The sequence below is a fragment of the Pseudomonas sp. genome, assembly GCF_035512415.1.
In the GTDB taxonomy this organism is placed as follows: domain Bacteria; phylum Pseudomonadota; class Gammaproteobacteria; order Pseudomonadales; family Pseudomonadaceae; genus Aquipseudomonas.
The window spans coordinates 1-55,099 of the sequence record NZ_DATKDZ010000008.1 but is presented as its reverse complement, the minus strand read 5'-3'; the positions used below and the strand labels follow the sequence as shown (position 1 = coordinate 55,099).

Here is a 55,099-nt window from a genome sequence, read left to right as displayed (position 1 = left end):
GGGCAGCGGCGCGAACGGCGAGGTAAGGACGTCGGCGTTCTGCAGTTCCAGCAGGTAGTTGCGGAAGATCTGCCCGAGCACCTGGCTGGCGATTTCCAGCTCATCGCGGGGCATCTGCGCGGCGATCAGGTCGGCACTGTCCATGGCTTCGTCCGAGCCATTCACCGCCGCCATCTTCAGCACGATATAAGCCTGGACGTTATTGGCCGGTACGCCTTCGCCGCGGAAGAACATCATGCCCAGGCGATATTGCGACTGGGCATGGCCTTGTAGCGAGGCCAGTTCAAACCATTTAAGCGCCTGACCCAGATCGCGCTCGGTGCGCTTGCCGTCGTAATAGAACTCGCCCAGCTCGTACTCGGCCTGCAGGTCGCCGCCCTGTGCGGCCTGTTGGCAGGCGGCGAGGGCGTCGGGGAGGTCTTCGGGGGCGGTATTCAGCGAGCAGCTGCCGGGCGCTGGGATCAGCAGGGTATTGCCGCCCGCCAGGGCGGGCAGAGGGAGCAGGAGCAACAGGCAGCCCAGGGACAGGGTGCGGCCGGTGCGTTTCATGAAAATCCATTTACCTCGAATGCAGAGCTGGCGGTGTGCCTGGCCGACGAAACGCGTCGGCCTTCACATTATGAAATAAGCAGCGGCGTTCTTACAAAGTCTTTACCGGGTTTTCTCCCAGGCCAATTGTTTGGGCGCTGCCCGGCAGGTTTAGCAGCAGCCAGGCCAGCAGCGGATAAGCCGGTGTCAGCAGGCCATGAAACAGGTCGACGCGACGCAGCGGGCCGATAAAGCCCTCGGTGCCGACTGCCAGCCCGGCCAGCAGAAACAGGCCGACCACTCCGACCGCCGCGGCGACGGGCAGACGACGCGGCCATTGCACCGCGCCGGCATAGAGAATCAGCAGCAGGGTCGCCAGGTTGAGCAGCAGGCGATAGTCGTCGAGCAGGTTCATCTGCCGGAACAGCTCGAAAAAAGCGCACAGGCCCAGCACGATGCGGCCCCAGTTCGGTCGGCTCCAGGCCCAGCCGCGGCCCAAGGCCAGCGCTGCGGCACCGAGTAACGGCAGACCAAGAAAGCTGCTGGCCTGGCTTAGCCACAGATGTGCGGCTTGCCATTCGGGGTCGACGCCATAGCGCATCACCCCGACCGAGGCGGCCGCGGTTGGCAGCAGGAAACCCAGCAGCGCGCAGAACAGCGCTGGCTGGTCTGCCTCGCCATAGTGCTTGCGGGCTTTTCCGATGGCGATTGCGCAGGCCAGACAGGCCAGTGCCAGGATCGCGTCGCTAAAGGCGGTGCTGTACTGCATCAGGCCTTCTTCAGCTCGGCGAAGGCGCGCTCGGCGGCGTCCAGGGTGATCTTCAGCTCGGTTTCGCCATGGACGATGGAGGTGAAGCCAGCCTCGAAGGTACTCGGGGCCAGGTACACGCCGCCCGCCAGCATCAGGTGGAAGAAACGCTTGAAGCGCTCGGCGTCGCTGGCCATCACGTCGTCGAAGGTGACGATATCGTCCGCCCCGCTGAAATACAGGCCGAACATGCCGCCGGCCTGGGTGGTGACGAACGGAATGCCGGCCGCATCGGCGCGGTCCTGCAGGCCTTGCAGCATCAGGCTGGTGTAGTCGCTGAGGGCGGCGTGGAAGCCCGGTGCGCTGATCAGCTTGAGGGTGGTCAGGCCGGCGGCCATGGCCAGCGGGTTACCCGACAGGGTGCCGGCCTGGTAGACCGGGCCGAGCGGGGCGATGCATTCCATGATCGCGCGCTTGCCGCCGAAGCAGCCGACCGGCATGCCGCCGCCAATGATCTTGCCGAAGGTGGTCAGGTCCGGGGTCACGCCGTAATAGGCCTGGGCACCGCCGAGGGCAACGCGGAAACCGGTCATCACTTCGTCGAAGATCAGCACCACGCCGTGTTTGTCGCACTGCTCGCGCAAGCCTTGGAGAAAGCCCGGGGCTGGCGGCACGCAGTTCATATTGCCGGCCACCGGCTCGACGATGATGCAGGCCACTTCGCTGCCGACTTCGCCGAGCATCTGCGCGACCGCGTCGATGTCGTTGAAGGGCAGGGTCAGGGTGTGTTTGGCGAAGGCCGCCGGCACGCCCGCCGAGCTGGGTACGCCCTGGGTCAGCAGGCCCGAGCCGGCCTTGACCAGCAGGCTGTCGGAGTGGCCGTGGTAGCAGCCTTCGAACTTGATGATGCTGTCGCGGCCGGTGAAGCCGCGGGCCAGGCGGATGGCGCTCATGGTCGCTTCGGTGCCGGAGCTGACCATGCGCACCATGTCCATGGACGGCACCATGGCGCAGACCAGGTCGGCCATCTCGGTTTCCATGGCGGTTGGCGCGCCATAGGACAGGCCGTGCTCCAGCTGGCGACGCACCGCATCGAGCACGTCCGGGTGGCTGTGGCCGAGAATCATCGGGCCCCAGGAACCGACGTAGTCCACGTAGCGCTTGTCGTCTTCATCGGTGACGTAGGCACCTTCCGCGTGCTTGAAGAACAGCGGGGTGCCGCCGACGCTTTTGAATGCGCGCACCGGCGAGTTGACGCCGCCGGGGATGTGCTTCTGGGCGTTGGCGAAAAGGATTTCGGAACGGGACATGGCAGGGCCTCTCAGTAAGCGCGTGAGGGCGAGTGGGCTCACCCTGAAAACAGTTAATTCTTGCCGAACAGCTCGCTAAAGGCGCGGGCGCGGCGCTCGACTTCGGCGGCCGAGTCGGCACCGAACAGGCCGTGGACCACCGCGACCATGCTGGCACCGTGGGCGATCAGCGCGGGGGCGTTGTCCAGGGTCACGCCGCCGATGGCGACGATGGGCAGGTTGATCTTGGCTTTCGCCGCAGCCAGCAACTCGACATCGGCAGCCGGTGCACCAGGCTTGGTGTTGGAATTGAAAAAGCGGCCGAAGGCGACATAGCTTGCGCCTTCCTTGGCGGCGGCCTCGGCCAGCTCCAATTGGGCGTGGCAGGTGCCGCCGATAATCGCCTTGCGCCCGAGCAGCGCGCGGGCGACGGACAGCGAGCCATCGCCTTGCCCCAGGTGCAGGCCTACACCGAGGCGGGCGGCCAGTTCGGCGTCGTCATTGATGATCAGGGCTGCGCCGTAGCGGTTGCACAGCTCGCGCAGGGCTTCGGCCTCGCGCAGGCGGCGGGCGTCGTCACTGGATTTGTCGCGGTATTGCAGCAGCGTCGCGCCACCCTTGAGTGCGGCTTCGACGTAGGGCAGCAGCTTGCCCTTGAGCAATTCGCTATCGGTGATGGCATACAGGCCACGCAGTTTCATAGGACACTCCGGCAGTCGTTCATCAGCAGCTCTCTATCACAAGGCATCCAAGGGCAGGCGGCGAGGAATAAACTGGCCGTGGCCAGGTTGTTCGGCGTCGCGTAGGGTGCGCCAGGTGTAGTCGAGGGCAAATTGCACGGCGCTGACCAGTTCCTGGCCCAGGGCCAGGCGACCGGCCAGGGTGCTCGCCAGGGTGCAGCCGGAACCATGGTAGCTGCCGGGCAGGCGCTGACAGACGAAGGTGTGGCGGCTGCCGTCGCGGTTATAGAGGCGGTTGTGCACTTCGTGCTCATCGCCATGGCCGCCAGTGATCAGCAGGTGCTGGATATAGGGCAGCAGCTTCTCGGCGCACTCATCGGCGCTGCCATCCGGCAGCTCGGCGAGGATGCGCGCTTCCGGCAGGTTCGGCGTGGCGATGGTCGATACGGCAAACAGGCGCTCGCGCATGGCGTAACCGACTTCATCCTTGCCCAGCGCGCCGCCGCCACCGGCACGCAGCACCGGATCGCAGACCAGGGGAATGCCCGGCAGGCGCTGCATGATTTCCAGCACGGTTTCGACCATTTCAACCGAGCCGAGCATGCCGAGCTTTACCGCTTCGACCGGCAGGTCGTTGATCACCGCATTGGCCTGGGCCAGTACCCACTCGCGGTCGAGCACGCGGAAGTCGCTGACATTCACTGTGTCCTGCACGGTCAGCGCGGTCACGGTGGGAGCGGCATGGCAGCCCTGGGCGAGCAGGGCTTCGATATCGGCTTGCAGGCCGGCACCACCACTGGGGTCATGACCGGACAGACACAGCACTACGGGGCGAGAGGTAGGCGTTTTCATGGTGCGCGAGCTTACCACCAAACCAACGATTGCAGACCCCGAAACGGCAGGAAAGCCAGCCAGGCGGACGATCTGTCGCAGCCCGTAGCCCGGATGTAGTCTGGGATTGTTGTTCGGGGTCCAGAAGGTTCCCGGATTGCATCCGAGCGACCTGCATCTGCCGTTAACGTGGTCTAAGTGAGCGGTATTAGGCTTGCCCATATTTTTCTCGGGGCTCTGGCGCAAAGGCCTATGCTAGAGTGCCAGCATCCCAATACACCGTTCCAGCGGCGTTCTTAGGCGCTGCTGGCTTACTCTGGCTGAGCTGCATGCATTACATCCTTCTCTGTTTCTTTATGCTGATGCCAGGGTTGGCCGGGGCCTTGGTGTTTGACGAAAACACCCGCAGCCTGCCGCTCGGCAAGACCATGGCGGTATTTGAGGATGTACGCGGCGATGCCAGCATCGAGGACATTACCTCGCCGGCGCTGCAGGCCAGTTTCCGCCCCCATGACAAGCCCGTACTGAATGCGGGCTACTCGCGTTCGGTGTTCTGGTTGCGGCTCGACCTGCACTATCAGCCGGTTCAGCTGGAGGGGCTGCAGCCCTGGTTGTTGGAGCTGGCGTATCCGCCCCTGGATCATCTCGAACTCTACCTGCCTGCGCCCGAGGGCGGCTTTCGCCTGGCCCAGCGCACCGGCGACGCGCTGCCGTTTGCCAGCCGAGAGATCAAGCAGCACAACTACCTGTTCGAACTCAAACTGCCGCCGAACCAGCCGCAGCGCATCTACCTGCGTCTGCAGAGCCAGGGTTCAATCCAGGCCCCGCTGACGCTCTGGGCCCCGAATGCCTATCTGGAAGAGCAGCCGGCGCGGATCTACGTGCTGGGCATCATCTACGGCGTGCTGCTGGTGATGCTGATCTACAACCTGTTTATCTTCCTCAGCGTGCGCGATACCAGCTACCTGTATTACATCCTCTATATCGCCTCGTTCGGCCTCTACCAGGTTTCGGTCAATGGGGCCGGCATCGAGTATTTCTGGCCCAATAACCCCTGGTGGGCGAACGCCGCCACGCCTTTTCTGATCGGCTCGGCGGCGCTGTTCGGCTGTCAGTTTGCCCGCAGCTTCCTGCATACCGCCGAGCACAGCCCCTGGGTTGACCGCATTCTGCTGGTGATGATGGCCTGCGGTGCCGGGGTGATGCTGCTCGCGGTCACGGCCAGCTATGCGGTGGCCCTGCGCCTGGCCACCGTGCTGGCGCTGGCCTTTACCGTGGTGATCTTCGTTGCCGGGGTGCTGGCCTGGTTGCGCGGCATGCGCGTGGCGCGCTATTTCATCATCGCCTGGAGCGCTTTTCTCGCCGGCGGGGCGATCAATACGTTGATGGTGCTGGGCTATCTGCCGAATATCTTCCTGACCATGTATGCCAGCCAGATCGGCTCGGCCCTGGAGGTTGGCCTGCTGTCCCTGGCCCTGGCCGACCGCATCAATGCGATGAAGGAGGAGCGCGCGCGCATCCTGCATGATGCCGGGCTCGAACTGGAGGCGCTGAACCAGGAGCTGGCCAACAACAACCGGCTCAAGGACGAATTTCTCGCCACCGTTACCCATGAGCTGCGCACCCCGATGAATGGGGTGATTGGTTCGCTGGAGCTGATGCAGACGGTCCGGCTTGACGGCGAACTGGCGCAGTACCAGAAGACCGCCGCCAGTTCGGCGCGGGACATGATGCGCATGGTCAACGACATCCTCACCCTGACCGAATTGCAGGCCGGCAAGCTCTACCCGCGGCGCGAGCCCTTCAGCCTGCGCGGCCTGTTCGACGGCCTGCGTGCGCTTTACGCGCCGCGTGCCGAGGAAAAGGGCCTGCGCTTCGAGCTGCAGCTGGATGAAAGCCTGCCCGATACCCTGGAAGGGGACGCCGGCAAACTGGCGCAGAGCCTGGGTTGCCTGCTGGATAACGCGATCAAGTTCACCAGCCATGGCGCGATTCAGCTGCGGGTCAGTCGGGTTGGCAACGGCACTGACAACCTGCCGCTGTGCATCGAGGTGGTGGACAGCGGCGTGGGCTTCGAGACGCCGCCGGACGTGCGCCTGTATCAGCGCTTCCAGCAGCTGGACGGCTCCATGACCCGCGAATACGGCGGCCTGGGTATCGGCCTGGCGATCTGTCGGCAACTGGTCGACCTGCTCGGCGGCAGCCTCAGCCATGAATCGCTGCCGGGGCAGGGCAGCCGCTTCCGCCTCGAAGTGCCTCTGGCTCTGCCGGTGCAGACCCCGGCGCAGGTGGCCGCGCCGCGGCCTGTCAATGCGCCTGCGCTGCGCCAGCCGCAGCAGTGCACGGTACTGGTGGTGGAGGACAACGCCATCAATCAGCTGGTGACCCGCGGCATGCTGCTCAAGCTGGGTTATCAGGTGCGCACCGCCGACAACGGTGCCGAGGCCCTGGAGTTGCTGCGTAACGAATCGGTCGACGCCATTCTGCTGGATTGCCAGATGCCCCTGATGGATGGTTTTGCCACCTGCCGGGCGCTGCGCAATCTGCCGGGCTGCGCCGATGTGCCGGTGCTGGCCATCACGGCCCACAGCCATAGCGGCGATCGCGAGCGCTGCCTGGCCGCTGGGATGAGCGACTACCTGGCCAAGCCGGTGAAGTTCGAGCAGTTGCGCAATCTGTTGCATGACTGGGTGCTCTGCCGCGAGGCCTGACTTCAAAAGTCTTACGTGCGATATACGCCAGCGGCTGGCATTTATGCCCGCTGTTGTGCCCGGAATCGCCCTTTAGCCAAACTCTGAATCCTGATTCACTTGAACAATTGTGAATCAGAATTCAGATCATGGCTTATCGCACCACTGCCCTGCGTATCGACCGCGATCAGGTCCTGCGCGAACGTATCCTTGCCAGCGCCCTGGCGCGTGTTGTCGAGGGCGGTTTTGCCGCCCTGACCATGCAGGCGCTGGCCGAGGACGTGGGTATTGCCACCGGCAGCCTGTACCGCCACTTTCACAACAAGGGTGAATTGGCCGCCGAAGTTTTTGCGATAGCCAGCCAGGTCGAACTCGACGCGCTGCTGCTGGCCCTGCGAGCCCCGGGCCCGCCCGCCGAGCGCCTGGCCGCCGGCTTAGAGCAATTTGCCGCGCGCGCCTGGCACAGCCGGCGACTGGCCTTTGCCCTGATCGCCGAGCCGGTCGAGCCGCAGGTCGATGAGCAGCGCCTGCTCTTCCGGGAGGCCTATGCCGAGCTATTCGGCGAGCTGCTCGAACAAGGCAACGCCGCCGGCGTATTCCGCGTGACCCATCTCGGCCTGACTGCCGCCTGCCTGGTCGGTGCTATTGCCGAAGCCCTGGTCGGTCCTTTGTCGCCCCCCGCGCGTGCGGCCCGCGAAGCCGGTTATCCCGCCCCCAGCCTGGCTGAAGTCAGCCAGGGCCTGGTCACCTTCTGCCTACGCGCCGTGGGCGCACCCTTGCCCGAAAAGGAGCCTCAGCCATGAATGCCAGCCAACACGCCGAAACCCATGAAGTGTTCAACCAGGTGCCGCCGCTGGACGGGACCAACCTGTACCGCCTCGACCTGCCGCTGCAGGAGTGGACCAAGCGCTTCGGTGGCGGCTGGGCCGAGCAGCGTCTGGATGCCTACGGGGCCCTGGCCGGCGGCGAGCTGATGGCTGCAGGTTTTCTCGCCAACGAGAACAAGCCGGTTTTCAAAAGCCACGACCGTTACGGTCATCGCGTCGATCTGGTGGAGTTCCACCCGGCCTATCACCAACTGATGAGCACGGCCATCGCATATGGCCTGCCGTCTATGCCCTGGACCGAGCCGCAGCCCGGTGCTCAGGTGGCCCGCGCCGCCATGAGCTACCTGCACAGCCAGGCCGAAGCCGGCAGCGGTTGCCCGCTGACCATGACCTTCGCCAGCGTGCCGGCGTTGAAGTTGCAGCCGGACCTTGCCGAGATCTGGTTGCCGAAAATCCTCTCGACCCAGTACGACCCGCGCAACTTGCCGATTGAGCAGAAGACCGGCGCGACCATCGGCATGGCCATGACCGAGAAGCAGGGCGGCACCGATGTGCGCGCCAACACCACCCGCGCTTATCCGGTGGGGCTCGGCGGCCCGGGCCAGGCCTACGAGCTGGTCGGCCACAAGTGGTTTTGCTCGGCACCGATGTGTGATGCCTTCCTGACCCTGGCCCACACCGACAAAGGCCTGACCTGCTTTCTGCTGCCGCGCCACCGCCCGGACGGCACGCGCAACGAGTTGTATATCCAGCGTCTGAAAAACAAGCTGGGCAACTGGTCGAACGCCTCCAGCGAAGTGGAGTTTCGCGGTGCCCTGGCCTGGATGGTTGGCGACGAAGGCCGCGGTGTGCCGACCATTATCGAGATGGTCGCGCTGACCCGCTTCGACTGCATGATCGGCTCCAGCGCCCTGATGCGTCAGGCCCTGACCCAGGCCGCGCATCATTGCGCCCATCGCCAGGTCAGCGGTCGGCTGCTCAGCGAGCAACCGCTGATGCAGAACGTGCTGGCCGATCTGGCCCTGGAAAGCGAGGCCGCCCTGGCGCTGACCCTGCGCATGGGCAAGGCCCTGGACAACCCCACAGACCCACAGGAAGACAAGTTCGCCCGCTTGGTCACCGCCGTGGGCAAGTACTGGATCTGCAAACGCGCCCCCGCGATGATCAACGAGGCCGCCGAATGCATGGGCGGAGCCGGTTATGTTGAGGAAACCATCCTGCCGCGCCTGTACCGCGAAGCGCCGGTCAACTCCACCTGGGAAGGCTCCGGCAACGTGCAGTGCCTGGACGTGCTGCGCGCCCTGCCCAAAGAGCCCGGTGTGCTCGATGCGCTGTTCCATGAGCTGGGCGACGGCCATGGCGATGCCCGCCTCAAGGCCCATATCGAAAAGCTCCAGGCGGATTTTGCCGACACCGCCGATATCCAATACCGCGCCCGCCAACTGACCGAAGACGTCGCCCTGGCCCTGCAGGCCAAACTGCTGCTGGAGGCCGGCAACGCGCTGGTGTCCGACGCCTTTATCGCCAGCCGCCTGGGCGGCCAGGGCGGGCGGGTCTACGGCACCCTGCCGCGGGGTATTGATGTCGAAGCACTGGTGGCGCGCAGCTCGCCGGCTGGGCTCTGAGGGCTAGGGCAGGTTTTCGGCTGCGCTGTCAGCGCTTCTGCCAGATCAGCTTGCTGGTATTGCTTTCGGTGATCAGGTACTGCTCGCTGAAGCGGTAGTAGGCGGCGGGTTGGTAGTCGCTATGGCCTTGCAGTTGCACCATCAGCAGGCCATCGACGCTTTGCCAGAGGCCGCTGTATTGCAATTCGCCGGGGCTGTCGTGGTGCCAGTCCGCGCCGCCTGCGACGCTGCGGGTCCATTGCGACACGCGACCGTCGGCGTTCAGTTGCAGGATCATCTGGGTGCTCATGGCGGCGAAGTTGGCTCCGCCGCTATTGATCTGTTGTTCGTGCACCCAGGTGCCGACCAGTGCCGGATCGCGTTGCGGGCTCTGCTCTGCCGCCGCGGCCTGCGGGCTATGGGTCTGTCGGTGGAACAGCGCCTCGCGTTCCAGCACCTCGCCGCTGCGTGGGCTGCGGGCGGCGATGCGTACATTGAGCATGCCGCTGGCGTAGTTGGCATTCATATTGGCGATCAGCAAACCCGAGCCCGGCTCGCTGATCTGCGCCGTCAGTAACTGGCCGTCAAAGTGGCCGCTGATTTTCAAGCGCAGGTTGTTGCGCTCCACATATTCGCCTTCGACCTGCGAGCCCTGGCTGCGCAGGATCATCTCGGCCGGCTGGCCGTCCAAGCGGGCGAGGTAGTGTCCGTCCAGTTCGGCGGCGGCCACCAGCGCAGGCAACAGGCCAAACAGGCAGATTATCGATAGGCGCAGCATGCCGTGATCCTTGGGTGTGGGCTGTGGAACAGATTAGCCGTTGGCGCTTGACCTGGGGGCGGCCCCGCAGTTGCAGACTGGCCGCGAATCAATCCAGAGGTGCCCCGCAATGAACCGTCAGCAAGCCTTTTGGCATGAATACCAGCAAGCCCGGCTGCAGCGTGGCCTAAATCCCGCGGCCGAGCTTTATCACCTGGAACGGGCCCATATTCTAGGCCAGCCGGTGTTTCTTGAGCACCTGCGCAGCCATCTGTGGCTGCTTGCCTGGGCCTGGCGGCAGCGTGACTGGGCTGAGTGTGCGGCGCAACTTCTGCGTGTACCCGGTAGCCTGGGTTCGTTGTTCGGTCTGTATCCGCTGGGCAATCCCGGTACGCGGCGGGTTGGGCCGCTGAAGCCGCAGGCGCTGCCCGAGGATTTGCGGCTGCTGCTGGCGGCGCGCAAGTAAGCAATGTCGCGCTATCGCAAACGCGGCGGATCAGGGCAAGATAGAGCCATTGAGATCAGCCAGGAAGGTGCCTTGTGAACCCTTGTTCCGATGACTTTATTGTCGCCAATACCGCTGAAGAAGCGGTAGATCGTCTGGCCGCCTTGCACCTGCAGGCGACCACGGGCTTGAGCCAGGCGCTCAAGCGTTATCTCAAGGAACGTATCAAGCCGGATGCCGAGGAGCAGTCGCGTTTCCGCTACCCGGAGCTGCGCCTGATCTACCTGTGCCAGGGCGAGGTGCCGACCACCGTGCGCGCCTACGCCAAGGTGCAGGTGCCGGGCACTTACAGCGTCACCGTCACGCATCCGGCGGCGTTCCGCAAATACCTGCTGGAGCAGCTGCGTCCGCTGATGAACGACTTCACCGTGCGCGTCGAGGTGGGCGTCAGTCAGCAGAATATTCCCTATCCCTACGTGGTCGAGCAGGGTGATGAGCTGGCCGGCTCCGGAGTCACCGCCGCCGAACTGGCGCGGGTATTCCCCAGCACCGACCTGTCCGCCGCCACCGATGGCACCGCCGATGGCCTGTATGACTGGGAAAACACCGACCCGCTGCCGCTGGCACTGTTTGATGCCGCGCGGGTGGATTTCTCCCTGCGCCGTCTGGTGCATTACACCGGCAGCGACTGGCGGCATGTGCAACCGTGGATTCTGCTGACCAACTACCACCGCTACGTCGACCAATTTATCCGCCACGGTCTGGACATGCTGGTCGGTGAGTCGCGCTTCAACCGCATGGTGCTGCCGGGCAACGTGGTGATCGAGCGCGGCATGGCCGAAGGCGAGATGCAGGCGATTATCGAGAACGTCATCTGGCACCGTTACCAGATGCCGGCCTACCACCTGCAGGCCGAGGACGGCCATGGCATTACCCTGGTGAATATCGGCGTCGGCCCGTCCAACGCCAAGAACATCACCGACCACCTGGCCGTGCTGCGTCCGCATTGCTGGCTGATGATCGGCCACTGCGGCGGCCTGCGTCAGTCGCAGACCATCGGCGACTACGTGCTGGCCCACGCCTATATGCGCCGCGACGGCATTCTTGACCGCGTGCTGCCGCCGCATATCCCGCTGCCGGCCCTGGCCGAAGTGCAGCAGGCATTGCAGGAGGCGGCCAAAATGGTTACTGGCGAGCAGGGCGACGAGCTGAAAAAACGCCTGCGCACCGGCACCGTGCTGACCTACGACGACCGCAACTGGGAACTGCGCTGGGCCCAGGAACGACCGCTGATCAACCTGTCACGCGCCGTGGCGGTGGACATGGAAAGCGGCACCATCGCAGCCCAAGGCTATCGCCTGCGGGTGCCTTACGGCACGCTGCTGTGCGTCTCGGACAAACCGCTGCACAGCGAGATCAAACTGCCCGGCGCTGCCGGTGCCTTCTATGAGCGAGCAGTCACCCAGCACCTGCATATCGGCATCACCGCGCTGGATCTGCTGCGCAACCAGCTCAACTCGCTGCACTCGCGCAAGCTGCGCAGCTTTGACGAGCCGCCGTTTCGCTAGCGCTTTGTGTTGCATAAAAAAGCCCGAGGTTTATGCCTCGGGCTTTTGTATTTCAGCTCAGCTTATTTACTCGCGTCGAGCACCACGCGGTAGCGCGCTTTACCGGCGCGCAGGTGGTCGATGGCCTCGTTTACCTTGCTCATGGGGAAGTGCTCGACCTGCGGCAGGATCTGATGGCGCGCGCAGAATTCCAGCATGGTCGCCATATTGGCCGGCGAGCCGACGGGCGAGCCGGACAGGCTCTTCTGCTTGGGGATCAGGTTGAACACATGCACCGGAATCGCGCTGGGCACGATGCCGACAAAGTGCAGCCGGCCCTTGCCGCGCAGGGTGCCGATCATGGCGTTCCAGTCGAGGTCGGCGCTGGCGGTGACCAGGAGGAAATCCAGGCTGCCAGCAATTGCCTTCAATGCCGCGCTGTCGGTCGAGGCCACCACCTTGTGCGCGCCCAGGCGCTTGGCTTCTTCCTGTTTACTCAGCGATGAAGTGAAGGCGGTGACTTCGCAGCCCCAGGCATTCAGAAAACCCAGCGCCAGGTGGCCGAGGCCGCCGATGCCGACTACGCCGACCTTGTCGGTGGGTTTTACATCGAAATCCAGCAGCGGGCTGAATACCGTGGAGCCTGCGCAGAACAGCGGTCCGACCAGTGCCGGATCAAGGCCGTCCGGCAGCGGTACGGCCCAGGCCCAGTGGCTGCGCAGGCGGTCGGCGAAACCGCCGTTGCTGCCGACAATGGTCGGTTTTACCGTGCCGCACAGCTGATGCGAGCCTTCCATGCAGGAGCTGCAATGCATGCAGCTGCCCTTGTACCAGCCGATGCCAACCCGCTGACCGAGCTTCAGGCCGCGCGCCTGCGGGCCGAGGCGTACCACGGTGCCGACCACTTCATGGCCGGGGATAAAGGGGTAGCGCGCGTTGCCCCATTCGTTGTCGATCATCGACTGATCGGAGTGGCAGATACCGCAGTATTCCACCGCTACTTCCACGTCTTCGGCACCCAGCGGGCCGGGGTCATAACTGTGCGGTTCGAGGGGCGCGCCGGGGGCTTTGGCAGCCCAGCCGGTAAAGGTTTCGACGATGGATTCGGACGAACTCATAACAATGGCCTCGGGACGGGAAACACAATCTTGCCAGCATAGCCCGCTACGCCGGTGAAGGCTGTGCGGATCACTCAGCCTGATAGTCCAACCTTGGCCTCGGTTACACTGGCCGCCTCGCAACCTGCTGCTGGATCACCTATGTCACGCCCACCTCGCCCTGCGTCCTCTCGCCCGCACAGCGGTAAACCTGCCGTGCGCCGCGTGGCCAAGGCGCCACCCGCCGAGCCGCGTTTGTTGGTGCTGAATAAGCCGTTCGATGTGCTGACCCAGTTCAACGACGAGCAGGGCCGCGTCACCCTCAAGGACTTTGTCAGCGTGCCGGGCGTATACCCCGCCGGGCGTCTGGATCGCGACAGCGAAGGCCTGCTGCTGCTGACCAACGACGGCGGCCTGCAGGCGCGCATCGCCGATCCCAAGCACAAGCTGGCCAAGACCTACTGGGTGCAGGTGGAGGGTGAACCGAGCGAGGCGCAGTTGCAGCAGCTACGTGATGGCGTGCAGTTGAATGACGGCCCGACCCTGCCGGCCGAAGCGCGGCAGCTGGATGAGCCGCAGCTGTGGGCGCGCAACCCGCCGGTGCGCTTTCGCAAAAGCATCCCGACCGCCTGGCTGGAGCTGGTAATTCGCGAGGGGCGCAACCGCCAGGTGCGCCGTATGACTGCGGCCGTGGGGCTGCCGACGCTGCGTCTGGTGCGGGTGCGTATCGGCCCGTTCAGCCTGGATGATTTGCAGCCGGGACAATGGCGCGAAGTGCCGGCCCGGCTCGATTGATCAGTAGCCGGCTTTGATAACGGCGATGCCTTTGTCCAGCACTTCATTCCACGCACTGCGGGTTTCGTTGCAGTACTGCTGATCATGCTCGCCGATGGTCAACAGCAGTGCTTGCTGCCACAGCACATACAGCTCTGGGCGAATGTCCATGGCGGCGCGGGAGTGGCTGCAGCCCAGGGCGCGCAACTTGGTGTCAGGCATGCCGCGCGCATGCATCACCAGGTTGAGAATGCCCTGACGCAAGAGCAGCTTTTGTCCGTTCATTTCGGTATTGGCGAACTTCTCGCGCACTTCGGGTGAGCTGGCGAGGAAGTGTCGGTAGAAGGCGTCGAAAAAGTCCGGGCTGGCACAGCAGCGTCCGTAGCTCTGCATTACGCGATCAGTGGCCTTCATGGTTGCTCCTGAAAAAGCCTGCCCGGGCCGCAGCGTGCTGCAGCCTGGGTGAGTGGTTCTGCCTGGGGGTGGGCTCCTGGGAGCCGGTGCGAAGTCTCGCGAGCTAGAGTCCTGCAAGGCAAGAATAGGCGAGGACGCGGAGTGTACTTTTGTACATGAGCAGTCCGAGCCTGTTCTTAACGCAGCAGGGCCGACGCGCAGCAGACTGTGGGTAAGTCCCTAAACGCCTTCCAGCCCGGCTATGACAAAGGTCTTGATAATAAAGCCGAGCACGCCCAGACCCAGGGCGAGGAACAGGATCATGCTGCCGAAGCGACCGGCCTTGGACTTCTTCGCCAGGTCCCAGACGATAAACGCCATAAACAGCACCAGGCCGCCGACCAGCACGGTCATCATCAGCTCTTCAAACAACGCAGTTTCCATCGCAACCTCTAATCAGCGAAAACAGGACTGTGCCGCCAACAGTGGCGGGAGGTGGGCGAGGCGATTGTTATTGTCTGAGCGCGAAGCTCTTATGGCGGGGCCGCACAAGGCACAGTAAAACGCCGGCGAGTATACGCCGCCGCGTGCCCTTTGCGATGCCCGGCAGATGCGCGGTGGCTTCAGCTGCGCAGGTGCTGCAGGGGCAGCTGGGTGCTGGAGAGGATCTGCTGCAGGACGAAGCTGGAGCGCACGCTGGAAACCCCCTCGATGCGGGTCAGGGTGCCCAGCAGCAGCTTCTGGTAGTGATCCATATCCGGCACCACCACCTTGAGCTGATAGTCGGCATCCATCCCGGTCACCAGGCAGCATTCGAGCACTTCCGGGCACTTGCGGATTTCTTCCTGAAAATGCTCGAAGCGCTCCGGGGTGTGTTTGTCCATGCCGATCAGCACATAGGCGGTGAGGCTCAGGCCGAGCTTCTTGCGGTCGAGCAGGGCCACCTGGCCGAGGATATAACCGTCGTCTTCCAGCTGCTTGACCCGTCGCGAGCAGGGCGAGGGCGACAGGCCGATACGTTCAGCCAGATCCTGGTTGGACAGGGTGGCGTCGCGCTGCAGTTCGGCGAGGATATTCAGGTCGTAGCGGTCAAGTCTGTTCATGTTTGCCACGCTTGCGTTATTAGATTGTGCTAAATCATGCGCCTGTAGCTATTAATTGCGCAAGTTATGGGTATATCAGCAATATTCGCAATCTTCTGCTGGGCGAGCACCGGTAAGCTTTACCTCAGTTTCAAGGCCCGGACAGCAAGTCCAGCCGCTTCGCCCAATCAGGTGAGCGGACGCCGCCGATCCCACCGGATCGCCACGGCACCCGGGTCCGCACTGCCCAACCAGGCGGGCGAAGAAAAAGGCGTTATCCTCGCCAATCACGGACACACGAAAAAGGGAGACCTGCAGGTCTCCCTTTTTTGTGGCTGTTATTTCAGTACTGCGTTGCGTTCAGGCGTCGGCACATAAGTGTGATTTGTAGGGTGCCGCGGGGCCGCCCAGGCCGTGCGCACCAAAGCTGGCTGCTGATTCTTGGTGCGCACGGCGCGCCCTACCGATTGCGGCCTCTGCAAGCAGCGTCATTCTTCCCCAAGCGCCTTATACACCACGTGATAGGTACATGGCTTTTTGTACCTGGGTTGTGGCTACAGCGCGGACGTACAGCCTACGAGGCCGCCGCGGTGCTGAGCGGGTCGGCATGCACCAGCACTTCGGCCCGGGGGAACTTGGCTCGAATCGCCGCTTCCACCTGGTCACACAGGCAATGGGCCTCAAGCAGGCTCAGGTCACCCGGCAACTCCACATGCAGCTGGACAAACCAGTGGGTGCCGGACAGCCGCGTGCGCAGGTCATGTGCGCCCAGTACGCCGGGTACGGCGCAGGCCAGGCTGTGCATCTGCGCGCTGATCTGCGGGTCGAGCTCCTGATCCATCAGCACCGCAGCGGCTTCGCGCACGATTCGGGTGGCGCTCCAGAAGATATACAGGGCGATAGCGATGCCGAAGATGGCGTCCAGTTGCGGCCAGCCGTAACTGGCCAGCACCAATGCCAGGAGGATGCTGCTGTTGAGCAGCAGGTCCGAGCGATAGTGCAGCGAGTCGGCGCGGATGGCGGTGGAGCCGGTCTGGCGCACCACATGGTTCTGGAATAGCAGCAGGGCGATGGTCAGGGCCAGCGACAGTAGCATCACCGCAATGCCCAGGGCCGGCGCGCCAATCGGTTCGGGGTGCAGCAGGCGATCGATGGCGTGGCTGCCTACCAGCAACGCACTGGCCCCGATAAACAGGGCCTGGCCAAGCCCGGCCAGGGCTTCGGCCTTGCCGTGGCCGTAGCGATGATCCTCGTCGGCCGGGCGCAGGGCGTAATGCACGGCGATCAGGTTGAGCAGCGAGGCTGCGCCGTCGAGCAGCGAGTCGGTCAGCCCCGCCAGCAGGCTGACCGAGCCGCTGAGCCACCAGGCGATGGCTTTGGCCAGGGCCAGCGTCAGGGCTACCGCCAGTGCGGCAAAGGTGGCCTGGCGCATCAGGCGGGCGTGTTGCGGCAATATGGTCACGGACTATCCAGAGTGGGGCGAGCGCTGCCAAGGCTAGCGCGCCTGGATTCACAAAATAAGAAAAGCCCGTCGCAATAACGGGCTTTTACTTTGGGGCTTTCTAGTGACGAGCTTAGGCTGCTGGGCGCAAACCATAGGCCGCCAACTGCTCGGCGCTGCCGCTGTGCTGGATCAGGCGTGGGTCATCCAGCGGCAGGCTGTGGCCCGTCTGCACTTCGATCAGGGCCTTGAGCTTGGCCGGGTCGATCTGGCCATCGGCCTCGACCAGGTTCTGCAGGTCTTCGGGGTTGACCTGGGAAGTCAGGCCGCCGGGCAGATAGATCGCGCCGGTGGCAAAGTCGATGCCGAAGGCGATCAGGCCGGGAATCACATAGAAGAGGATGCCGATGGCATTCAGGGCCGCCACCGCCGGGTCGATTCGACCTTCGATCTGGCCGCGGCGCTCCGGAAAGAACAGGGTGCCACAGGCGCTGAGTTGAGTGAGCAGGGTGGCGGCCAGCAGGCCACTGAGTACGCGCTTATAGATGGGCATTGAGTATCTCCTGAGAAAAACTGGCGCAACTATACAATCCCGGCACGGCAATAGCGCTATGCCATGTCTAAGACCGCAGCAATGGCCTCCGGGTTCGCCGCTATAATCGGTTCCCCCCGATTGGAGCCTTCATGACTTCCCTGCCTATCGATGGCCTTTTACCCGCCCTGTGCGCGGCCCTGGCCAGCCGCCACGAAGCCGTACTGGAAGCGCCGCCCGGTGCCGGCAAGACCACCCGCGTGCCCCTGGCCGTGCTGGATCAGCCCTGGCTGGCCGGGCAGACCATCATCATGCTCGAGCCGCGCCGCTTGGCCGCGCGCGCCGCTGCCGAACGCCTGGCCAGCGAGCTGGGCGAGCAGGTGGGGGAAACCGTTGGCTATCGCATCCGCCTGGACAGCAAAGTCGGCCCGCGCACCCGTATCGAAGTGGTCACCGAAGGCATACTGACCCGGCGGCTGCAGGACGACCCCGCGCTGGAAGGCGTGGGGCTGGTGATCTTCGATGAATTCCACGAACGCAGCCTGGATGCCGACCTGGCCCTGGCCCTGTGCCTTAACGGCCGAGCGATGTTGCGTGATGCGGATTCCGGCGAGCCGCCGCTGAAGGTATTGCTGATGTCGGCGACCCTGGAAGGCGAGCGCCTGGCCGGGCTGCTCAATGATGCGCCGGTGCTGCGCAGCGAAGGGCGCATGTTCCCGGTGGAGACCCGCTGGGGAACGCCGTTCCAGCCCGGCGACTGGCTTGAGCCACGGGTGGTGCAGGCGGTGCTGCAGGCCCTGGCCGACGAGCCGGGCAGCCTGCTGGTGTTTCTCCCCGGCCAGGCGGAGATCCGCCGGGTTGCCGAACAGCTGGCCACGGCCCTGGATGGGCGCACGGATATTCTGCTTTGCCCGCTGCATGGCGAGCTGGAGCTGAGCGCCCAACGCGCCGCCATCGAGCCGGCCCCCGCGGGGCGGCGCAAGGTGGTGCTGGCGACCAATATCGCCGAAACCAGCCTGACCATCGACGGCGTGCGCGTAGTGATCGATGCCGGCCTGGCGCGGGTGCCGCGCTTCGACCCGAACAGCGCCATGACCCGCCTGGACACCCAGCGTATTTCCCGCGCCTCGGCCACCCAGCGCGCCGGTCGCGCCGGCCGTCTGCAGCCGGGGGCTTGCTATCGGCTGTGGTCCCAGGCTCAGCACGAACAGCTGGCGGCCTACGGTGCGGCGGAAATTCTCCAGGCCGATCTCGCCGGGCTGGCGCTGCAGCTGGTGCGCTGGGGCGTGCAGCCGGCCGAGCTGGTCTGGCTCGATCCACCGCCGGCGGCGGCCTATGCCCAGGCCATGGAATTGCTGGCGCGCCTGGGCGCGGTGGATGCCCAGGGCGTATTGACGGTCCACGGCCAGGCCATGGCTGAGCTGCCGACTCATCCACGGATCGCCCACCTGCTGCTACGTGGCCAGGAATTGGGCCTTGGCCCACTGGCCTGCGACCTGGCCGCGCTGCTCGGCGAGCGCGATATTCTGCGCGGTGCGGGGGCCGATCTGCACAGTCGCCTGACCCTGCTGGCGGGTGAGTCGCGCGGTGCCCGAGGGGCCGCTCAAGGTGGGGTACAGCGTGCCCGGCAACTGGCCCGGCAGTTTCACGGTTACCTCAAGCGTCGGCCCAGCCCACAGGCGGTCAGTGACCCCGAGCATCCGCGTTGGTTGGGTGCGTTGCTGGCATTCGCCTACCCGGACCGGATCGCCCAGCAGCGCCGTGCCGGTGGCGCGGAATATCGCCTGGCCAACGGCCGCGCGGCGCTGTTTGCCGAAGCTGATGCCTTGATGAAGCACAGCTGGCTGGTGGTGGCCGACCTCGGCAGCCGTCAGGGCCAGCGCGAGGAGCGCATCTATCTGGCCGCCGACCTCGATCCGCAGCTGTTCGACAGCGTGCTGGCCGAGCAGGTCAGTGATCTTGATGTGCTCGACTGGGACGAGCGCGAAGGCGCGCTGCGGGCCGAACGCCAGCGCCGGGTTGGCGAGCTGGTGCTGGCCCGTGAGGCCCTTGCCGGGCTGGATGAACAACGGCGCAGCCAGGCCCTGCTCGGCCTGGTGCGGCGCAAAGGCCTGGCGCTGCTGCCCTGGACCCCGGAGCTGCGCCAATGGCAGGCGCGGGTGGCGTTGCTGCGCGGTCTCGACCTGGCGGGTAAGGGCCAGAGTGAGTGGCCGGATGTTGGCGATGCCGCGTTGCTGGCCAGCCTGGAGCACTGGCTGCAGCCCTATCTGGGCCGGGTCACCCGCCTTAGTCATTTCGCCAATCTGGATTTGCCCGGGCTGCTGCACAATCTGCTGCCCTGGCCGTTGCCGTCGCGCCTGGATGAACTGGCCCCACGCGCTGTGCAGGTGCCGTCCGGCTCGCGCATCGGCCTGGATTACAGCGAGCAGCCACCGGTATTGGCGGTGCGCCTGCAGGAGCTGTTCGGCCTGGCCGATACGCCGCGTATCGCCGGTGGCCGCCAGGTGGTCAAGTTGCACCTGCTGTCGCCGGCACGCCGTCCGGTGCAGGTGACCCAGGACCTGGCCAACTTCTGGCGCAGCACCTACGCCGAGGTAAAGAAGGATCTCAAGGGCCGTTATCCCAAGCATTACTGGCCCGATGACCCGCTGATCGCCGAGCCAACGGCGCGGGCCAAACCGCGTAAATAGTAGGCCCGCTCAAGGCTGTGGGCTGGCTGAGGGGCGCAGTTCGGCAATGGCCTGATTGATTCTGTCCAGGCTGTGCTGGGGAACCTGCTTGCTGCACCACATATGACGCTGGCCGCCGTCGGGGCTGTCGCTGAAGCGAATATATTTGAAGTCGCCCGGGTCGAATTCGGAGTGGCGGATCAGTTCGCTGGCCTCTTCCTCAGCGATAAAGAAGTAGTCGGCGCGGTCGAGGGCGATCATGCGCAGCATATTGATATTTTCCACCGTGGTTTTCATGCGCCGGGGATCGAGCTGGTGAATAAGCGCATCGATATGTTCGCCGTAGGAGTAGCCATCCTTGACCAGTAGGCGCAGTTCGCGGTTTTGCAGCACCTGCGCCAGGGGGCTGCCGCTGTCGATGTTGATATTGCTGAACAGCGCCAGGCCAATGGTCGGCTTGTCCTGATACAGGGGCAGGGAAAAATTGCCGATCAGCTCGCGCTGCGGATTTTTGTACCAGCCGACCATACAGTCCGCCCCTGCGTTCCTTTCGAGGAGCTGAATCTGCCGGTTGGAAGGGGTTTTCTCCCATTTGAAGTCAATGCCGGCGTGGCGCAGGGCCTGCGCCGCGGGGGTCGCGGTAAGGCCTGCTATCTCGCCGTTGTCCAGGGTCTGCAGGTAAGGCGCGCGTTCGTTGTAATGCAGGGTGATAAAGGGGCTGCCCTGGGCCGTGGCCGTGAGCGTCGCTGCCAATAGCCAGCAGGCTATCTTGATGATGAGGAATTTCTGTTTGTTGGCCATGCGTGCCGTCGTTCCATGAGGGGGCTGCGTTAACAGTTTTAGCCTAGCAGGCGGCTGTTGGATGGTGGATATGCCGCTTGTCGCGACGGGCGGCGCGTTTAATACAGGCGTAAATCCGCGCCCTCTGCCTGCAATTGCTCGTAAGCCAGGTCCAGCGCATCGCGCAGGGCTACGGCGTTGGGGGCTTTGTTGGAGAAGATCAGTTTAGCCGTCAGCCGATACAGGACCTGGTACGGCACGGGGGGAATGTCGAGTTGGCGACGGGCCAGCTCCACTGGGGTGCGATAGTCGAGGAGGAGGTCGCCGCGATGGCGCTGGAGCATTTCCAGGGCGGCACCGTGGCTGCTGGTGCTGTGGATGCGCAGGTTCAGCCTGGGGTCTTGCAGCCAGTCGCTGAAAGGCTTGAAGTAGGTGTAGCCGCTGATCACGATAACGCTGCGCCCGGCCAGTTCTTCCGGCAATTTGAGTGGCGGCATGCCCGGGCGGCGGTAGAGCACCAGGTCGAGTTTGCCGAGCTCGCGATTGCTTTCCAGTACCTGATCGCGCAGTACTTCCTTGCCGGCCACGCCCGGCCAGATGTGCACGCTGCCGTCACGCAGGCCGGCGTACAGTCGCGCGCTGGGCAGGCCGCGGAACTCGCCGCGGTAGCCGGCCTTGTCCAGCAGGCGCCGGAGCAGAACCAGGGCGGCACCCACGGAGCGACCTTCAGCGTCGGTGTAGGTGTAGGGCGGAAATTCGTAATAGCCAATCGTGACCAACGGCCTTGGAGCCTCCTCGGCGAGGCTCGTCCCGCAGCGCAGGGCGCTGCAGAACAGAAGGCAGAAAAATAATCGCATGGGTCACCTCGCCGTGCCGTTATTTTCAGGCTTTGCCGCCGTTAGCTGTTGCACCTGCCGTGGGCGCGGCTTCAGTCGCGAAATTCGCGGGTAAGTCCGCTCCCGCAAGAGCCCAAGAATCTGAGCCTAATCCTTATTTAAGGCTCTGCACCCGTGATGTGCTGCGCGATGTTCGACCCGTCCCCTCGCGCGGTGGGTTAGGGCAGGCTCAAGTCGGCACCGGCCGCCTGTAGCTCCTCGTAGGCGCGGTCGAGAGCGTCGCGCAAGGCTTCTGCGCCAGGGGTGTGGCGCGAGATGATCAGCTTCAGGGGGATGCGCTGCAGCTGGATAAAGGGCAATTCGCCCATGCCCAGGCGTCGGCGCGCCTGTTCCACCGGGGTCTGGTAGTCGAGCAAATAATCTGCGCGGTGGCGCTGGAGCATTTCCAGGGCGGCGGTGTGGGTGCTGGTGCGATGCTGTTCGATGGCCAGGCGCGGGTCGTTGATCATCTGGTTGACCGGTTCCCAGTAGGTGTAACCGGTAATCATGATCACCCCGCTGTTTTTCAGGTCATCCGGCAGACGCGGCAGCAGGGTGTCCTTGCGAAAGTACAGGTTGAGGGCGATTTCACCGACCACGGTGCGGGTTTCCAGGGTGTGTTCGAGCAGTTCGCGCTTGCCCGGGGCTCCCGGCCAGATATGCACGCTGCCGTCCTGCAGGCCGCTGTACAGCCGCGCGCTGGGGTAGGCGCGGGTGACGACGGCATAGCCGGCGTGCTCGAGCAGGCGCTTGGTCAGGTGCAGAATGGCCCCGCTGGGGCGTCCCTGGCTGTCGCTGTAGGAGTAGGGCGGAAATTCGTAATAGCCCATCTGCACCAGTGGTTGCACGGTGCGGGCGGGAGCGTCGGCGTGGCTTGTCGCGGACCAGCACAGGGCGACAAGCATGAGGCAGAGAAATCTTGGCATCAAATAGGCACGTACTGCGGCTCTTATGCCGTTTTTTGTTTAATGCAGTCACGGCCAAGCATGGCTAAGGGCCGTTGATTTTGTCCAGTCGATTGCTGCTACAGATTAGTCCACTGCCGGCAGTAGCAGGCGGGCCAGCAGCGGCAGGTGGTCGGAAATCTCCAGGGTGTCGTGCTGCCTGACCTGTCCATCGAGCAGCGTCAGTTGCGGGCTGTGGAACAGGTAATCGAGGGTGCGGTCGGCCTGGGGCGGGCCTGCGCTGTTGGGGGCGTGGGTGTACCAGGCCGCTTGCTCAGGGCCGCTGGCCTGGGCCGTGCTGGGGACCATCGGGTAGCGCGCGGCCAGTTGCTGCAGTTCGCTGCGGGGGGCATACCAGCTGCGCTGTTCGGCGGGCAGGCGCTGGTACTGGCCGGCTGGCAGCAGGTTGAAGTCACCGCCCAGCACCCAGGGCGTGCCGCGGCCCTGCAACTGGTCGAGCAGGCTGCCGGTCATGGCCACCTGTTGCTGCATGGTGTCGTCGCCCTGGGCGAAGGCATCGAGGTGGGTGTTGATCGCTGCCAGTTCGCCGCCGCCGCGCAGCGGCAGGTAGCTGACCAGCAGGGCGCGCTTGAGGTTGAACTGGCGGCTGATCAGGTTGCCGGGCATCTGCGGCAGTTGCAGGCGTTCGGCGCGTTCGATCTGGTAGCGGCTAAGGGTGGCGAGTTTCATGCCGACGCTGCCGAGAATCTTCGGGTGCGGGACGAACCCGGCTTTCCAGTAGAAGGCCTGGGTGCTGCAGGGGTAGAGGTCGCGCAGACGGCTCTGCAGCAGGGCCAGCTGATCCTGGTAGTCGCTGGCCCGGGCCCCGTCGTGCAGCTCTTGCAGGAGGACGATATCCGCCTGTTCGTCGCGCACCACCCGGACCACTTCATCCAGGGTAAAGGCCAGATCGGCGCTGCTGGGGCGCAGATCCGGGCCGCTGCCGCCTTCCAGGTCGTACCAGAACACATGGTTCTTGCCGGCCAGGTACTGGATATTCCAGGTCATCACCTTCAGCGCCTGGCCCGGCTGCAGCAGCGGGGCCTGGCTCTGGCACTCGACGGCCGCGGTCTCCCGCGGCGCGGGTCGCCAGGTCAGGGCGTAGATCAGCGCGGCAAGGATGCAGAACAGGCTCAGCAGGCTGAACAGGGTAATGGACAGAAGGCGAGACAGGGGCATGGGCGGGTCGGGGCGCAGGGGCTTGGGCTATGCTGAAGTCATCGAGCATACCCGAGATGCCCCCGGGTGCCGATGTTCTTCCAGTTGCCCCAGCTACTGCGGGAGGTAGGTATGTCCGAGCCGATCATTGCCCAGCGCGGCCCCTATGCGGTGGATGTGCAGGCCGGGCAGGATTATTTCTGGTGTCGCTGTGGCCGCAGCGCCGCCCAGCCGTTCTGCGATGGCAGCCATAAGGGCAGCGGCATCACGCCCCTGTGTTACCGCGCCGAGACGGATGGCAAGCTGTTCTTCTGCGGCTGCAAGCACAGCCAGACGCCGCCCTGTTGCGATGGCAGCCATAACAGGTTGTAGTAGCGCCTTTACCGTCAGCCGCGCGTAAGGGACAGCCATGTATCGCAAGGTATTCGCCAACAAGGTATTCGACCGCAAGGTCGTGGTTATCACCGGCGGCTGTGCCGGCATCGGCCGCGCGCTGGCCGTGCGTCTGGCCCAGGCCGGTGCCCGCCTGGTGATCTTCGACCTGCAGCAGCAGGCCCTGGACAGCCTGGTGCAGCACCTGGCCGATCACCACAACGCCGAGGCCCTCGGTGTGCTCTGCGATGTCGCCGATGCCGCGGCGGTGGAGCGCGCCATGGCCCTGACCGTCGAGCGCTTCGGCGGCATCGACGTGCTGGTCAACAACGCCGGCATCACCCACCGCAGCAGCTTCGCCGATACCGAGCTGGCGGTGTTCCAGCGGATCATGGCGGTCAACTACTTCGGGGCCCTGCATTGCACCAAGGCGGCCCTGCCCAGCCTGATTGCCCGGGGCGGGCAGATCATCGTGCTCAGCTCGCTGTCCGGCTTTGCGCCGCTGCTCTATCGCAGCGCTTACAACGCCAGCAAGCATGCCCTGCACGGGCTGTTCGAAACTCTGCGTTATGAACTCAAAGGCTCGGGGGTCAACGTGATGCTGGTGTGTCCCGGCTTTACCGCCACCGACCTGCGCAAGAATGCCCTGGTGGGGGATGGTTCGGTGGCTGCGCAGCCGCCGCTGGCGATGGGCAAGGTGGCGTCGCCGCAGGATGTCGCCGAAGCCATCTACCATGGGGCCCTGAAGCGCCGGCGCTTGCTGGTGCTGTCCAATGTCGACTGGCGGGCACGGGTACTGGCGCGGTTCTTCCCGCGGCTGTTCGAGCGGGTGCTGTTGCCGCGGCTGTCAGGCATGAAGCCGCGTCCGGGCGGCCATTAACAGGCCGCTGAAAAACTACCTACGTTGCCGATACGGCGTTAAAAACAGGCTCGGAATGCTCATTTACAACTCGTAAACTCCGCTTCCTCGCCTGTTTTTGCCTTGTCTCGGCTGCCTCGCCTACATTTTTCAACGGCCTGTTAAGCCGCGCTGTCAGTGCTCGTGGGGCTCGATATAGAGCTCGTACACCTGGTCCAGATCCCAGAACGCCGCTTCGATCTTGTGCCCGTCGAGGTCGCGGACAAAGCAGCCGTAATAGGGCTCGCCGTATTCGGCGCGGGGGCCGGGCGCGCCTTCGTCCGTGGCCCCGGCGTCCAGCGCGGCGCGGTAGAACTCATGCACGGCAGCCTTGTTTGGGGCGACAAAGCCGAAATGGCTGCCGTTGCCGATACTCGCCGGTTGGCCGTCGATGGGCGTCTGCACCCAGAACTCCGGGTATTCACGGCCGTAGGCGATGGCACCAGGGTGGGCGAGGATGCGTTTGCAGCCCAGGGTGGCCAGCACCTGATCGTAGAAGGCGGTGGCCTGCTCGAAATTGTTGGTGCCGATGGATAGATGGGAAAGGATGCTGGGATTGGCGTCAGCCATGAGCCGTCCTCCTTGAGGTGTAGCTGCCTTCACTCGATAGCGGGCTGGGTGCTGCGCAGCATAAACAGTCGAAATAACACGACACTCGAGAATAGCTGCACAAAGCGATTCATGCTGCTCAGCAGGAGACTGGCGAGGGGCTCGGCATCCAGCCCGGCGCTCTCCTGCACCCAGGCTTCAAACAGCCACAGCGGCAGCATCACGCCGAGCACGCACAAGAGAATCGGCCAGAAGTAGCCGTTGGTCATCTCGAAGCTTTCGCGCAGGGCCTTGAGCGGGCCGAGGCCGCGCAGCACCAGCAGGTATTCGGCAAAGGCCAGCTTGATCATCAGCCACAGCCCCGGCAATACGAACAGCGAGGCCCCCAGCAGAATCGCCAGAGTACTTAGGGCGGCCAGCAGGGCAAAGCTCGGCCACAGGCGCAGGCTGAATGCCAACAGGTCGCGGGCGCGGGGCGTTTGGCCGTTGCTGCGGGCATCGAGAAACAGGATCAATGCGGCGGCATACAGCGGGTAGAACAGCAGGCCGGCGAGAATCCGCGAGGCGGCGGCCGACTCGCTATCGACCAGGCTGCTCACCTGTTGCAGAAACAGGCTCTCCAGCACAATCAGCGGCAGGCACAGACGGGCGATGGCCAGCAGGTTATGGCTGAAGAAGAACCAGGAATCGCGGAGCACGTGGAGCGGATTCATCGAGGGATGGCGTCGTGTCAAAGGGCAGGCCGCCACTTTAGCAGGCCGTTGAAAAACTACCTACGTTGGCCCTTTTCATTGAAAAGACAGGGCGTTAAAAACAGGCTCGGAAAGCCGCTTGCGGCTAACGCGCTTTAGCGCGACCCGAAGGGCGAGTGAAACGAGTAATGCTCGTTTACAGTCCGTAAACTCGGGTGCGAGCCCAGTCCGCTTGATTCGCTGCGCTCACCCTGCGGGTCAGCCGTTGGCTGTTACTACGCTGCGCTACGTATCTCGCCTGTTTTTGTGACGCCGCCATCGGTATTGTCTTGCCTGCCTCGGCTCGGGCTTCCTGCTTCGCTATACCTCCTGCATCCATGCAGTCGTCGCCTACGTTTTTCAACTACCTGCTCGCCGATTGGCGGGTATGGCTCCAACGCAGCGCTGCCGACTGATCACCGGCTGGGCCTTTTGCGGCCAGCGTGCTGCGCCTTCTGGCATACTGCCCGGCGCTTAATGCATAGCCACGAGGATTGCCGGTGAAGAAGATCGCCGTATTCGCCGATGTACAGAACCTCTATTACACGGTGCGCCAGGCCTATGGCTGCCACTTCAACTATGCCGCGCTGTGGGCCGATATCAGCCAGCACGGGCAGATAGTCGAGGCCTATGCCTATGCCATCGACCGTGGCGATGCCAAGCAGCAGCAGTTCCAGCAGATTCTGCGCAACCTCGGTTTTACCGTGAAGCTCAAACCCTATATCCAGCGCAGCGACGGCTCGGCCAAGGGCGACTGGGACGTGGGCATCACCATCGACATCATGGACGCCGCGCCACGGGTCGATCAGGTGGTACTGGCCTCCGGCGATGGCGACTTCGACCTGCTACTGGAGAAGATTCGCGGCAGCCACGGTGTCGAGGCGGTGGCCTACGGCGTGCCGGGGCTGACCGCGCAATCGCTGGTGCGCGCCGCCAGCCGCTATGTGCCGATCGAAGGCAGCCTGTTGCTGAGAAACTGATAAATGCTTGCAGATTCCATCGCCGTACTCGATTTCGAAACCACCGGCCTGTCGCCGGCCCAGCAGGCCCGCGCCACCGAGATCGGTGTGGTGATAGTCGAAGGTGGGCAGATCGTTGCCCGTTACCAGAGCCTGATGAACAGCGGTGCCTGGGTACCGCCCTTTATCGAGCAGCTCACCGGTATCAGCAACGCCATGCTGCGCAACGCCCCGCCTGCCGCTCAGGTGATGAACGAGGTGGCGGACTTCGTCGGTGAGCGACCGTTGCTGGCGCACAACGCCAGTTTCGACCAGAAGTTCTGGGATGCCGAACTGGCCCTGGTACGCCGTCGCCGGGTGCAACCCTTCGCCTGCTCGCTGCTGCTGGCGCGCCGGCTGCTGCCCATGGCCCCCAGTCACAAACTCGGCAACCTTAATAGCTGGATCGGCTTGCCCGACACCGGCCAGGCTCACCGGGCCCTGGCCGATGCGGAAATGGCCGCCAACCTGACCTGCTTTATGGCCGCGCTGCTGCGCGAGCGTCATGGCCTTGCCGAGGTGTCCCACTCATTGCTCTGCAGCCTGCAAAAAGTCCCCGCCGCCAAAATGGCCCAGGCGCTGCAGCGGGTGCGTGGGTTCTAGCGGATAGGTATTTATTCGCTGATCGCGGCCAAGGCCGCTCCTACGGGGCACCCCAACCCCCGGAATGCGCCAACCTGTCCGGGCTTCCAGGTATCGCTTTTGTAGGGAGGACATGGCGAAGCCTTGTCCACCGTTGGCCCCCGAGGTGGCGTAAGACCCGTAGCCCGGATGCAATCCGGGGATGGCCTTATGGCTACCACCGATGCCCCGGATTTCATCCGGGCTACAAGGCCGCGTAGGTTGGCGCTGAGCTTGCGAAGCCCAGCGAGGCATCTGTGAGCACCGAGGTGCCCTGACCTCAAGACAGCACCACCAGATGGTTGGGCAGTTCGTTGCGTTGGTGGGTGGCTGGCACATGTTGCTTGAGCTGTGCGCCGCAGGCCTCGATGCAGCCGAGAAAGCCTTGCAGGGTCTGGCCCTGTTTCACCTGTTGGGTAAAGGTCGCGACTATCGCCTGCCAGGTTTCGTCGGGTAGATGGGCGGAAATGCCGCGGTCGACCAGAATCTCCACGTAGTGCTCGGCCTCCGAGACGAAGATCAGCATGCCGGTGGCACCTGTGGTGTGGTGCAGGTTGTGTTCGAGAAACTGCCGGCGCGCCATATTGGCCGCGCGCCAATGGCGTACCGCGCGGGGGATCAAGCGGCTGGTCAGCGCCGGGGTGCGCAGCAGCAGGCTCAAGCCGGCAAAGCTCAGCCATTGCACCAGCAGCAGCTCCTGGGCGCTAAGCCAGCCACCAAAATAATTCAGCGCGCCTGGCACCAGCAGTGCCAGCACGCTGGCCCAGAGCAAGGGGATATAGGTGTAATCGTCGGCCCGCGCCGCGAGTACTGTGACCAGTTCGGCATCGGTCTCGCGCTCGACCGCGTTGATCGCCGCGGCGACCTGCCGCTGTTCGCTTTCATTCAATAAGGCCATGGGGTTTTTTACTCGTTGAATTGAATTACCAACCGCCGGAAGCGCCGCCGCCACCGAAGCTGCCGCCACCGCCGCTAAAACCACCGCCGCCACCGCCACCGAAACCGCCGCGGCCGAGGCTCGCACCCAGCAGGCCTGCTGCCAGTGCGCCACGACGTCCACGGCCACCGCCGCCGCCGATCAGGCCCATGACAACCATCATCAGGACGAAGAACAGGAGGGCCGGGGGTTTCTCTTCCTTGGCCCCATCCGCGCGTTCGACCTCCACCATCGGCTCGCCGCCGAGCACCTGGAGAATCGCCGCCACGCCGTCGCTAATGCCTTGGGCGTAGTCGCCGCTTTTGAATGCCGGGGTGATCACCTGGTTGATGATCACCGAAGACTGCGCATCGGTCAGGCGACCCTCGAGGCCGTAGCCGACCTCGATGCGCAATTTGCGCTCGTCGCGGGCGACCAATAGCAGAGCACCGTTGTCCTTGTCTTTCTCGCCGATGCCCCAGTGGCGGCCCAGCTGATAGCCAAAATCCTCGATCGGCAACCCTTGCAGATTCTCCAGGGTGACCACCACCAGCTGTTCGCCGTTGGCCTTCTCGTGGGCCGCCAGCTGCTCTGTCAGGCGGGCCACGGTGGCGGCGTCGAGCATCTGCGCCTGATCCACCACACGCCCGCTCAGCGCCGGAAACTCGGGTTGCGCCTGGGCCAGCCAGGCCCAGGCGCACAGCAGCAGAAACAGCGGCAAGCGCAGTGCGGCTGCCATCAGAATTTCACTTCCGGGGCTTTTTCCGCCGCCGGTGTGGTCGCTTCGAAGTTCGCCCGCGGCTGCATTTCGCCGTACATCAGGCTATGCCAGATGCGTCCGGGGAAGGTGCGCAGCTCGGTGTTGTAGCGCTCGACCGTGGTGATGAAATCGCGTCGGGCCACCGCGATGCGGTTTTCCGTGCCTTCCAGTTGCGACTGCAGGGCGAGGAAGTTCTGGTTGGATTTCAGATCCGGGTAGCGCTCGGAGACCATCATCAAGCGGCTCAAGGCACCGCTCAATTGCTGCTGGGCTTGCTCGAACTGGCGCATTTTTTCCGGCTGGTTGAGGGTGCTGGCGTCCACTTGAATGGAGGTGGCCTTGGCCCGCGCCTCGATCACTGCGACCAGGGTGTCCTGCTCCTGTTTGGCGAAGCCTTTGACGGTTTCCACCAGGTTGGGGATCAGGTCGGCACGCCGCTGGTATTGGTTTTCCACCTGGGCCCAGGCCGCTTTGACCTGTTCGTCGTAGGTGGGGATGTTGTTGATGCCGCAGCCGCTGAGCAGCACTGCCATCACCAGCAGGGCGGCTATCCGCCCACTGAACCCATATCCCGCTGTTGTCTGCATCTGCATGATTCGTCGATTTCCATTTCAGTCGTGAAAAAGAGGGCCACCCTAACGCGCCCTCGGCGGATAAGCCAAGCGCGACGGCTGTCGGATAAGGACAGCGAGTGACGTTCGACAGCCCTGCGCGCGGAAGATTCGTTGTTCTTCCCGAGGCGCGGGCCACCTGCGCAACAGAAACGCGATGCTCGGCTCCGGGCAGGGTAAACTGCGCGCATCCGTCTATTTGCCTTGCTGGTTACCCCCATGAGCTTCGCTTCCCTCGGCTTGATCGAGCCCCTGCTGCGCACCCTCGATAGCCTCGACTACAAAACCCCCACCGCCGTGCAGGCTCAGGCCATTGTGCCGATCCTCCAGGGCCGCGACCTGATGGCCGCAGCGCAGACCGGCACCGGCAAAACCGCAGGCTTTGCCCTGCCCGTGCTGCAACGGCTGATGATGGAAGGGCCGCAGGTTGCCAGCAACTCGGTGCGCGCCCTGGTGCTGGTACCGACCCGTGAGCTGGCCGAGCAGGTGCTGCAGAGCTTTATCACCTACGGCCAGGACCTGCCGCTGCGCAGTTATGCGGTGTATGGCGGGGTCAGCATCAACCCGCAGATGATGAAGCTGCGCAAGGGCCTCGACGTGCTGGTGGCCACCCCTGGTCGCTTGCTCGACCTCTACCGGCAGAACGCGGTGAAATTCAACCAGGTGCAAACCCTGGTGCTGGATGAAGCCGACCGCATGCTCGACCTGGGTTTTGCCAACGAGTTGGAAAGTGTGTTCCGCGCACTGCCGAAAAAGCGCCAGACCCTGCTGTTTTCCGCGACCTTCTCCGAAGCGATTCGCAGCATGGCCGGTGAGATGCTCAATGATCCGCTGAGCATCGAGGTCAGCCCGCGCAACGCCGCCGCCAAGTCGGTCAAGCAATGGCTGATCCCGGTGGACAAGAAGCGCAAGAGCGAGCTGTTTCTGCACCTGTATCAGGCCAAACGCTGGAGCCAGGCCTTGGTGTTTGTGAAAACCCGCAAGGGCGTCGACGAGCTGGAAGCCGAGATGCAGCGCCACGGCATCAGCGCCGACTCGATCCACGGCGACAAACCCCAGGCCACCCGCCAGCGCGCCCTACAACGGTTCAAGGATGGCGAGGTCAAGGTGCTGGTGGCCACCGATGTGGCGGCCCGCGGCCTGGATATCGACGATATGCCGCTGGTGGTCAACTTCGATTTGCCCATCGTCGCCGAGGACTATGTGCACCGCATCGGCCGCACCGGCCGTGCCGGCGCGGTGGGGCAGGCGGTATCGCTGGTGTGCGCCGATGAAGTGCAGCTGCTGTCGGCCATCGAAACCCTGACCCAGCAAGTGCTGCAGCGCATCGACGAGCCGGACTTTATCCCCGACCACCGCGTACCGCAGACCCTGCCCGGTGGCCAGGTAGTGAAAAAGCCGAAGAAGGCCAAGAAGCCGAAAGTAGTCGGCGGCGGCAAGGGCGGCAGCCTGGGCCGTTGGATGGAGGCAGATGAGCCGGCCGCACCGTCGGTCAAGGCCGTGCGCAAGGTGCCGAGCCTGGGCTCGCCTGCCAGGCCCACTTCCAAGAAGCGTTAACCGCTACGGCTTGGCCCGCTCGTAGGCACCGAGGTCGCAACGAGCCACGCCGTCTCCATCGCCATCGCGCGGCCGGGTCAGGCGTCTTTGATCATGGGCAGTGCAGGAGCCGATACCGGCGTCCACCGCCAGGCTGCCTTTGCGCAGCGCGTGCGAGGGTAATGTGGAGTTATTGCTGGCAAGCGGGTAAAGCAGGCGGGTAAAGGTGTTGGCGTTTTCGATGTAGAGATCGGCGGTGCAGTTGCCCGGCCCATTGCCCAGCAGCAGGCCGCGCGCCTGATAGGTGTAGACGTCGCCGCCATTGAGGCAGTTGAGGTTGTCCTCGTAGTAACCCGTATTGCCCGCGATCAGGCTGTTGCGGATCAGCAGCGTGCCGTAGTTGAGCAGCCCCAGGGTTTGGTTACTGGCAATGGTCACGTTGATCAACTGCATGGACGGCACGCCGGCATACATCGGGTAGTAGGAGCCGTTGGCGACAGCCGCGTCGTTGTCGGATGCGCTGCTGAAGCTATTGCCCGAGACGGTGACGTTGGTCAGCTTGAGTACGCCGCTGCCATCGTTGCGGATGGTGGCACCGGGGCCGTTCGCCGAGTGATACAGGAAGCTGCTGCGCGCCACGTCGGCGACGCCGATGTTGAACAACGCACCGCCGAGGGCGACCACATCGTCACCACTGGTAAAGTTGCTGTTGAACAGGCTGTCGCGTACCAGCAGTTCCCCCTGATTGAACAGCGCCCCGCCAAGGGCAAGGCCGGAGTCGCCGAAGCTGGTGTAATTGTCTTGAAAGTTCGCCCAGTACACCTCCAGCATCCCCTGGTTGTCGATTGCACCGCCCCCGCCCCGGCTGAATGGATGGGTAGCCTTGTTGGCGCGCAGGTGAACATGGTGCAACAGGCTGTGCCCATGGTTCTGCAACGCGCCGCCCGCTGCGGAGGTGCGGCCGTTGAGCAGGGTGAGATTGCGCAGAACCAGGCGGGCACCACTGAGCACCTCGAAGAGGCGGTCGTTGTTGTTGCCGTCGATGAGTGTCTGCTCGGCCCCCGCGCCGATGATCTCCAGGGTGCCGGTGATATCCAGATCACCATTGAGGTTGGCGTCCTCTTCGAGGATATCGAAGCCCTCGCTGTCGCGTGGGGTGGGTAGGGTCAGGCTGTAGGTAGCGGCACCCAGGCTAATGCGGTCCGCTCCTGGGGTGCTATTGGCCAGTACTACGGCTTCGCGCAGCGAGCAGTCGACATCACAAGCGCCATCAAGACTGTCCTCGGTTTTGCTGACCTGAATATCCAAGGCGGATGCGGCCAGCGGCACGAGTAGCAGGCCAAGTAGCGGAGCGTGAAAACGACGGGGGTGGGAGAGCAGCATGGTGACTCCATTCGGCCTGGGCCGTGCGTAGGGCGCGAACACTGCTTGGCTTCCGTGCATGGGTAGGGGGTGCGTCGGACTAAGGCCTGGCCCGCTCAAACGCGCCCAGGTCGCACACCGTCACTCCGTCGCCATTGCCGTCGCGTGGGCGGGTCAGGCGGCGCTGGTCGTGCTGGGTGCAGGAGCCGACGCCGCTGTCCAGGGCCAGGCTACCGCGGCGCAGGCCATAGGTCTGGGTGCGGCCGTTGTTGTCGGCCAGGGGCAGTAGCAATTTGGTAAAGGTCTGCTCGTAGGGCAGGTAAAGGTCGGCCGAACAGTTGCTCGGCTCGCTATTGAGCAGCAAGCCAATGGCTTGGTAGCGATACCTGGGGCCTTGATTGAGGCAGTTGGTCACCTCGTCGCCAAAATAGCCGAGGTTACCGGCGATCAGGCTGTTGCGAATCAGCAACTGGCCGCTGTTCTGCACGCCGTAGCCGGTGTTACCGGCAATGGTCACGTTGATCAGCGTGGCTTTGGGGTCATTGCTCGGCGGATTGCTGTAGTAGCCGTTGCTCAGCGCGCCGCCCGTGCCTACGTGGCCGCTGAGGGTGCTGTTGGTCAGCTTCAGCTCGCCGTTGTCGTCGTTGGCGATGGCGAAGCCGCGGCCGCCTTCCGAACCGCTGTTGGCGAAGAAGGTACTGCGGGAGATATCCGCCCGCCCGCCGTTGAAGATACCGCTGCCGACGGAGCGTTCGGCTTCGTCCGAGGCCTGGTTGCGCAGGAAGTTGCTGTCGCGCACCAACAGGTTGCCGCGGTTGAAGATGGCACCGCCGCGACCGAGGTTGTCGTCCATGTCGCCGCGCGAGCGGTTCTGCAGAAAGTCCGAGGAGTAAACCTCCAGGCTGCCGTAGTTGGCGATGCCGCCGCCCTGGCCGTAGCTATAGCCTTCCTCGCCGACGATTTCGCGATAGCTCGGGTTGCTGGTCGCGGCATGGTTGCCTTGCACCCGAACCCGCAGCAAATGCAGTTGGCCATGGTTTTCCACCGCGGCACCGTTGAATGCGCTGCGACCGTTTTCCAGAGCCAGGCTTTGCAGGTGCAGACTGGCACCGCTCAACACTTCCAGCAGGCGGTCGTTGCGGTAGGGCGGCTGGGCCGGGTCGATGCCGCTGATGATGGTCGACTCGCTACCGGTGCCGCGGATGTTCAGGGCATCGCTGATATCCAGGTCGCCATTGAGGTTGGCATCCTCGTCATAGCGAATTCCGGGTTCGCCGAATTCGGCGAGCAGGCTCAATACATAGCGTCCGGCCGGCAGCAGGATAAGGTCGGGGCCTGGCTGGCGATTGGCCGTGCTCACCGCATCGCGCAGCGAGCAGTGGGCATCGCAGATGCCGTCATGCTCATCCTCGGTGGTCGTGACTGGCAGTTCGGCCGCCTGCAGCGACAGGCTGCAGACGTAGAGGGCGGCGGCACCAAGACAATGGCTAAGGTGTGTGAGATGCATGGTGATTCTCCGGCAGACGAGCGGCTGCGCGGAGAAGACAGGGTTTCCGCGTGGGGAATAAATCTGACCTGGGCGATCAGGTACTGGTTCCGCACGGTAATGGGGAGTTACTCAGGGCGCGGCCTGAAGCGCCGCCAATTGCTTCTTGTGGGTAGCTGCAGCGGTCATGTCGTAGATCACCACGCAGACATGCTCGACGCTGCCCTGGCCGCCGGCCAGCGGCAGCAGGGTGACGTTCTGGTACATAAAGTCTTCCTGTCCGGTGATCGGCTGGTAGTTCTTGAAGTGCATCAGATAGGGGCGCTGTTCCCACAGGCTGAACGCGCGGGTGCCCAACTGCACCACGGTATCGACCTTGCGCCGTAGCCAGGTTTCGTCGATTTCCGGGAACAGGCTGAACAGGGTTTTGCCCTGCACTTCATCCGGGCCCATGCCTGAGTGGTTTTCCATAAAGCTGTTCCACACCTCCACCTGGTACTGGCGGTCGAGGACGATCACCCCGACATCGATGCACTGCACGATGTCGAGCAGCCAGTGCACTTCTTGGATATCTATCTGTGCGGGCATGGGCGTACCGTCTAGTTCATCAGGTAGTTGAGTTTGTGGGTCAGGCGTTTGATCGAGTCTTCGGTAAACAGCAACAGCAGGTCGAAGTGGATATTCTGCGCCTCCAGGCTGTAGCTGATTTCCACCGCCAGGGTCTTTTTCCAGCGCCGCTGGTTGATATGGATCAGCCGCTCGATGGAGGCATGCTGGCCCAGCAGCAGGGGGTGGCCCTGGGAGAAGCGCACATCGATCTGTTCGGCAATCCCGGCCAGGCACGCACCGATCAGGATGCTGGCCATGTCCAGGAGCATTTCCGAGGTTTCCAGGTCGTCCTTCGGCTGCCAGCCGAGCAGGCGCGCCATATCATCGGTTTCCGAGTCGTGGAACAGCAGCAGCGCCTCGCCAGCGATGCCGTCGCCGATAAAGCCCTGGCACACCGCGCTCAGGCGCTCGCCGCGCATGGCGTCGGTCAGGGTCATATGCAGCTCGCTGACTTCGAAGATATTCACCTGGGGCAGCGGCAACTGCACAAACACCCCCAGCACCTGAGCCAGCAGCGCCGCCGCGCGGCCCATGGCGACGTTGCTGACCTCGCGCAGGGCATCGCGAAAATTCACCTTCAGCTCATCGATCATCGCCGCCTGGGCCATGGCCCCGGGCGTGGCCTTGGGGTCGAACAGACCGAGTTCGAGCAGGGTGCTGCGCAGTATTTCGGGGTCGGCGGGCTTTTTGATAAAGGCCAGCGCGCCGAGTGCCTTGACCCGCCGTACGGCTTCGTCCTGCACGTCACCGGAAACCACCACCACCTTGCAGGCCAGGCCTTCGGCGCGCAGCGCGGCAAGGGTTTCGTAGCCATCCAGCACCGGCATGGTCAGGTCCAGCAGCATCACCTGGCCCAGGCCCTGGCGGATCGCCGCAAGGGCCTCCTCGCCATTGCCGGCCTGGCTGATGGTTACCGGCCATTCGGGCGGCAGGGCGCGGATCAACTGCTTGCGCGCCATATTCGAGTCGTCGCAGACCACTAGAGGGATCACGGCTGGAGAGCACCTGTGCGCGTGGAAAGAGCGCCGCTCTGGTCGGGGGCGGCTTCAGCCAAGCATAGTCGCAGATGTTTGCGGCGCGCGGTTACAGACCTGCATTTGGACCAACGCAGCATGCCCAAGCCCTGCTGTTGGCGAGGCGGACGGTAGATAACCGCTTTGCCCCATGGGTGGCCGGGGGCGAGAGGGGCCGGTGGTTGCGGCCGGTTAGCGTGGTTGGCGACCAGAGGGGCCACCAACCAGCCATATTGATTATTGAGCGGTTTGAATCAGTGTGCTTTCAGTCACGCCTTTACGGCCGGTGCTGTCATCCACCAGTTGCAGCTTATTGCGGGCAGAGAGCATCCCCATTTTTACTTCTTGCCAAACGAAATAGTTCTTCCCGGCTTCGGTTGCCAGCTGCAGAACAGAATCATTTTCTGCTTCGGATTTCAGCGTGTGCTGGCCGGCGGGCACTGTTAGTAGCATGTAGGTTTTGGCTACGGTCTTGCCCACTTTCTGGTCATTCAACGAAACGTCCATCTTCACGGCGGCACCCAGGTTTTCGTTGCGATACAGGTAAATGTTCGCTTTGTCGGCGGGGGCAGTGAAAGACTTGGCCTGAGCGTCATGGCTGGCATCTGCCATGGGGACGGAGGCGCAGCCTGTAGAGAGAGCAGCAGCGGTTAGAACGGTGGCCAGAGAGAGGTACTTCAGCATCCTTGACTCCTTGAGGTAGGTGCGCGAAGAGGCAGAAAGCCTCGCGCTTTTTGGGCTCGTCAAGGAGAGGTGGTTTTAGCTCGCACATCCTTGTCGAGGCGGCGAGAATAGAACGGGTGATGGCTAAATGCTAGTGCTTGAGCCGGTCCAATATGCCTAGGGCGGCGTGGCGGCCGCTGGCAAAGCAGGCAGTCAGCAGGTAGCCGCCAGTGGGGGCTTCCCAGTCGAGCATTTCCCCGGCGCAGAAGGTGCCGGGTAGGGCCTTGAGCATCAGCTGTGTATCTAGCTGCTCGAAAGGCACGCCGCCGGCTGTGCTGATGGCTTCATCCAGTGGCCGTGGGCGGATCAGCGTGATGGGCAGAGCCTTGATCGCGCCGGCCAGCTGCACGGGATCGTTAAAGGCGTCCTTGCTGGCCAGTTCACGCAGTAGCGCGACTTTGACTCCGTCGATACCGGCCTGGCGATGCAGGTGTTTGGCCATCGACTGCGAGCCGCGTGGCTTGCTCAGCGCCGCCTGCAGCTTGCTCAGCGGCGTCTGTGGCAGCAGATCGAGCTGCACGGTAGCGCTGCCATGCTGGTTGATCGTCTCGCGAATATCGGCCGACAGGGCGTAGACCAAGCTGCCTTCGATACCGCTGGCGGTCAGCACACACTCGCCCAGACGCGGCGCTGCACCAGCCAGGTTAAGACTGACGTTCTTTAGCGGCGCGCCGGCGAACTTGTCGCGCAGAAAGGGGCTCCAGGCGCTGACATCGAAGCCGCAGTTGCTCGCCTGCAAGGGCGCGATCTGCACGCCGCGTGCTTGTAGCAGCGGCACCCAGGTACCGTCCGAACCCAGTCGCGCCCAGCTGCCGCCGCCCAGGGCCAGCAGGGTGGCATCGACATGTACTGCGTGTTCGCCTGTGGGCGAGGCGATGCGCAGCGCGCCATGGTTATCCCAGCCCAGCCAGCGATGCCGTGTATGGATTTGCACGCCCAGTTCGCGCAGGCGCTTGAGCCAGGCGCGCAGCAGCGGCGCGGCTTTCATATCGGTGGGGAACACCCGACCCGAAGTGCCGACAAAAGTGTCGATACCCAGGCCATGAATCCAGACGCACAGGGCGTCGGCATCGAAGTCCTGCAGCAGTTCGGTCACTTCCGCTTGGCGCGCGCCATAGCGGCCGACAAAGGCCGGCTTGGCTTCGGAATGGGTGATATTCATGCCGCCGACCCCGGCCAGGAGAAACTTGCGCCCCACCGAGGGCATGCCGTCATACAGCTCGACCTGCACGCCACCCTGGGCCAATACCTCGGCCGCCATCAACCCGGCGGGGCCGCCGCCGATAATGGCAACGCGAGAGGCGGGCTGTTGAACGTGAGTGGTCATGGCTATGCCGGGCGGGAAATAAGGGCGTGCATTCTAACCGAGGCTGCCGCGACCTTGTTATTTGCCCGGGCTTCGGGCAGGGTCACGAGGAGCCTGTCGGACTTAACACTGTTCTACTGCGGAAAAACCGGACTTGGCCATTTTTGCTGCTCTTTCTCGTTAAATAGCCAGCTATTCGCGGGGCGGCCCCCCGCCTCGAAAGACCAACAAAACTGACTCAAGCCGGGCTTTTCCTCGCTACGAACGGTCAAGCCCGACAGGCTCCTAGAGAAATTTCTGCCTGGAGCCCCCTTATGTCTGACCTCTATCCCAGCATCGACCCTGACGGCCTGATCGAATACTCGGTGGTCTACACCGACCGCTCCCTCAACCATATGTCGCAGTCGTTTCAGGGCGTGATGAAGGATATCTCCAGCACCCTGAAGCATGTCTACAACGCCCATGCCGTGGCCATCGTGCCCGGTAGCGGCACCTTCGGCATGGAAGCGGTAGCGCGCCAGCTGGCCACCGGGCAGAAATGCCTGGTGCTGCGTAACGGCTGGTTCAGCTACCGCTGGACGCAGATTTTCGAGATGGGTCAGATACCCTCTGAGTCGATTGTGCTCAAGGCCCGCCAGGTAACCGACGGCAGCCAGGCGGCATTCGCTCCGCCCCGGCTTGCTGATGTGCTCGCGGTTATCGCTCTGGAAAAGCCCCGGGTGGTTTTCGCCCCGCATGTGGAAACCTCATCCGGCATGATCCTGCCGGATGATTACCTGCGCGCCGTGGCGGATGCCGTGCATGCGGTTGGCGGCCTGTTTGTGCTCGACTGCATTGCCTCCGGCACCCTCTGGGTGGATATGCAGGCCTGCGGCATCGACGTGCTGATCAGCGCCCCGCAAAAAGGCTGGAGCGCCTCGCCGTGCTGCGCCCTGGTGATGCTTAGCGAGGCAGCCCAGGCCCGCGTCGAAGCCACCCAGAGCACCAGCTTTGCCTGCGACCTGAAGAAATGGCTGCAGATCATGCAGGCCTACGAGCAGGGCGGTCACGCCTACCACGCCACCATGCCCAGCGATGCCCTGGCGCGTTTCCGCGACGCCATGTTCGAGGCCAAGACCCTCGGCTTTGCCGCCGTACGCAACCAGCAGCAGGAACTCGGCGAGCGCGTGCGCGCATTGCTGGCTAGCAAAGGCTTTAAAAGTGTCGCCGCTGAAGGCTTCGAAGCCCCCGGCGTGGTGGTCTGCTACACCACCGATGCCAGCATCAAGAACGGCAGCAAATTCGCCGCCCAAGGCCTGCAGATCGCCGCGGGCGTGCCGCTGCAGTGCGATGAGCCGGCGGACTTCCAGACCTTCCGCCTGGGGCTGTTCGGGCTGGACAAGCTGGGCAATATCCAACGCACTGTAGAAACGCTGGAGCAGGCGTTGGATAAGGTGTTGGCGGGGTAATTCCCGGGGCGCTGTTGGGTAAGTACACGTTGCTTACCCAGCAGTGCGGTATTAGGTTTCGGCTAGTTTTTTAATATTCGTTGTGCTTGTTGATAGATTTCAAGGTTTGAGTCTTTAAGTATTTTTATTATTTCGTTGTTTAGTTTTGTGCATTGGAGACTTATGTATATGCAGGTTTTTTGGCCTGTTGATTCAATGGTGTCGTTGACGATTTTCGTTAAATCTTTATTTATTTTCTCTCGCAGCTCGTATGGCGGTATTGGAAATTTTTCAATGTCTTTCTCTGACAAAAATAAAATGCAATTACGCCATGCTTTCGTATACCGCTCTATGGCGATGCTCCATTTTATACCTGTGTCGTCAAGTGCTTTCCTAATTTCTGTTAAGGTCGAATCCTCAGAGCCTGATGCTTTAGAGCAGTAATAGTGCTCCATGTTTGTTATGTGTCTATGGATTACTCTCAGGTCGTCAATGCTGTAGCCGAGCTCCTGAAATGCTTCAAATTTTTTCTGGTGGCGGAACTGCTCTCTCCACGCGTTTAGGGTATAAATCGCCACGGCAGCCATTGCAATAGCGGATAGATTGTTTAAAGGCTCTAGAATTTTTCCCCACTTAAGAAGGTGGTTTATTTCTATTCCAGCTATAGATGCTCCAATCACTATGCCCGTGGCTAGCAGCAAAATGCAGATGACGTATCTGTACTTATCCATGAATTTATCAATCGCCTTTATTGGTTTTATTTTGCGGAGTGTAAGTTTAAGCCGCAGGTACGATGGCTAGCGTAGCAGCCCGTAGGATGGGTTGAGCAACGCGATACCCATCAAACCGTCAATAAATCCCCCTGTTAATCCATCTCCTCGGTCAACCGCTCCCCATAACCCATCGGCTCTAACAGCCGATGGGTATCGCTACGCTCAACGCCATCCTACGGGCTGTTCTGTGCTTATTGCTCGGGCGCGTTCGTGGTTTTATCCAGCGCGCTCAGTATGGCGTGCGCGACCTTGATCCTGGCTGTGTTGGGGTAGTTCTTGTTGGCCAGCAGTACCAGGCCCAGATTCTGGCTGGGGACAAATACGGCGTAGGCACCGAAGCCGCCGGTGGAGCCGGTTTTATTGAACAGGCTATCGCCCGGCTCGAACTCCGGTGGCAGCAGGCGCGTGGCGGGTTGCGCTTCCAGGGCCATGGCCGGGGAGTTGCCAGCCTGCAGTCGTTCCAGGCTGATCGGGTAGGGGTAGCGCTCCCAGCCGAGGCCCTGGGTCATCTCGCCGACGCGGTAATAGCCGCTGTGGGTCATGGCGATGGCGCGTTGTAGGTCTTCGCTCAGGCCTGCAGGATTGAGGTTGGCCTGGACAAAACGCAGCATGTCCTTGGCGTTGGTTTTTACCCCGTAGGCTTCGGCGTCGAGCATCCCCGGTGTAACCCGCAGCGGTTGGTTGTCTTTGCTGTAGCCGTAGGCATAGCGCGGCATCTGCGCAGTCGGCACCTGGATATAGCTGTGCGGCATGCCGAGCGCGGGGAACAGCGTGCCTTCCATAAGGGTGGGGAACGGCTGGCCCATGCTCTTGGCGGCGAGCATGCCGAGCAGACCAATGCTGGGGTTGGAATAGCGTCTGTGAGTACCAGCGATATGCTCGGGCTGCCACTGGCGGTAATAGGCGAGCATGCTGGCCGGGTCGGTCACGTTGTCAGGGAACTGCAGCGGCAGCCCCCCGGCGGTGTAGGTGCCGAGGTTGAGCAGGCTGGCGTGTTCCAGCTGGCTGCCGCGCAGCTCAGGCCAGTGCTGTCCGGCGCTGTCGGAGAGGGTCAGTTTGCCGGTGGTCTGCGCCAGGGCGGCTAGGGTGGCGGTGAGGGGTTTACTCAGTGAGCCGATTTCAAACAGGGTGTCGCGGGTCACCGCTTGCTGGTCGTCCAGGCGCGCCACGCCATAGTTGAAGTAGTGGGCCTGGCCGTTGTGGCTGATCGCTACGGCCATGCCGGCGATATCGTATTCCTCCATTACCGGGCGGACGCTGGCGTCCACCAGCGATTGCAGCCTGTCTGTTGCTTGCGCGGCAGTGCAGGTGGCAAGTGCGAGTGCGGTCAGCAGTGTTTTGAGTCTTCCGTGCATAGTGTGCGAGATTCCTTGATCGTGAAGATGCGCGATATGACCGCGCCCGGTGCTGGTTTTATCCCGGCTCTGTGCCGTTGATGCGTGGCATGACTGGGCAGGCCAGAACCCGTCTTGCAAAGACTGCAACAGGTAGGGTGCGCCGTGCGCACCAAGGATTTGCAACCGGGTTGGTGCGCACGGCGCACCCTACGGGCCAGGCCATCCCAGGCTCAGTGGTGATGGTCGAATGCAATACGTTATCCCAGCCCGCGTGCCTGCCAGACCTTTGCCGCGCTGTGATGCAGTATGCCGTGGCGTTTGGCCAGGGCCATGCGGTCCTTGTCGTAGCCGCCGCCGATCAGCCCGACTACGGGGATATCGCGGCCCAGGCAGTGGTTGAGCACTGCTTGGTCACGGGCGGCGATGCCGGCGTCAGTCAGGTTGAGGTAGCCGAGGGCGTCGTGCTGGTGCACATCGACGCCGGCGTCGTAGAGCACGATATCCGGCTGATACAGCGGCAGCAGGTAGTTCAGGGTGTCATCCACCACCTTGAGATACTCGGCATCGCCCATACCGTTGGGCAGGGGAATATCCCAGTCGCTAAGCGCCTTGCGCGCCGGGTAGTTCTTCTCGCAATGCAGCGATACGGTGATCGCCTCCGGGGTGTTTTCCAGCAGGCGCGCGCTGCCGTCGCCCTGGTGCACGTCGCAGTCGAAGATCAGCACACGCTGGGCCTTGCCGCTGGCCAGCAGGTACTGACTGATCACCGCCAGGTCGTTGAAGATGCAGAAACCGGCTGGGTGATCGTAATGCGCATGGTGGGTGCCGCCGGCCAGGTGGCAGGCCAGGCCGTGCTGCAGGGCTTGTTCAGCGGCCAGCAGCGAGCCGCCCACGGCGCGAATGGTGCGCTGCGCCAGGGCTGCACTCCAGGGCAGGCCGAGGCGGCGCTGCTCTTCATGGGCCAGTTCGCCGCTGGCAAAACGCTGGATATAGGCCGGGCAATGGGCCAGGGCCAGCACGTCCGCTGGACAGCGTTCTGGGCGTAGCAGCTCGGCGTCGGTGCACAGGCCGCTATCGATCAAGTGATCGCGCAGCAAGCGAAACTTTTCCATAGGGAAGCGGTGGCTGGCCGGGAAGGGCGGGCTGTAATCGTCGTGATAGACCAGCGGCAGGCGCATGGTGGCGGGCTCGAGCGGAAGTGGCCGAAGTATGGCGGCAGGCTCTGCTTACGCTCAAGCCCAGCAGTCTATTGGCTAAAATGCTGCCATTATTGTCCGCATCCATCTTTCAGCCGGGCCGACAAGCCTTGGCAAAGTCTTTACCATCGTGCCCCCAGTCAGGTGCGTTAACAGGAGAGCATGCATGAGTCAGGTGTTGAATGAGTTGGTTGCCCTGCTGACCCTGGAAACCATCGAAGAAAATCTATTCCGCGGCGTCAGCCAGGACCTCGGTTTTCGCCAGCTGTTCGGCGGCCAGGTGTTGGGCCAGTGCGTCTCGGCGGCCAGCCAGACGGTCGACTCCGCGCGCCATGTGCACTCCATGCACGGCTACTTTTTGCGCCCCGGCGATGCCACGCTGCCGGTGGTCTATCAGGTCGACCGGGTGCGCGATGGCGGCAGTTTCAGCACGCGGCGGGTGACGGCGATCCAGAAGGGCAAGCCGATCTTTACCTGCAGCGCGTCGTTCCAGTTCGATGAAGAAGGTTTTCATCACCAGAACCCCATGCCGGAAGTGCCGGGGCCGGAAGAGCTGAAGTCGGAAACCGAGCTGGCTCGCATGGTTGCGGCGATGATTCCCGAGCGTATGCGCGAGCGCGCTACCAGCGACAAACCCATCGAAATTCGCCCGGTAACCTTGATCAACCCCTTTGCGCCCAAGCCCTGCGAGCCGGTCAAGCATGTGTGGTTCCGCGCCGCCGCGCCGCTGCCAGACGAGCCGCAACTGCACAAGTTGCTGCTGGCCTACGCGAGTGATTTCAACCTGCTGACCACCTCGATGCAGCCCCATGGCGTGTCGGTGTTCCAGAAGTTTATGCAGGTCGCCAGCCTCGACCACTCCCTGTGGTTCCACGGCAACCTGCGGATGGACGACTGGTTGCTGTACAGCATGGACAGCCCCTGGGCCGGCAACGCCCGTGGCTTCTCCCGTGGAAGCATCTTCAATCGCCAGGGCCAGTTGGTCGCCTCGGTGGCGCAAGAGGGGCTGACCCGCGTGCGTGAGGATTGGAAGTGAAGCTGAGCAGTATCCGTCACTGGGTATTCGATATGGACGGCACCCTGACCCTGGCGGTGCACGACTTCGAGGCCATCAAGCGGGCGCTGGATATTCCTCTGGAGGACGACATCCTCGGCCATCTGGCCGCGCTGCCTGAGGCTGTGGCAGCAGCCAAGCACGCCTGGCTGCTGGAGCATGAGCGCGAATTGGCGCTGACCGCCGAGCCGGCACCGGGTGCGATCGAACTGGTGCGCGAGCTGCATGGGCGTGGCTGTCGCCTCGGCATCCTTACTCGCAATGCCCATGAACTGGCGCTGCTGACCCTGCGCGCCATTGGCCTGGATGACTGCTTTGCCGTACCGGACGTGATCGGCCGTGATGAAGCGCCGCCCAAGCCCGACCCCGGCGGTTTGCTGCATTTCGCCAGAACCTGGCAGGTTGCGCCGAGCGAGCTGGTGATGGTCGGCGATTACCGCTTCGACCTGGAATGCGCCCGCGCTGCCGGGGCGCGCAGCGTGCTGGTCAACCTGACGGAAAACCCCTGGCCGGAGCTGGCCGACCATTTCGCCGTGGATTGCCGGGCGTTGCAGCAGGCGTTGTAGGGTGCGCTGTGCGCACCGTCTGGCAACCGCAGTGTGTAGCCCGGATGCAATCCGGGGCAGCGTGCGTCGGCCCCGCAATTCCTCGGATTGCATCCGGGCTACGGGCAAGTGCAGTGTCGTTTAATGACAGCAGCCGGACTCCAGATCCTTGAGGATCGGGCAGTCCGGGCGGTCGTTGCCCTGGCAGTGGTCCATCAAGTCCTTGAGGGTGTCGCGCAGGCCGCTGAGTTCCTCGATCTTGCGTTCCAGTTCGGCGATATGCCCGGCGGCCAGGGCCTTGACGTCGGCGCTGGCGCGCTGGCGATCCTGCCACAGGGCCAGTAGCTGGCTGACTTCGGCGAGGGAAAAGCCCAGATCACGCGAGCGTTTGATAAAGGCCAGGCGATGCAGGTCGTGCGCGTTGTACTGACGGTAGCCGCTGTCGGTGCGGCCGGCGGCGGGTAGCAGGTCGATGCTTTCGTAGTAGCGAATCATCTTGGCGCTAAGGCCGGTTTGCTTGGCGGCTTGGCCGATATTCATTTTTTGTCTCCCAATCTGCTTGCGTAGGATGGGTGAAACCCATCAGGCGATGATGGGTTGGCACCCATCCTACGAATCGATCATGCCAAGGCTGCTAGCGCTGATCCTTGGGTTTCCAGGTCTTCAGCAGCAGAGCATTGCTCACCACGCTAACACTGGACAGCGCCATGGCTGCGCCGGCGAGCATCGGGTTAAGCAGCCCGGCGGCCGCCAGGGGAATGCCGACCAGGTTGTAAGCGAAGGCCCAGAACAGGTTCTGGCGGATCTTGTTGTAGGTGCGCCGGCTGATATCCAGGGCGTCGGCCACCAGGCGCGGGTCGCCGCGCATCAGGGTGATGCCGGCGGCGTGCATAGCCACATCGGTGCCGCTGCCCATGGCAATGCCAACATCGGCGGCGGCCAGAGCTGGGGCGTCGTTGATGCCGTCGCCGACCATGGCCACCACCGCATCTTTTTTCAGCTTGCTGATGATCGCCGCCTTGTCCGCTGGCAGCACTTCGGCATGGGCCGCCGTGATGCCCAGGGTCTGAGCCACGGCCTGCACGCTGCCCTGGTTGTCGCCGCTGATCAGGTGGCTGGCGATGCCCTGGGCGTTCAGTGCGGCGATGGCTTCGCCTGCGCCTTCTTTCAGGGTGTCGCCAAAGGCGAACAGGCCGAGCACCCGCGGTTGCGGTGCCAGCTCCAGCAGCCAGGACAGGGTGCGGCCTTCGGCTTCCCAGGCCTGGGCGTCGGCGGCCAGTTCTTCGTTGTGCAACTGCTGTTCGTCGAGCAGGCGTTTGTTGCCCAGGGCCAGTTGCCGTTCGCCTATCCGTCCGGCGATACCACGGCCGGCCAGGGCCTTGCTTTCCGTGACCTCGGCCAGTTCCAGCTGTTGCTGGGTGCAGGCATCCAGCACGGCCTTGGCCAGTGAGTGTTCGCTGCCGCGCTGCAGGGCACCGGCCAGTTGCAGCAGGGTCGCGCTGTCGCCGTCGAGCGCCGTCATATGGGCGATGCGTGGCGCGCCCGAGGTCAGGGTGCCGGTCTTGTCGAAGGCCACCAGGGTTACTGAGTGAGCGATTTCCAAGGCTTCGGCGTCCTTGATCAGGATGCCGTGGCGCGCTGCCACGCCGGTGCCGGCCATGATTGCGGTGGGGGTGGCCAGGCCCAGGGCGCAGGGGCAGGCGATGACCAGTACCGCCACGGCATTGAGCAGCGCGGCTTCGATGCCCGCACCGAGCAACAGCCAGACCAGCAGGGTGGCGAGGGCAATCAGCAGCACCGCCGGGACGAACACCTGGCTGACTTTATCCACCAGTTTCTGGATCGGCGCTTTCGCGGCCTGGGCGTCCTCGACCAGGCGGATGATGCGGGACAGCACGGTTTCCGCGCCTAGAGCGGTGGTTTCCACCAGCAGGCGGCCCTCGCCGTTGATCGCCCCGGCGGTGACGCTGTCACCCGGCTGTTTGGGCTGCGGCAGGCTCTCGCCGCTGATCAGCGCCTCGTCGGCATGGCTCTGGCCTTGCGTGACCCGCCCGTCGACCGGGAAGCGTTCGCCGGGCTTGACCACGATGGCGTCGCCCAGTTGCAGCTCACCCAGCGCCACCCATTGTTCGACGCCATCTTGCAGGCGCAAGGCGCGCTCCGGGCGTAGCGCCTGCAAGGCGCGGATGGCGCTGCTGGTCTGGCGTTTGGCGCGGCTTTCCAGGTATTTGCCGAGCAGGATCAGGGTGATGATCACCGCCGAGGCTTCGAAATACAGATGGGGCATGCTGCCGGGCGGGCTTATCGCCCACTGATAGAGGCTCAGGCCGTAGGCGGCGCTGGTGCCGATGGCCACCAGCTGATCCATATTCCCGGCCCGGGCGCGCAGGGCGCTCCAGGCGGCGCGGTAGAAGCGTGCACCGAAGACGAACTGCACCGGGGTGGCCAGGGCGAATTGCACCCAGGCCGGTAGCATCCAGTGCAGGCCGAAGGGGTCGGCGAGCATGGGGATAACCAGGGGCAGGGTCAGTAGCATGGCCAGGCCCAGCGCCCAGCGCTCCCGTTGTAGCAGGCGCTCGGCCCCGGCCTGCGCGGGACGCTCGGCGTCTACCAGGCTGGCGCTATAGCCGGCCTGCTGCACCGCACTCAGCAGGGTTTGTGGGTCGAGACCGCGAACGATCTGCACTTGCGCGCGCTCGCTGGCCAGGTTGACGCTGACCGACAGCACGCCCGGCTGCTTGGCCAGGGCGCGTTCGATGCGTCCGGCGCAGCTGGCGCAGGTCATACCGCCGAGGGCCAGTTCCAGGCGTGTGCTGGGTACCTGGTAGCCGGCGCTTTCGACGGCGTTCACCAGGCGCTCGAGGCTGTCGGCCGGAGCCTGGATGCGCGCCTGCTCGCTGGCCAGGTTGACGCTGACCGTGCCGACCTCGGTTACTTTGGCCAGGGCGCGCTCGACGCGTCCGGCACAGCTGGCGCAGGTCATCCCGCTGATCGGCAGGTCGAAGGTGGTAAGGCTGGACATGGGTGGTCCTCCATTGAGTTCCAGCACAGGATCAACCTTGCCATGCTGGCAAGGTCAAGTGCTGTTTTATGCCTTGACCTTACCCATGGGGCAAGCCTGACACTAGTGTCGCGTCACAGAGCATTTGTCGTGGAGTCCGGGTTGTAGGAGCTGCTGGACGGCACTCCGCCATGCCGGCGATTCGCACGCATGGCGTGCTCCTACAGGTTTGCGACATGTGCACACACTAGCGGTCATCCATTCAAGCAGGAGAGTAAAGATGCAGGTATCTCAGGTTCACGCATTCCGGGTCGATGGCATGACCTGCCAACATTGCGTCAAGACCATTACCGAGGCGCTGTTGGCCTGCGACCCGGCGGCTGATGTGAAGGTGAAGTTTCCCGGCGGCGAAGTGCGGGTGAGCAGCACTGTGGCGGTGGATCAGCTGATGGTGGCGATCGTCGAGCAGGGCTACGGCGTCAGCCTGGCGTAAGTACTGCAGTGTCTGGCCAGTCGCGGATCAGCCCGCGAAAGCAGGCATCGACCATCGGCGCGGTGTCGCTGAGCGGGTCGAACAGATTGGGGTCGCGCGACCAGTCGTGGAACAGACCGATCAGCAGCGCGTGTACCGACCGCGCAGCCAGGCGCGGGCTTAGCCCCGGGTGCAAGCGCGGGGCGACGGCCGGGGCACTGAACTGCTGCTCGCAGAGTTCGATAAACAGGTTGATAAAGGCCTCGTGGCGCTCTTCGGCTTCGCGCAGCTCTTCGGTGAATTCGCAGCGGCGCAGCAGGATGGTGAAGATGCGCTTCTTCTGCGGGTCGCGGGCCAGGTTTTCGATGGCCTCGATGCACAGCTCGCGCAGGGTCAGCAGTGGGTCGTGCTCGGGGCAGCCACGCATGCGTTCGGCCAGCTGTTCGGGCGGCAGGCGTACCTGGCCGAGCATGGCGTTGAACAGGTGCGCCTTGTTGGCAAAGTGCCAATACACCGCGCCGCGCGTCACCCCAGCATGCCGCGCAATGTGCTCCAGGCTGGTGTGCGCCACGCCTTTTTCCAGAAACAGGGTTTCGGCAGCGGCCAGGATGGCGCAGCGGGTTTGCTCGGCTTCTTCTTTGGTTCGGCGCATGGCGGCAGGCTGATTTCTGGCTAGGCTCAAGGCGTTGGTGGCCAAAGTGTAATGAAGTTAAGGGTAATGTTCTATTTACAAACACTTGTGTATGTAACTAGCATTGCCAGTCTCAAATGAAGCGCCCCGCTTTGCCCCGGAGACACTCATGCTTTTTTCCCGTCATTTCCCCGTTACCCTCGGGGCTTTGTTGTTTGCATCCCTCGCGTCTGCACTGCAGGCCGCCGATGCACCGCCTGCACCCGAGGTGGTGGTGGAAACCGTCAAGGCCGAGGCGTTGCCGCTGGAGTTGGAATATTCCGCGCGTACCGCCGGTTACCGCGAGGTGCAGGTGCGCGCTCAGGTCAGTGGCATCCTGCAGGAACGCACCTATCTGGAAGGTAGCCAGGTCAAGCAGGGCCAGGTGATGTTTCGCATCGACCCGCGCACCTATCAGGCCGCACTGAGCCGCGCCAAGGGCGCGCTGGCCCAGGAGCAGGCGCGCTACCGGCAGACCGAGCGCGATCTCAAGCGCATCCGCGAGCTGCAGAAAAAGGGCTTCGCCAGCGAGAGTGAGCTGGATAACGCCATCTCCAACTTCGAACAGAGCAAGGCCAATATCCAGGCTGCCGAGGCCGAGGTGCTGTCCAAGCAGATCGACCTCGACTACACCACGGTGAAAGCGCCGATTTCCGGGATCACCAGCAAGGAAACCGTCTCCGAAGGCAGCCTGATGGTGGCCGGCGACCCGAATGCCAGCCTGCTGAGCAATATCACCCAGCTCGATCCCATCTACGTCAACTTCGCCGCCCCGGACTCCGATGTGGAAGGCGTGCGCAGCGGCCTGCAGAACGGCAGCCTGGTGCTGCCTGAAGACGGCAAGATGAGTGTGCAGATCACCCTGGGCGACGGCGCGATCTACCCGCTGGAAGGCAAGGTGGACTTTACCGACAGCCTGATCGATCGCGGCACCGGCACTGTCAGCGCCCGCGCCGTGGTCCCCAACCCCGAGCAGAAGCTGCTGCCCGGGCAGTTCGTGCGGGTGCGGGTTCTGGGCTTGAATATGCCCAACGCGATGACCCTGCCTGAGCGGGCGGTTGCCCAGGGCCCAGGCGGCACCTTTGTTTATGTGGTGGATGAAGGCGGCGTGGCGCGTATGCGTCAGGTCACCACCGGGCACACCGCCAAGGGGCGCTGGGTGATCGTCTCCGGCATCAGCGCTGGCGAGCGGGTAATTGTTGAGGGCCTGCCCAAGGTGCGCCCGGACAGCCCGGTAAAAGTTGTCGCCCCCGCCGCCAGCCAATCCTAAGGAGCGTTTCCGGTGATCTCACGCTTCTTTATCGACCGCCCGGTGTTCGCCGCGGTCATTTCCATCGTTATCGTGCTGGCGGGCCTGATGGCCATGCGCAGCCTGCCGATTGCCCAGTACCCGCAGATCCTCCCGCCGCAGGTGTCGGTCAGCGCCAGCTATGGCGGGGCCAGCGCCCAGGTGATCGCCGAAACGGTGGCCGCGCCGCTGGAGCAGTCGATCAACGGCGTCGAGGGGATGATCTACCAGCAGTCCAACTCCGGCGGCAACGCCATGAGCCTGTCGGTGTATTTCGAGGTCGGGCGCGACCCGGACCAGGCCACTATCGACGTCAACAACCGGGTGCAGGCCGCCCTGGCCAAACTGCCGGAGGAAGTGCGTCGGCAGGGCGTCAAGGTGCAGAAGAAGTCTTCGGACATCCTTCAGGTGGTGACCCTGTATTCCCCGGATGGCTCGCGCGACCCGGTGTATATCAGCAACTACGCGCTGATCAACGTGATCGACGAACTCAAGCGCCTGCCGGGTATCGGCGACGTCACCCAGTTCGGTTCGAAAGACTATTCCATGCGTATCTGGCTGCGCCCGGACAAGCTGGCGCAGTTCAACCTGACGCCCACCGACGTGGTCAATGCGATCCGTGAGCAGAACTCGCAGTTCGCCGCCGGCAGCTTCGGCCAGCAGCCGCTCAAGCAGGAGCAGGACTTCACCTACACGGTGACCACCCAGGGCCGCTTCACCGACCCGAAAGAATTCGAAAACGTGATTCTGCGTACCGATGACACCGGTGCCAGCCTGTTGCTCAAGGATGTCGCGCGGATCGAGCTGGGGGCCCAGGACTACTCGCTGATGACCTCGCTCAACGGTCAGCAGAACGCCGCCTTCGGCGTCTACCTGCAACCCGGAGCCAATGCCCTGGACGCCGCGGCCGCGGTCAACGCCACGCTGGAACGACTGTCGAAGAACTTCCCCAGCGGCATGACCTACACGGTGCCCTACGACACCACCAAATTCGTTCAGGTGTCGATCAAGGAGGTGATCCACACCTTCTTCGAGGCCCTGGTGCTGGTGGTGCTGGTGGTGTTTATCTTCCTGCAGAACTGGCGCGCCACGCTGATCCCGGTGCTGGCCATTCCGGTGTCGTTGATCGGCACCTTTGCCGGCATGTATCTGCTCGGCTTCTCCATCAACCTGCTGACCCTGTTCGGCATGGTGCTGGCCATCGGTATCGTGGTGGACGACGCCATTGTGGTGATCGAAAACGTCGAGCGGGTCATGGCCACCGACAAGCTCGGCCCGCGCGAGGCGACCATCAAGGCCATGGAGGAAGTCACCGGGCCGATCATCGCCATCGTCCTGGTGCTCTGCGCGGTATTCGTGCCGGTGGGCTTCCTCGGCGGCCTGGCCGGGGAGATGTATAAACAGTTCGCCATCACCATTGCCGTGTCGGTGGTGATCTCCGGCATCGTCGCTCTGACCCTGAGCCCGGCACTGTGCGCCTTGCTGCTCAAACCGGGTCATCACGAGCCGGCGGCCCCTTTCCGCGCTTTCAACCGGGTCTTCGACAAGCTGACTAGCGGCTACACCGCAGGGGTGCGCTTCTTCCTCAAGCGTTCGGCGGTCGGCCTGCTGTTGTTCGGCGCGATGGCTGCGCTGATCGTGGTGCTGTTCAACCGGGTGCCCAGCTCCCTGGTGCCCAATGAAGACCAGGGCTATGTGATCAACGCCTACTTCCTGCCACCCGCCGCCTCGCTGACCCGCACCGAGAAGCTCACCAGCGACGTGACCCAGCAGCTGATGGCGCACCCTGCAGTAAAGGACGTGGTGACCTTCGCCGGCTTCGACGTGCTGACCTTCGGTACCCGTAGCAACGCCGGGGTGTCCTTTGTACCGCTGAAAGACTGGAGCGAGCGCACCACCCCCGAGCTGGACGCGCGCAACCTGACCGGCGAATTTATGGGCATGGGTGCGGCGCAGAAGGACGGCATGGTGATGAGCTTCAATCCGCCGCCGATCACTGGCATGAGCACCACCGGCGGTTTCGAAGGCTATATCCAGGATCGCAGCGGCGGCACCACCGCGCAGCTGGCCGAGAAGGTCCAGGCCTTCCTCGCCGCTGCGGCCCAGCGCCCTGAGCTGGCTGGGGTGCAGAGCACCTTCAGCGCCAACGTGCCGCAGTACTTTATCGACCTGGACCGCACCAAGGCGCGCGCCCTGGGCGTACCGGTCAATGATGTATTCACCGCTATGCAGGCGACCTTCGGCAGCTACTACGTCAACGACTTCAGCCTGTATGGACGCACCTTCCAGGTCAGCCTGCAGGCCGAGGCGGAGTTCCGCAGCAAGCCGGAAGACCTGTCCCAGGTCTATGTGCGCGCCGCCAGTGGTGAGCTGGTGTCGCTGGCCAGCCTGGTCAAGGTCGAGCGGATTCTCGGCCCGGATACCTACGCGCGCTTCAACGTCTACCCGGCGGCGAAGATTCTCGGCGGGCCGGCACCGGGTTACAGCTCAGGTCAGGCGTTAGGCGCGATTCAGCAAGTGGCGGATGAAGTGCTGGGCAGCGATTACAGCATCGGCTGGACCGGCTCGGCCTTCCAGGAACTGGCGTCCCAGGGCTCGGGCAGCAGTGCCTTCATCTTCGGCCTGATCATGGTGTTCCTGATTCTCGCCGCGCAGTACGAGCGCTGGACCCTGCCGCTGGCGGTGGTTACCGCGGTGCCGTTTGCGGTATTCGGGGCGATTCTCGCGGTGTGGCTGCGCGGTATCGAGAACGACCTGTACTTCCAGGTCGGCCTGGTCACCCTGATCGGTCTGGCGGCGAAAAACGCCATCCTGATCGTCGAGTTTGCGGTGTTAAACCGGCAGCAGGGCATGGGCATCTTCGAGTCGGCGCTGGAGGCCTCGCGCCTGCGTTTCCGCCCGATCATCATGACCTCCCTGGCGTTTATCCTCGGCGTTGTGCCGCTGGCGATCAGCTCGGGCGCAGGCTCGGCCAGTCGTCATTCGATCGGCACCGGGGTGATCGGCGGCATGCTGGCGGCGACCTTCCTGGCGATCTTCCTGATTCCGATGTTCTACCTGCTGGTGGAATCGCTGGCAGAGAAGATCGGCAAGGGCCGTAGGGTGGGTTAGGCGCGTGCGCAGAGGCTCGGTCAGGCCGGAGCCTTTGGCGCGCCGTAACCCACCAGGCGGGATATACCGATTACCGCCTGGTGGGTTACGTGGCGCGCTACTTTCGTCGTTGTCGTGCTAGCCCGGTTCCGCGCCACTAACCCACCCTACGAACCGGAACGTCATTCGTTTAACCGCTTGCACTATTGAGCCACCATGCCCCTACGTATTCTGCTGATCCTTGGCGCGCTGAGCGCCTTCGGGCCTCTGGCCATCGATTTCTATCTGCCGAGCTTCCCCACCCTGGCGCGGGTGTTCGCCACCGATGTTGAGCATGTGCAGCTATCGCTGTCGGCCTATTTTGCCGGGCTGGCCATTGGTCAGCTGATCTATGGGCCCCTGGCCGATCGTTTCGGCCGGCGCAAGCCGCTGCTGGCCGGGGTACTGCTGTTCAGCCTGGCGTCGCTGGCCTGCGCCCTGGCCCCGAGCCTGGAGTGGCTGATCGGCGCGCGCTTCGTCCAGGCCCTGGGCGGCTGCGCCGGCATGGTGGTGTCGCGGGCGGTGGTGCGCGACCTGTGCGACCCGATCAATTCAGCCAAGGCGTTTTCCCAGCTGATGCTGGTGATGGGCCTGGCCCCGATCCTCGCGCCGCTGGCGGGTGGCTTGCTGCTGAGCACCCTGGGCTGGCCGTCGATCTTTATCTGCCTGGCCCTGTTCGGCACCCTGTGCCTGCTGGCCGTGGCCTTGTGGCTGCCGGAAACCCTGGCCAAGGATGCACCGCCTGTTCAGCCGGGATACATGGGTAACGCCTGTCGGGAGACATGGGTAACGGGTTGTTGATCCTCACTTGCGCTTTCTCAAGTCGAGCTGGCGGATGGTCTTGTGGATGAAAATTACATCGTAGACGTCATCCACCTTGGTCGGGCGGATGGCCACTCGCTCGCCCAGCAGACCGCCACCAACAAAACGGCTTTTACCTTCAAATCGAACCTGCCCTGTTCCACTCACCTTGAGCACCCTATCTCCAGGTTCATACTCAATTTCCGGCAGTTGTTCCGGATAGCTGCGCACGCTGGGCTGGTAGCGCGATATCGGTGGTAACTGGCCCAGCGCCTCATGAGGCCGCTGCTGGTTGTATTGTGACCGCCAGTGATCCATCACGCGCTGGCAGTGTTGCAGATCGCTGAAGGTGCGATGTAGCAGCTCCCGCTTGAGGGTTTGATGGAAGCGCTCCAGCTTGCCCTGGGTCTGTGGGTGATGAGGGCGGCTATGGCTAACTTCGATGCCCAGGCGCATCAGCCAGACCTCCAGTGTCGATAAGCCGCCTTCGATGTTCGAACCCCAGGGTGGGCCGTTATCTGCCGTTATTCGGCGAGGCAGGCCATAGCGACGAAAAACCTGGATCAGCTTGGGGCGGACCAGCTCCAAACGCTCCCCCTCACAGGACTCCAGGCAAAGCGCAAAGCGTGAGTGGTCATCCAGCACCGTCAGTGGGTGACAGCGTGGAGAGTGGCGATCCGAGAGGTGGAAGTTGCCCTTGAAGTCGATCTGCCACAGCTCGTTTGGCCGCTCATGCTCAAAGCGCCGAGTCGCCGGGGCATGCGCCTCCCCGGCGTTATAGCGCACCTGGCAACCGTGGCGGCGGAGAATCGCATCGATGGTGCTGTGGTGCGGTCGCTTAACCCCATCGGGCAACAAGCAGAGAAGCTTGCGAGCCCCCCAGTAAGGAAATTGGTGGTGTAGCCGCACCACCTCCTGCTCCAGCTCAGAACTACTTCGTCTTGGACTTTGCAGTGGGCATCGGGATTGATCCTGAAGCCCTGTATCGCCTTGCTCTCGATAGCGATGCAGCCATTTGTACGCGGTCTTGGGGCTGATCTCATAGCGTCGACAGAGCTCTCGAATATTGCTCTGGGGCTGCTCGGCTAACAACACGAATTCGCGTCGTATCGACATGGTGGTGCACTCCTGCCACGGCATCGCTCGAACTCCTCATTCGAAAGATTCCGTAAGCCTAAATGCGTTACCTATGTCTCCCGACACCTGTTACCTATGTCTCCCGGC

General features: G+C 63.5%; 52 protein-coding genes and 1 pseudogene (1 of these 53 cut by a window edge). 19 read left to right on the top strand and 34 right to left on the bottom strand.

The window, feature by feature from the left end:
* From VMP31_RS03485 to VMP31_RS03465, 5 genes are all read right to left on the bottom strand, one after another.
* Positions 1 to 549: the 5' portion of a tetratricopeptide repeat protein gene (locus VMP31_RS03485; protein WP_325504112.1), read on the bottom strand. It extends 3 nt beyond the left edge of the window; only the first 549 of its 552 coding nucleotides appear in the window; its start codon is at positions 547 to 549; the stop codon falls past the left edge of the window.
* A 91-nt stretch (positions 550 to 640) separates the two neighbouring features.
* Entirely contained in the window at positions 641 to 1,297 is a 657-nt protein-coding gene (locus VMP31_RS03480) for a hypothetical protein (protein WP_325504110.1), read from the bottom strand.
* On the bottom strand, positions 1,297 to 2,586 hold the full coding sequence (hemL, locus tag VMP31_RS03475; protein ID WP_325504108.1) for a glutamate-1-semialdehyde 2,1-aminomutase: 1,290 nt from the start codon (positions 2,584 to 2,586) through the stop codon (positions 1,297 to 1,299). The genes VMP31_RS03480 and hemL overlap by 1 nt, the downstream gene beginning before the upstream one ends.
* A 53-nt stretch (positions 2,587 to 2,639) precedes the next feature.
* Positions 2,640 to 3,266: a thiamine phosphate synthase gene (gene thiE / locus VMP31_RS03470; RefSeq protein WP_325504107.1), complete on the bottom strand. Its 627-nt coding sequence runs from the start codon at positions 3,264 to 3,266 to the stop codon at positions 2,640 to 2,642.
* 36 nt (positions 3,267 to 3,302) lie between these two features.
* On the bottom strand, positions 3,303 to 4,097 hold the full coding sequence (locus tag VMP31_RS03465; protein WP_325504105.1) for a hydroxymethylpyrimidine/phosphomethylpyrimidine kinase: 795 nt from the start codon (positions 4,095 to 4,097) through the stop codon (positions 3,303 to 3,305).
* Between the two features lie 308 nt (positions 4,098 to 4,405).
* On the opposite strand from VMP31_RS03465, the gene VMP31_RS03460 reads away from it, so the two are divergent.
* From VMP31_RS03460 to VMP31_RS03450, 3 genes are all read left to right on the top strand, one after another.
* Positions 4,406 to 6,787: a hybrid sensor histidine kinase/response regulator gene (locus VMP31_RS03460; protein WP_325504103.1), complete on the top strand. Its 2,382-nt coding sequence runs from the start codon at positions 4,406 to 4,408 to the stop codon at positions 6,785 to 6,787.
* A 128-nt stretch (positions 6,788 to 6,915) separates the two neighbouring features.
* Entirely contained in the window at positions 6,916 to 7,569 is a 654-nt protein-coding gene (locus VMP31_RS03455) for a TetR/AcrR family transcriptional regulator (RefSeq protein ID WP_325504101.1), read from the top strand.
* On the top strand, positions 7,566 to 9,218 hold the full coding sequence (locus tag VMP31_RS03450; RefSeq protein WP_325504099.1) for an acyl-CoA dehydrogenase family protein: 1,653 nt from the start codon (positions 7,566 to 7,568) through the stop codon (positions 9,216 to 9,218). The genes VMP31_RS03455 and VMP31_RS03450 overlap by 4 nt, the downstream gene beginning before the upstream one ends.
* A 28-nt stretch (positions 9,219 to 9,246) precedes the next feature.
* Here VMP31_RS03450 and VMP31_RS03445 read toward each other — a convergent pair whose 3' ends face one another.
* Positions 9,247 to 9,975 (bottom strand): hypothetical protein, encoded by a 729-nt coding sequence (locus tag VMP31_RS03445; RefSeq protein WP_325504097.1) that lies wholly within the window; start codon positions 9,973 to 9,975, stop codon positions 9,247 to 9,249.
* A gap of 109 nt (positions 9,976 to 10,084) precedes the next feature.
* Here VMP31_RS03445 and VMP31_RS03440 point away from each other — a divergent pair, with 109 nt between their 5' ends.
* Together VMP31_RS03440 and amn are read left to right on the top strand one after the other, a co-directional pair.
* Positions 10,085 to 10,420 carry a DUF3703 domain-containing protein gene (locus tag VMP31_RS03440; RefSeq protein WP_325504095.1) on the top strand — a complete coding sequence of 112 codons (336 nt, stop codon included), beginning with the start codon at positions 10,085 to 10,087 and terminating at the stop codon, positions 10,418 to 10,420.
* A gap of 74 nt (positions 10,421 to 10,494) precedes the next feature.
* Positions 10,495 to 11,967, top strand: coding sequence for an AMP nucleosidase (amn, locus tag VMP31_RS03435; RefSeq protein ID WP_325504093.1), 1,473 nt, complete (start codon positions 10,495 to 10,497; stop codon positions 11,965 to 11,967).
* 62 nt (positions 11,968 to 12,029) lie between these two features.
* Here the strand turns inward: amn and ahr are convergent, their stop codons facing one another.
* Positions 12,030 to 13,064, bottom strand: coding sequence for an NADPH-dependent aldehyde reductase Ahr (ahr, locus tag VMP31_RS03430; protein ID WP_325504091.1), 1,035 nt, complete (start codon positions 13,062 to 13,064; stop codon positions 12,030 to 12,032).
* Between the two features lie 204 nt (positions 13,065 to 13,268).
* On the opposite strand from ahr, the gene VMP31_RS03425 reads away from it, so the two are divergent.
* Entirely contained in the window at positions 13,269 to 13,838 is a 570-nt protein-coding gene (locus tag VMP31_RS03425) for a pseudouridine synthase (protein WP_325504134.1), read from the top strand.
* On the opposite strand, the gene VMP31_RS03420 is transcribed toward VMP31_RS03425, so the two are convergent.
* From VMP31_RS03420 to VMP31_RS03400, 5 genes are all read right to left on the bottom strand, one after another.
* Positions 13,839 to 14,231: a globin gene (locus VMP31_RS03420; protein WP_325504089.1), complete on the bottom strand. Its 393-nt coding sequence runs from the start codon at positions 14,229 to 14,231 to the stop codon at positions 13,839 to 13,841.
* A 219-nt stretch (positions 14,232 to 14,450) separates the two neighbouring features.
* Positions 14,451 to 14,654 (bottom strand): DUF2788 domain-containing protein, encoded by a 204-nt coding sequence (locus tag VMP31_RS03415; RefSeq protein WP_325504087.1) that lies wholly within the window; start codon positions 14,652 to 14,654, stop codon positions 14,451 to 14,453.
* A 179-nt stretch (positions 14,655 to 14,833) separates the two neighbouring features.
* Positions 14,834 to 15,313: an Lrp/AsnC family transcriptional regulator gene (locus VMP31_RS03410; RefSeq protein ID WP_325504085.1), complete on the bottom strand. Its 480-nt coding sequence runs from the start codon at positions 15,311 to 15,313 to the stop codon at positions 14,834 to 14,836.
* Between the two features lie 553 nt (positions 15,314 to 15,866).
* Positions 15,867 to 16,724: a cation diffusion facilitator family transporter gene (locus VMP31_RS03405; RefSeq protein ID WP_414705426.1), complete on the bottom strand. Its 858-nt coding sequence runs from the start codon at positions 16,722 to 16,724 to the stop codon at positions 15,867 to 15,869.
* A 142-nt stretch (positions 16,725 to 16,866) separates the two neighbouring features.
* Positions 16,867 to 17,286, bottom strand: a complete 420-nt coding sequence (locus VMP31_RS03400) for a polyribonucleotide nucleotidyltransferase (protein ID WP_325504081.1) — start codon at positions 17,284 to 17,286, stop codon at positions 16,867 to 16,869.
* A gap of 131 nt (positions 17,287 to 17,417) precedes the next feature.
* Between VMP31_RS03400 and hrpB the strand changes: the two genes are divergently transcribed.
* On the top strand, positions 17,418 to 19,955 hold the full coding sequence (gene hrpB / locus VMP31_RS03395) for an ATP-dependent helicase HrpB (RefSeq protein ID WP_325504079.1): 2,538 nt from the start codon (positions 17,418 to 17,420) through the stop codon (positions 19,953 to 19,955).
* Between the two features lie 9 nt (positions 19,956 to 19,964).
* On the opposite strand, the gene VMP31_RS03390 is transcribed toward hrpB, so the two are convergent.
* The 4 genes from VMP31_RS03390 to VMP31_RS03375 form a co-directional block, all read right to left on the bottom strand.
* The gene (locus VMP31_RS03390) at positions 19,965 to 20,735 is read right to left on the bottom strand and encodes a transporter substrate-binding domain-containing protein (RefSeq protein WP_325504077.1); all 771 of its coding nucleotides are present in this window, start codon (positions 20,733 to 20,735) and stop codon (positions 19,965 to 19,967) included.
* Between the two features lie 98 nt (positions 20,736 to 20,833).
* Positions 20,834 to 21,493: a transporter substrate-binding domain-containing protein gene (locus VMP31_RS03385; protein WP_325504075.1), complete on the bottom strand. Its 660-nt coding sequence runs from the start codon at positions 21,491 to 21,493 to the stop codon at positions 20,834 to 20,836.
* 275 nt (positions 21,494 to 21,768) lie between these two features.
* Entirely contained in the window at positions 21,769 to 22,515 is a 747-nt protein-coding gene (locus VMP31_RS03380) for a substrate-binding periplasmic protein (RefSeq protein ID WP_414705425.1), read from the bottom strand.
* 105 nt (positions 22,516 to 22,620) lie between these two features.
* Positions 22,621 to 23,712 carry an endonuclease/exonuclease/phosphatase family protein gene (locus VMP31_RS03375; protein ID WP_325504071.1) on the bottom strand — a complete coding sequence of 364 codons (1,092 nt, stop codon included), beginning with the start codon at positions 23,710 to 23,712 and terminating at the stop codon, positions 22,621 to 22,623.
* 111 nt (positions 23,713 to 23,823) lie between these two features.
* On the opposite strand from VMP31_RS03375, the gene VMP31_RS03370 reads away from it, so the two are divergent.
* Positions 23,824 to 24,063: a CDGSH iron-sulfur domain-containing protein gene (locus VMP31_RS03370; protein ID WP_325504069.1), complete on the top strand. Its 240-nt coding sequence runs from the start codon at positions 23,824 to 23,826 to the stop codon at positions 24,061 to 24,063.
* A gap of 37 nt (positions 24,064 to 24,100) precedes the next feature.
* Positions 24,101 to 24,943: an SDR family oxidoreductase gene (locus VMP31_RS03365; RefSeq protein WP_325504067.1), complete on the top strand. Its 843-nt coding sequence runs from the start codon at positions 24,101 to 24,103 to the stop codon at positions 24,941 to 24,943.
* Between the two features lie 153 nt (positions 24,944 to 25,096).
* Here VMP31_RS03365 and VMP31_RS03360 read toward each other — a convergent pair whose 3' ends face one another.
* Positions 25,097 to 25,531 carry a VOC family protein gene (locus tag VMP31_RS03360; RefSeq protein WP_325504065.1) on the bottom strand — a complete coding sequence of 145 codons (435 nt, stop codon included), beginning with the start codon at positions 25,529 to 25,531 and terminating at the stop codon, positions 25,097 to 25,099.
* Positions 25,532 to 25,560: 29 nt separating this feature from the next.
* Entirely contained in the window at positions 25,561 to 26,223 is a 663-nt protein-coding gene (locus VMP31_RS03355) for a YciC family protein (RefSeq protein WP_325504063.1), read from the bottom strand.
* Positions 26,224 to 26,741: 518 nt separating this feature from the next.
* On the opposite strand from VMP31_RS03355, the gene VMP31_RS03350 reads away from it, so the two are divergent.
* Both VMP31_RS03350 and VMP31_RS03345 read left to right on the top strand, forming a co-directional pair.
* Positions 26,742 to 27,221: an NYN domain-containing protein gene (locus VMP31_RS03350; protein WP_325504061.1), complete on the top strand. Its 480-nt coding sequence runs from the start codon at positions 26,742 to 26,744 to the stop codon at positions 27,219 to 27,221.
* 3 nt (positions 27,222 to 27,224) lie between these two features.
* Positions 27,225 to 27,842: a 3'-5' exonuclease gene (locus VMP31_RS03345; protein WP_325504059.1), complete on the top strand. Its 618-nt coding sequence runs from the start codon at positions 27,225 to 27,227 to the stop codon at positions 27,840 to 27,842.
* Positions 27,843 to 28,140: 298 nt separating this feature from the next.
* Here the strand turns inward: VMP31_RS03345 and VMP31_RS03340 are convergent, their stop codons facing one another.
* Genes VMP31_RS03340 through VMP31_RS03330 form a run of 3 tightly spaced genes read right to left on the bottom strand, consistent with a single transcriptional unit; the run spans position 28,141 to position 30,123 of the window.
* Complete coding sequence (locus VMP31_RS03340; protein WP_325504057.1) at positions 28,141 to 28,758, bottom strand: TPM domain-containing protein; 618 nt, start codon at positions 28,756 to 28,758, stop codon at positions 28,141 to 28,143.
* Between the two features lie 25 nt (positions 28,759 to 28,783).
* The gene (locus VMP31_RS03335; RefSeq protein WP_325504055.1) at positions 28,784 to 29,515 is read right to left on the bottom strand and encodes a TPM domain-containing protein; all 732 of its coding nucleotides are present in this window, start codon (positions 29,513 to 29,515) and stop codon (positions 28,784 to 28,786) included.
* On the bottom strand, positions 29,515 to 30,123 hold the full coding sequence (locus VMP31_RS03330; RefSeq protein WP_325504132.1) for a LemA family protein: 609 nt from the start codon (positions 30,121 to 30,123) through the stop codon (positions 29,515 to 29,517). Before VMP31_RS03330 ends, VMP31_RS03335 begins: the two co-directional genes overlap by 1 nt.
* Positions 30,124 to 30,366: 243 nt before the next feature.
* Between VMP31_RS03330 and VMP31_RS03325 the strand changes: the two genes are divergently transcribed.
* Positions 30,367 to 31,704 (top strand): DEAD/DEAH box helicase, encoded by a 1,338-nt coding sequence (locus tag VMP31_RS03325; protein WP_325504053.1) that lies wholly within the window; start codon positions 30,367 to 30,369, stop codon positions 31,702 to 31,704.
* A gap of 3 nt (positions 31,705 to 31,707) precedes the next feature.
* Here the strand turns inward: VMP31_RS03325 and VMP31_RS03320 are convergent, their stop codons facing one another.
* The 6 genes from VMP31_RS03320 to VMP31_RS03295 form a co-directional block, all read right to left on the bottom strand.
* Positions 31,708 to 33,066: a CSLREA domain-containing protein gene (locus VMP31_RS03320; protein ID WP_325504051.1), complete on the bottom strand. Its 1,359-nt coding sequence runs from the start codon at positions 33,064 to 33,066 to the stop codon at positions 31,708 to 31,710.
* 79 nt (positions 33,067 to 33,145) lie between these two features.
* Complete coding sequence (locus VMP31_RS03315) at positions 33,146 to 34,552, bottom strand: CSLREA domain-containing protein (protein ID WP_325504049.1); 1,407 nt, start codon at positions 34,550 to 34,552, stop codon at positions 33,146 to 33,148.
* Positions 34,553 to 34,663: 111 nt separating this feature from the next.
* A complete protein-coding gene (locus tag VMP31_RS03310; protein ID WP_325504047.1) occupies positions 34,664 to 35,119 on the bottom strand; it encodes a PAS domain-containing protein in 456 nt (151 codons plus the stop codon).
* 11 nt (positions 35,120 to 35,130) lie between these two features.
* Positions 35,131 to 36,132, bottom strand: a complete 1,002-nt coding sequence (locus VMP31_RS03305; protein ID WP_325504045.1) for a response regulator — start codon at positions 36,130 to 36,132, stop codon at positions 35,131 to 35,133.
* Between the two features lie 258 nt (positions 36,133 to 36,390).
* Positions 36,391 to 36,837, bottom strand: coding sequence for a DUF2846 domain-containing protein (locus VMP31_RS03300; RefSeq protein WP_325504043.1), 447 nt, complete (start codon positions 36,835 to 36,837; stop codon positions 36,391 to 36,393).
* A 130-nt stretch (positions 36,838 to 36,967) separates the two neighbouring features.
* A complete protein-coding gene (locus tag VMP31_RS03295; protein ID WP_325504041.1) occupies positions 36,968 to 38,203 on the bottom strand; it encodes a TIGR03862 family flavoprotein in 1,236 nt (411 codons plus the stop codon).
* 293 nt (positions 38,204 to 38,496) lie between these two features.
* On the opposite strand from VMP31_RS03295, the gene VMP31_RS03290 reads away from it, so the two are divergent.
* Positions 38,497 to 39,630, top strand: a complete 1,134-nt coding sequence (locus tag VMP31_RS03290; RefSeq protein WP_325504039.1) for an aminotransferase class V-fold PLP-dependent enzyme — start codon at positions 38,497 to 38,499, stop codon at positions 39,628 to 39,630.
* 62 nt (positions 39,631 to 39,692) lie between these two features.
* Here the strand turns inward: VMP31_RS03290 and VMP31_RS03285 are convergent, their stop codons facing one another.
* The 3 genes from VMP31_RS03285 to VMP31_RS03275 form a co-directional block, all read right to left on the bottom strand.
* Entirely contained in the window at positions 39,693 to 40,340 is a 648-nt protein-coding gene (locus VMP31_RS03285) for a hypothetical protein (RefSeq protein WP_325504037.1), read from the bottom strand.
* 233 nt (positions 40,341 to 40,573) lie between these two features.
* Complete coding sequence (gene ampC / locus VMP31_RS03280) at positions 40,574 to 41,737, bottom strand: class C beta-lactamase (RefSeq protein ID WP_325504035.1); 1,164 nt, start codon at positions 41,735 to 41,737, stop codon at positions 40,574 to 40,576.
* 239 nt (positions 41,738 to 41,976) lie between these two features.
* Positions 41,977 to 42,897 carry a histone deacetylase gene (locus VMP31_RS03275; protein ID WP_325504033.1) on the bottom strand — a complete coding sequence of 307 codons (921 nt, stop codon included), beginning with the start codon at positions 42,895 to 42,897 and terminating at the stop codon, positions 41,977 to 41,979.
* 184 nt (positions 42,898 to 43,081) lie between these two features.
* Here VMP31_RS03275 and tesB point away from each other — a divergent pair, with 184 nt between their 5' ends.
* Together tesB and VMP31_RS03265 are read left to right on the top strand one after the other, a co-directional pair.
* Positions 43,082 to 43,951, top strand: a complete 870-nt coding sequence (gene tesB / locus VMP31_RS03270; protein ID WP_325504032.1) for an acyl-CoA thioesterase II — start codon at positions 43,082 to 43,084, stop codon at positions 43,949 to 43,951.
* Positions 43,948 to 44,535 (top strand): HAD family hydrolase, encoded by a 588-nt coding sequence (locus tag VMP31_RS03265; RefSeq protein WP_325504030.1) that lies wholly within the window; start codon positions 43,948 to 43,950, stop codon positions 44,533 to 44,535. Before tesB ends, VMP31_RS03265 begins: the two co-directional genes overlap by 4 nt.
* A gap of 120 nt (positions 44,536 to 44,655) precedes the next feature.
* Here VMP31_RS03265 and cueR read toward each other — a convergent pair whose 3' ends face one another.
* Positions 44,656 to 45,054: a Cu(I)-responsive transcriptional regulator gene (cueR, locus tag VMP31_RS03260; RefSeq protein ID WP_325504028.1), complete on the bottom strand. Its 399-nt coding sequence runs from the start codon at positions 45,052 to 45,054 to the stop codon at positions 44,656 to 44,658.
* Between the two features lie 94 nt (positions 45,055 to 45,148).
* Positions 45,149 to 47,536, bottom strand: coding sequence for a heavy metal translocating P-type ATPase (locus tag VMP31_RS03255; protein ID WP_325504026.1), 2,388 nt, complete (start codon positions 47,534 to 47,536; stop codon positions 45,149 to 45,151).
* 259 nt (positions 47,537 to 47,795) lie between these two features.
* On the opposite strand from VMP31_RS03255, the gene VMP31_RS03250 reads away from it, so the two are divergent.
* Entirely contained in the window at positions 47,796 to 48,008 is a 213-nt protein-coding gene (locus VMP31_RS03250) for a heavy-metal-associated domain-containing protein (RefSeq protein WP_325504024.1), read from the top strand.
* Here VMP31_RS03250 and VMP31_RS03245 read toward each other — a convergent pair.
* Complete coding sequence (locus tag VMP31_RS03245; protein WP_325504022.1) at positions 47,995 to 48,639, bottom strand: TetR family transcriptional regulator; 645 nt, start codon at positions 48,637 to 48,639, stop codon at positions 47,995 to 47,997. The two genes, VMP31_RS03250 and VMP31_RS03245, sit on opposite strands and share 14 nt — an antisense overlap.
* A 148-nt stretch (positions 48,640 to 48,787) precedes the next feature.
* Between VMP31_RS03245 and VMP31_RS03240 the strand changes: the two genes are divergently transcribed.
* The 3 genes and pseudogenes from VMP31_RS03240 to VMP31_RS03230 all read left to right on the top strand — a co-directional run.
* The gene (locus tag VMP31_RS03240) at positions 48,788 to 49,927 is read left to right on the top strand and encodes an efflux RND transporter periplasmic adaptor subunit (protein WP_325504020.1); all 1,140 of its coding nucleotides are present in this window, start codon (positions 48,788 to 48,790) and stop codon (positions 49,925 to 49,927) included.
* A gap of 12 nt (positions 49,928 to 49,939) precedes the next feature.
* The gene (locus VMP31_RS03235; RefSeq protein ID WP_325504018.1) at positions 49,940 to 53,056 is read left to right on the top strand and encodes an efflux RND transporter permease subunit; all 3,117 of its coding nucleotides are present in this window, start codon (positions 49,940 to 49,942) and stop codon (positions 53,054 to 53,056) included.
* Between the two features lie 195 nt (positions 53,057 to 53,251).
* Positions 53,252 to 53,821, top strand: a pseudogene (locus VMP31_RS03230) (Bcr/CflA family efflux MFS transporter); the annotation flags it as partial.
* A 57-nt stretch (positions 53,822 to 53,878) separates the two neighbouring features.
* On the opposite strand, the gene VMP31_RS03225 reads toward VMP31_RS03230, so the two are convergent.
* Positions 53,879 to 55,015 carry an IS481 family transposase gene (locus VMP31_RS03225; protein ID WP_325504016.1) on the bottom strand — a complete coding sequence of 379 codons (1,137 nt, stop codon included), beginning with the start codon at positions 55,013 to 55,015 and terminating at the stop codon, positions 53,879 to 53,881.
* Between the last annotated feature and the right edge of the window lie 84 nt (positions 55,016 to 55,099).

What these genes read in the sequence shown, in the direction of transcription:
- VMP31_RS03480 (WP_325504110.1), bottom strand. Translation starts at nt 1,297, where the DNA reads ATGCAGTACAGCACCGCCTTTAGCGACGCGATCCTGGCACTGGCCTGT.
- hemL (WP_325504108.1), bottom strand. Translation starts at nt 2,586, where the DNA reads ATGTCCCGTTCCGAAATCCTTTTCGCCAACGCCCAGAAGCACATCCCC.
- thiE (WP_325504107.1), bottom strand. Translation starts at nt 3,266, where the DNA reads ATGAAACTGCGTGGCCTGTATGCCATCACCGATAGCGAATTGCTCAAG.
- VMP31_RS03465 (WP_325504105.1), bottom strand. Translation starts at nt 4,097, where the DNA reads ATGAAAACGCCTACCTCTCGCCCCGTAGTGCTGTGTCTGTCCGGTCAT.
- VMP31_RS03460 (WP_325504103.1), top strand. Translation starts at nt 4,406, where the DNA reads ATGCATTACATCCTTCTCTGTTTCTTTATGCTGATGCCAGGGTTGGCC.
- VMP31_RS03455 (WP_325504101.1), top strand. Translation starts at nt 6,916, where the DNA reads ATGGCTTATCGCACCACTGCCCTGCGTATCGACCGCGATCAGGTCCTG.
- VMP31_RS03450 (WP_325504099.1), top strand. Translation starts at nt 7,566, where the DNA reads ATGAATGCCAGCCAACACGCCGAAACCCATGAAGTGTTCAACCAGGTG.
- VMP31_RS03445 (WP_325504097.1), bottom strand. Translation starts at nt 9,975, where the DNA reads ATGCTGCGCCTATCGATAATCTGCCTGTTTGGCCTGTTGCCTGCGCTG.
- VMP31_RS03440 (WP_325504095.1), top strand. Translation starts at nt 10,085, where the DNA reads ATGAACCGTCAGCAAGCCTTTTGGCATGAATACCAGCAAGCCCGGCTG.
- ahr (WP_325504091.1), bottom strand. Translation starts at nt 13,064, where the DNA reads ATGAGTTCGTCCGAATCCATCGTCGAAACCTTTACCGGCTGGGCTGCC.
- VMP31_RS03420 (WP_325504089.1), bottom strand. Translation starts at nt 14,231, where the DNA reads ATGAAGGCCACTGATCGCGTAATGCAGAGCTACGGACGCTGCTGTGCC.
- VMP31_RS03415 (WP_325504087.1), bottom strand. Translation starts at nt 14,654, where the DNA reads ATGGAAACTGCGTTGTTTGAAGAGCTGATGATGACCGTGCTGGTCGGC.
- VMP31_RS03410 (WP_325504085.1), bottom strand. Translation starts at nt 15,313, where the DNA reads ATGAACAGACTTGACCGCTACGACCTGAATATCCTCGCCGAACTGCAG.
- VMP31_RS03405 (WP_414705426.1), bottom strand. Translation starts at nt 16,724, where the DNA reads ATGCGCCAGGCCACCTTTGCCGCACTGGCGGTAGCCCTGACGCTGGCC.
- VMP31_RS03400 (WP_325504081.1), bottom strand. Translation starts at nt 17,286, where the DNA reads ATGCCCATCTATAAGCGCGTACTCAGTGGCCTGCTGGCCGCCACCCTG.
- hrpB (WP_325504079.1), top strand. Translation starts at nt 17,418, where the DNA reads ATGACTTCCCTGCCTATCGATGGCCTTTTACCCGCCCTGTGCGCGGCC.
- VMP31_RS03390 (WP_325504077.1), bottom strand. Translation starts at nt 20,735, where the DNA reads ATGGCCAACAAACAGAAATTCCTCATCATCAAGATAGCCTGCTGGCTA.
- VMP31_RS03380 (WP_414705425.1), bottom strand. Translation starts at nt 22,515, where the DNA reads ATGCCAAGATTTCTCTGCCTCATGCTTGTCGCCCTGTGCTGGTCCGCG.
- VMP31_RS03375 (WP_325504071.1), bottom strand. Translation starts at nt 23,712, where the DNA reads ATGCCCCTGTCTCGCCTTCTGTCCATTACCCTGTTCAGCCTGCTGAGC.
- VMP31_RS03370 (WP_325504069.1), top strand. Translation starts at nt 23,824, where the DNA reads ATGTCCGAGCCGATCATTGCCCAGCGCGGCCCCTATGCGGTGGATGTG.
- VMP31_RS03365 (WP_325504067.1), top strand. Translation starts at nt 24,101, where the DNA reads ATGTATCGCAAGGTATTCGCCAACAAGGTATTCGACCGCAAGGTCGTG.
- VMP31_RS03360 (WP_325504065.1), bottom strand. Translation starts at nt 25,531, where the DNA reads ATGGCTGACGCCAATCCCAGCATCCTTTCCCATCTATCCATCGGCACC.
- VMP31_RS03355 (WP_325504063.1), bottom strand. Translation starts at nt 26,223, where the DNA reads ATGAATCCGCTCCACGTGCTCCGCGATTCCTGGTTCTTCTTCAGCCAT.
- VMP31_RS03345 (WP_325504059.1), top strand. Translation starts at nt 27,225, where the DNA reads ATGCTTGCAGATTCCATCGCCGTACTCGATTTCGAAACCACCGGCCTG.
- VMP31_RS03340 (WP_325504057.1), bottom strand. Translation starts at nt 28,758, where the DNA reads ATGGCCTTATTGAATGAAAGCGAACAGCGGCAGGTCGCCGCGGCGATC.
- VMP31_RS03335 (WP_325504055.1), bottom strand. Translation starts at nt 29,515, where the DNA reads ATGGCAGCCGCACTGCGCTTGCCGCTGTTTCTGCTGCTGTGCGCCTGG.
- VMP31_RS03330 (WP_325504132.1), bottom strand. Translation starts at nt 30,123, where the DNA reads ATGCAGACAACAGCGGGATATGGGTTCAGTGGGCGGATAGCCGCCCTG.
- VMP31_RS03325 (WP_325504053.1), top strand. Translation starts at nt 30,367, where the DNA reads ATGAGCTTCGCTTCCCTCGGCTTGATCGAGCCCCTGCTGCGCACCCTC.
- VMP31_RS03320 (WP_325504051.1), bottom strand. Translation starts at nt 33,066, where the DNA reads ATGCTGCTCTCCCACCCCCGTCGTTTTCACGCTCCGCTACTTGGCCTG.
- VMP31_RS03315 (WP_325504049.1), bottom strand. Translation starts at nt 34,552, where the DNA reads ATGCATCTCACACACCTTAGCCATTGTCTTGGTGCCGCCGCCCTCTAC.
- VMP31_RS03310 (WP_325504047.1), bottom strand. Translation starts at nt 35,119, where the DNA reads ATGCCCGCACAGATAGATATCCAAGAAGTGCACTGGCTGCTCGACATC.
- VMP31_RS03300 (WP_325504043.1), bottom strand. Translation starts at nt 36,837, where the DNA reads ATGCTGAAGTACCTCTCTCTGGCCACCGTTCTAACCGCTGCTGCTCTC.
- VMP31_RS03295 (WP_325504041.1), bottom strand. Translation starts at nt 38,203, where the DNA reads ATGACCACTCACGTTCAACAGCCCGCCTCTCGCGTTGCCATTATCGGC.
- VMP31_RS03290 (WP_325504039.1), top strand. Translation starts at nt 38,497, where the DNA reads ATGTCTGACCTCTATCCCAGCATCGACCCTGACGGCCTGATCGAATAC.
- VMP31_RS03285 (WP_325504037.1), bottom strand. Translation starts at nt 40,340, where the DNA reads ATGGATAAGTACAGATACGTCATCTGCATTTTGCTGCTAGCCACGGGC.
- ampC (WP_325504035.1), bottom strand. Translation starts at nt 41,737, where the DNA reads ATGCACGGAAGACTCAAAACACTGCTGACCGCACTCGCACTTGCCACC.
- VMP31_RS03275 (WP_325504033.1), bottom strand. Translation starts at nt 42,897, where the DNA reads ATGCGCCTGCCGCTGGTCTATCACGACGATTACAGCCCGCCCTTCCCG.
- tesB (WP_325504032.1), top strand. Translation starts at nt 43,082, where the DNA reads ATGAGTCAGGTGTTGAATGAGTTGGTTGCCCTGCTGACCCTGGAAACC.
- cueR (WP_325504028.1), bottom strand. Translation starts at nt 45,054, where the DNA reads ATGAATATCGGCCAAGCCGCCAAGCAAACCGGCCTTAGCGCCAAGATG.
- VMP31_RS03255 (WP_325504026.1), bottom strand. Translation starts at nt 47,536, where the DNA reads ATGTCCAGCCTTACCACCTTCGACCTGCCGATCAGCGGGATGACCTGC.
- VMP31_RS03250 (WP_325504024.1), top strand. Translation starts at nt 47,796, where the DNA reads ATGCAGGTATCTCAGGTTCACGCATTCCGGGTCGATGGCATGACCTGC.
- VMP31_RS03245 (WP_325504022.1), bottom strand. Translation starts at nt 48,639, where the DNA reads ATGCGCCGAACCAAAGAAGAAGCCGAGCAAACCCGCTGCGCCATCCTG.
- VMP31_RS03240 (WP_325504020.1), top strand. Translation starts at nt 48,788, where the DNA reads ATGCTTTTTTCCCGTCATTTCCCCGTTACCCTCGGGGCTTTGTTGTTT.
- VMP31_RS03225 (WP_325504016.1), bottom strand. Translation starts at nt 55,015, where the DNA reads ATGCCGTGGCAGGAGTGCACCACCATGTCGATACGACGCGAATTCGTG.